Source organism: Pseudoalteromonas shioyasakiensis, from assembly GCF_001550135.1.
Taxonomy (GTDB): Bacteria; Pseudomonadota; Gammaproteobacteria; order Enterobacterales; family Alteromonadaceae; genus Pseudoalteromonas; species Pseudoalteromonas shioyasakiensis.
In genome coordinates, this window is record NZ_LRUE01000022.1 from 173,014 (window position 1) to 230,684 (window position 57,671).

At 42.5% G+C, this 57,671-nt stretch carries 49 protein-coding genes and 1 pseudogene (2 of these 50 only partly in view); 13 read left to right on the forward strand and 37 right to left on the reverse strand.

From position 1 onward, the window contains the following. On the forward strand, positions 1–173 hold the 3' end of the coding sequence (locus PASHI_RS17280; RefSeq protein WP_062566486.1) for a M1 family metallopeptidase. The gene continues 2,398 nt to the left of window position 1, outside the view; only the last 173 of its 2,571 coding nucleotides appear in the window; its start codon lies off the left edge, out of view; the stop codon is at positions 171–173. A gap of 39 nt (positions 174–212) precedes the next feature. Here PASHI_RS17280 and PASHI_RS17285 read toward each other — a convergent pair whose 3' ends face one another. Both PASHI_RS17285 and PASHI_RS17290 read right to left on the reverse strand, forming a co-directional pair. After that, positions 213–578, reverse strand: coding sequence for a hypothetical protein (locus tag PASHI_RS17285; RefSeq protein ID WP_062566487.1), 366 nt, complete (start codon positions 576–578; stop codon positions 213–215). A gap of 65 nt (positions 579–643) precedes the next feature. Beyond that, a complete protein-coding gene (locus PASHI_RS17290; protein WP_062566488.1) occupies positions 644–1,513 on the reverse strand; it encodes a hypothetical protein in 870 nt (289 codons plus the stop codon). 230 nt (positions 1,514–1,743) lie between these two features. Here PASHI_RS17290 and PASHI_RS17295 point away from each other — a divergent pair, with 230 nt between their 5' ends. From PASHI_RS17295 to yjjG, 3 genes are read left to right on the forward strand one after another with little or no spacing between them, the layout of a single operon-like run. Continuing rightward, on the forward strand, positions 1,744–2,643 hold the full coding sequence (locus PASHI_RS17295; protein WP_054561042.1) for a phosphoribulokinase: 900 nt from the start codon (positions 1,744–1,746) through the stop codon (positions 2,641–2,643). Positions 2,644–2,692: 49 nt separating this feature from the next. Next, entirely contained in the window at positions 2,693–3,232 is a 540-nt protein-coding gene (gene yjjX / locus PASHI_RS17300) for an inosine/xanthosine triphosphatase (RefSeq protein ID WP_054561043.1), read from the forward strand. Between the two features lie 11 nt (positions 3,233–3,243). After that, complete coding sequence (gene yjjG / locus PASHI_RS17305; RefSeq protein WP_062566489.1) at positions 3,244–3,918, forward strand: pyrimidine 5'-nucleotidase; 675 nt, start codon at positions 3,244–3,246, stop codon at positions 3,916–3,918. A gap of 71 nt (positions 3,919–3,989) precedes the next feature. Here the strand turns inward: yjjG and lpxC are convergent, their stop codons facing one another. From lpxC to mraZ, 16 genes are all read right to left on the reverse strand, one after another. Further along, on the reverse strand, positions 3,990–4,901 hold the full coding sequence (lpxC, locus tag PASHI_RS17310; RefSeq protein WP_036971181.1) for a UDP-3-O-acyl-N-acetylglucosamine deacetylase: 912 nt from the start codon (positions 4,899–4,901) through the stop codon (positions 3,990–3,992). Positions 4,902–5,005: 104 nt separating this feature from the next. Beyond that, entirely contained in the window at positions 5,006–6,253 is a 1,248-nt protein-coding gene (ftsZ, locus tag PASHI_RS17315; RefSeq protein WP_054561045.1) for a cell division protein FtsZ, read from the reverse strand. A gap of 21 nt (positions 6,254–6,274) precedes the next feature. After that, positions 6,275–7,507: a cell division protein FtsA gene (gene ftsA / locus PASHI_RS17320; RefSeq protein ID WP_054552726.1), complete on the reverse strand. Its 1,233-nt coding sequence runs from the start codon at positions 7,505–7,507 to the stop codon at positions 6,275–6,277. Then, on the reverse strand, positions 7,504–8,283 hold the full coding sequence (locus PASHI_RS17325) for a cell division protein FtsQ/DivIB (protein ID WP_054561046.1): 780 nt from the start codon (positions 8,281–8,283) through the stop codon (positions 7,504–7,506). Before PASHI_RS17325 ends, ftsA begins: the two co-directional genes overlap by 4 nt. A gap of 1 nt (position 8,284) precedes the next feature. Beyond that, positions 8,285–9,205, reverse strand: a complete 921-nt coding sequence (locus PASHI_RS17330) for a D-alanine--D-alanine ligase (protein WP_054561047.1) — start codon at positions 9,203–9,205, stop codon at positions 8,285–8,287. After that, entirely contained in the window at positions 9,202–10,638 is a 1,437-nt protein-coding gene (murC, locus tag PASHI_RS17335) for a UDP-N-acetylmuramate--L-alanine ligase (RefSeq protein WP_290442290.1), read from the reverse strand. Before murC ends, PASHI_RS17330 begins: the two co-directional genes overlap by 4 nt. Before the next feature lie 17 nt (positions 10,639–10,655). Then, positions 10,656–11,729, reverse strand: a complete 1,074-nt coding sequence (murG, locus tag PASHI_RS17340; protein ID WP_062566491.1) for an undecaprenyldiphospho-muramoylpentapeptide beta-N-acetylglucosaminyltransferase — start codon at positions 11,727–11,729, stop codon at positions 10,656–10,658. Next, positions 11,726–12,901 carry a cell division protein FtsW gene (ftsW, locus tag PASHI_RS17345; protein WP_054561050.1) on the reverse strand — a complete coding sequence of 392 codons (1,176 nt, stop codon included), beginning with the start codon at positions 12,899–12,901 and terminating at the stop codon, positions 11,726–11,728. Before ftsW ends, murG begins: the two co-directional genes overlap by 4 nt. Next, positions 12,898–14,223, reverse strand: a complete 1,326-nt coding sequence (murD, locus tag PASHI_RS17350) for a UDP-N-acetylmuramoyl-L-alanine--D-glutamate ligase (protein WP_062566492.1) — start codon at positions 14,221–14,223, stop codon at positions 12,898–12,900. The genes ftsW and murD overlap by 4 nt, the downstream gene beginning before the upstream one ends. Then, on the reverse strand, positions 14,224–15,306 hold the full coding sequence (mraY, locus tag PASHI_RS17355; protein ID WP_054552733.1) for a phospho-N-acetylmuramoyl-pentapeptide-transferase: 1,083 nt from the start codon (positions 15,304–15,306) through the stop codon (positions 14,224–14,226). Further along, positions 15,300–16,688, reverse strand: coding sequence for a UDP-N-acetylmuramoyl-tripeptide--D-alanyl-D-alanine ligase (locus tag PASHI_RS17360; RefSeq protein ID WP_062566493.1), 1,389 nt, complete (start codon positions 16,686–16,688; stop codon positions 15,300–15,302). Before PASHI_RS17360 ends, mraY begins: the two co-directional genes overlap by 7 nt. Then, positions 16,685–18,163, reverse strand: coding sequence for a UDP-N-acetylmuramoyl-L-alanyl-D-glutamate--2,6-diaminopimelate ligase (gene murE / locus PASHI_RS17365; RefSeq protein ID WP_062566494.1), 1,479 nt, complete (start codon positions 18,161–18,163; stop codon positions 16,685–16,687). Before murE ends, PASHI_RS17360 begins: the two co-directional genes overlap by 4 nt. Beyond that, positions 18,156–19,973 carry a penicillin-binding transpeptidase domain-containing protein gene (locus PASHI_RS17370; protein WP_062566495.1) on the reverse strand — a complete coding sequence of 606 codons (1,818 nt, stop codon included), beginning with the start codon at positions 19,971–19,973 and terminating at the stop codon, positions 18,156–18,158. Before PASHI_RS17370 ends, murE begins: the two co-directional genes overlap by 8 nt. Further along, the gene (gene ftsL / locus PASHI_RS17375; protein ID WP_054561056.1) at positions 19,970–20,296 is read right to left on the reverse strand and encodes a cell division protein FtsL; all 327 of its coding nucleotides are present in this window, start codon (positions 20,294–20,296) and stop codon (positions 19,970–19,972) included. Before ftsL ends, PASHI_RS17370 begins: the two co-directional genes overlap by 4 nt. Then, positions 20,296–21,231, reverse strand: a complete 936-nt coding sequence (rsmH, locus tag PASHI_RS17380) for a 16S rRNA (cytosine(1402)-N(4))-methyltransferase RsmH (RefSeq protein ID WP_062566496.1) — start codon at positions 21,229–21,231, stop codon at positions 20,296–20,298. The genes ftsL and rsmH overlap by 1 nt, the downstream gene beginning before the upstream one ends. 30 nt (positions 21,232–21,261) lie before the next feature. Continuing rightward, positions 21,262–21,720: a division/cell wall cluster transcriptional repressor MraZ gene (gene mraZ / locus PASHI_RS17385; protein WP_054552739.1), complete on the reverse strand. Its 459-nt coding sequence runs from the start codon at positions 21,718–21,720 to the stop codon at positions 21,262–21,264. A gap of 460 nt (positions 21,721–22,180) precedes the next feature. On the opposite strand from mraZ, the gene PASHI_RS17390 reads away from it, so the two are divergent. The 4 genes from PASHI_RS17390 (at position 22,181) to PASHI_RS17405 (ending at position 23,896) form a co-directional block, all read left to right on the forward strand. Then, positions 22,181–22,522 carry a hypothetical protein gene (locus PASHI_RS17390; RefSeq protein ID WP_054561058.1) on the forward strand — a complete coding sequence of 114 codons (342 nt, stop codon included), beginning with the start codon at positions 22,181–22,183 and terminating at the stop codon, positions 22,520–22,522. Between the two features lie 5 nt (positions 22,523–22,527). Further along, positions 22,528–22,974 carry a hypothetical protein gene (locus tag PASHI_RS17395; protein ID WP_062566497.1) on the forward strand — a complete coding sequence of 149 codons (447 nt, stop codon included), beginning with the start codon at positions 22,528–22,530 and terminating at the stop codon, positions 22,972–22,974. Further along, the gene (locus PASHI_RS17400; protein ID WP_054561060.1) at positions 22,974–23,231 is read left to right on the forward strand and encodes a hypothetical protein; all 258 of its coding nucleotides are present in this window, start codon (positions 22,974–22,976) and stop codon (positions 23,229–23,231) included. Before PASHI_RS17395 ends, PASHI_RS17400 begins: the two co-directional genes overlap by 1 nt. Positions 23,232–23,320: 89 nt before the next feature. Then, on the forward strand, positions 23,321–23,896 hold the full coding sequence (locus tag PASHI_RS17405) for an AAA family ATPase (protein WP_062566498.1): 576 nt from the start codon (positions 23,321–23,323) through the stop codon (positions 23,894–23,896). A gap of 40 nt (positions 23,897–23,936) precedes the next feature. Here PASHI_RS17405 and PASHI_RS17410 read toward each other — a convergent pair whose 3' ends face one another. From PASHI_RS17410 to PASHI_RS17420, 3 genes are all read right to left on the reverse strand, one after another. Then, the gene (locus PASHI_RS17410; RefSeq protein ID WP_062566499.1) at positions 23,937–24,908 is read right to left on the reverse strand and encodes a glutathione S-transferase family protein; all 972 of its coding nucleotides are present in this window, start codon (positions 24,906–24,908) and stop codon (positions 23,937–23,939) included. A gap of 9 nt (positions 24,909–24,917) precedes the next feature. Continuing rightward, complete coding sequence (locus PASHI_RS17415) at positions 24,918–25,760, reverse strand: pirin family protein (protein WP_062566500.1); 843 nt, start codon at positions 25,758–25,760, stop codon at positions 24,918–24,920. 88 nt (positions 25,761–25,848) lie between these two features. Next, positions 25,849–26,811: a YihY/virulence factor BrkB family protein gene (locus PASHI_RS17420; RefSeq protein ID WP_062566501.1), complete on the reverse strand. Its 963-nt coding sequence runs from the start codon at positions 26,809–26,811 to the stop codon at positions 25,849–25,851. A 122-nt stretch (positions 26,812–26,933) separates the two neighbouring features. On the opposite strand from PASHI_RS17420, the gene PASHI_RS17425 reads away from it, so the two are divergent. Continuing rightward, positions 26,934–28,013 (forward strand): mechanosensitive ion channel family protein, encoded by a 1,080-nt coding sequence (locus PASHI_RS17425; RefSeq protein WP_062566502.1) that lies wholly within the window; start codon positions 26,934–26,936, stop codon positions 28,011–28,013. 18 nt (positions 28,014–28,031) lie between these two features. Here the strand turns inward: PASHI_RS17425 and tatA are convergent. The 3 genes and pseudogenes from tatA to agaR form a co-directional block, all read right to left on the reverse strand. Then, positions 28,032–28,181, reverse strand: a pseudogene (gene tatA, locus PASHI_RS17430) (twin-arginine translocase TatA/TatE family subunit); the annotation flags it as partial. Between the two features lie 54 nt (positions 28,182–28,235). Next, positions 28,236–31,052, reverse strand: a complete 2,817-nt coding sequence (locus PASHI_RS17435; protein ID WP_062566503.1) for a TonB-dependent receptor — start codon at positions 31,050–31,052, stop codon at positions 28,236–28,238. 315 nt (positions 31,053–31,367) lie between these two features. Beyond that, a complete protein-coding gene (gene agaR / locus PASHI_RS17440) occupies positions 31,368–32,132 on the reverse strand; it encodes a transcriptional repressor AgaR (RefSeq protein ID WP_054561067.1) in 765 nt (254 codons plus the stop codon). 160 nt (positions 32,133–32,292) lie between these two features. Here agaR and PASHI_RS17445 point away from each other — a divergent pair, with 160 nt between their 5' ends. Next, positions 32,293–33,624: a sugar MFS transporter gene (locus PASHI_RS17445; RefSeq protein ID WP_062566504.1), complete on the forward strand. Its 1,332-nt coding sequence runs from the start codon at positions 32,293–32,295 to the stop codon at positions 33,622–33,624. 30 nt (positions 33,625–33,654) lie between these two features. Here the strand turns inward: PASHI_RS17445 and PASHI_RS17450 are convergent, their stop codons facing one another. From PASHI_RS17450 to PASHI_RS17475, 6 genes are read right to left on the reverse strand one after another with little or no spacing between them, the layout of a single operon-like run. Next, on the reverse strand, positions 33,655–34,167 hold the full coding sequence (locus tag PASHI_RS17450) for a hypothetical protein (protein WP_062566505.1): 513 nt from the start codon (positions 34,165–34,167) through the stop codon (positions 33,655–33,657). After that, entirely contained in the window at positions 34,160–35,854 is a 1,695-nt protein-coding gene (locus PASHI_RS17455; protein WP_062566506.1) for a GMC oxidoreductase, read from the reverse strand. Before PASHI_RS17455 ends, PASHI_RS17450 begins: the two co-directional genes overlap by 8 nt. 13 nt (positions 35,855–35,867) lie before the next feature. After that, on the reverse strand, positions 35,868–37,031 hold the full coding sequence (gene nagA, locus PASHI_RS17460; protein ID WP_062566507.1) for an N-acetylglucosamine-6-phosphate deacetylase: 1,164 nt from the start codon (positions 37,029–37,031) through the stop codon (positions 35,868–35,870). Further along, positions 37,009–37,932: an ROK family protein gene (locus PASHI_RS17465; RefSeq protein WP_062566508.1), complete on the reverse strand. Its 924-nt coding sequence runs from the start codon at positions 37,930–37,932 to the stop codon at positions 37,009–37,011. The genes nagA and PASHI_RS17465 overlap by 23 nt, the downstream gene beginning before the upstream one ends. Positions 37,933–37,949: 17 nt before the next feature. Next, entirely contained in the window at positions 37,950–39,068 is a 1,119-nt protein-coding gene (locus tag PASHI_RS17470; RefSeq protein WP_062566509.1) for an SIS domain-containing protein, read from the reverse strand. Positions 39,069–39,091: 23 nt separating this feature from the next. Then, entirely contained in the window at positions 39,092–40,357 is a 1,266-nt protein-coding gene (locus PASHI_RS17475; protein WP_062566510.1) for a D-tagatose-bisphosphate aldolase, class II, non-catalytic subunit, read from the reverse strand. 274 nt (positions 40,358–40,631) lie between these two features. Here PASHI_RS17475 and PASHI_RS17480 point away from each other — a divergent pair, with 274 nt between their 5' ends. Next, positions 40,632–42,092: a Gfo/Idh/MocA family protein gene (locus tag PASHI_RS17480; RefSeq protein ID WP_062566511.1), complete on the forward strand. Its 1,461-nt coding sequence runs from the start codon at positions 40,632–40,634 to the stop codon at positions 42,090–42,092. A 102-nt stretch (positions 42,093–42,194) separates the two neighbouring features. Here the strand turns inward: PASHI_RS17480 and PASHI_RS17485 are convergent, their stop codons facing one another. The 3 genes from PASHI_RS17485 to PASHI_RS17495 form a co-directional block, all read right to left on the reverse strand. After that, a complete protein-coding gene (locus tag PASHI_RS17485; protein ID WP_062566512.1) occupies positions 42,195–45,059 on the reverse strand; it encodes a TonB-dependent receptor in 2,865 nt (954 codons plus the stop codon). 71 nt (positions 45,060–45,130) lie between these two features. Beyond that, positions 45,131–46,012 carry a FecR family protein gene (locus PASHI_RS17490; protein ID WP_062566513.1) on the reverse strand — a complete coding sequence of 294 codons (882 nt, stop codon included), beginning with the start codon at positions 46,010–46,012 and terminating at the stop codon, positions 45,131–45,133. Positions 46,013–46,048: 36 nt separating this feature from the next. After that, the gene (locus PASHI_RS17495; RefSeq protein ID WP_082710973.1) at positions 46,049–46,612 is read right to left on the reverse strand and encodes an RNA polymerase sigma factor; all 564 of its coding nucleotides are present in this window, start codon (positions 46,610–46,612) and stop codon (positions 46,049–46,051) included. Positions 46,613–46,828: 216 nt separating this feature from the next. Between PASHI_RS17495 and PASHI_RS17500 the strand changes: the two genes are divergently transcribed. After that, positions 46,829–49,585: a TonB-dependent receptor gene (locus tag PASHI_RS17500; RefSeq protein WP_062566515.1), complete on the forward strand. Its 2,757-nt coding sequence runs from the start codon at positions 46,829–46,831 to the stop codon at positions 49,583–49,585. A 52-nt stretch (positions 49,586–49,637) separates the two neighbouring features. After that, positions 49,638–51,464 carry a metallophosphoesterase gene (locus PASHI_RS17505; RefSeq protein ID WP_062566516.1) on the forward strand — a complete coding sequence of 609 codons (1,827 nt, stop codon included), beginning with the start codon at positions 49,638–49,640 and terminating at the stop codon, positions 51,462–51,464. Between the two features lie 45 nt (positions 51,465–51,509). Here PASHI_RS17505 and PASHI_RS17510 read toward each other — a convergent pair whose 3' ends face one another. The 4 genes from PASHI_RS17510 to PASHI_RS17525 form a co-directional block, all read right to left on the reverse strand. Then, positions 51,510–54,188: a M14 family metallopeptidase gene (locus PASHI_RS17510; protein ID WP_062566517.1), complete on the reverse strand. Its 2,679-nt coding sequence runs from the start codon at positions 54,186–54,188 to the stop codon at positions 51,510–51,512. Between the two features lie 139 nt (positions 54,189–54,327). Further along, positions 54,328–56,574 carry a S46 family peptidase gene (locus PASHI_RS17515; RefSeq protein WP_062566518.1) on the reverse strand — a complete coding sequence of 749 codons (2,247 nt, stop codon included), beginning with the start codon at positions 56,572–56,574 and terminating at the stop codon, positions 54,328–54,330. Between the two features lie 183 nt (positions 56,575–56,757). Continuing rightward, a complete protein-coding gene (locus tag PASHI_RS17520; protein WP_054561078.1) occupies positions 56,758–57,000 on the reverse strand; it encodes an HP1242/YdcH family protein in 243 nt (80 codons plus the stop codon). Positions 57,001–57,185: 185 nt separating this feature from the next. Next, positions 57,186–57,671, reverse strand: the 3' portion of a protein-coding gene (locus PASHI_RS17525; protein ID WP_062566519.1) for a response regulator transcription factor. 153 nt of this gene lie beyond the right edge of the window; 486 of the gene's 639 nt are visible here — the last part of the coding sequence; the start codon falls outside the window, past its right edge; it ends in the stop codon at positions 57,186–57,188.

Below are 57,671 nucleotides of genomic sequence, written 5' to 3' on the forward strand. Positions count from 1 at the left end.
CGGCAAGCTGCGATGCGAAAAGCCTAGAAAAAACCAAAACCTTCTTCAACGATAAAATCACTGAAGTACCAGGTTATGCACGTTCTCTTAGTAAGCTTGAAGAAAGCATCAATGATTGTATTGCACTGAAAAACCGTGAGCTAAACTCGGTGAATAGCTTCCTTAAACGCTAATTAAAGCAAATGCAAAAAGGGCCACAATGTGGCCCTTTTTTATTGCGCTAAAATAGCAGTTAATTTAGTTATAAATTGCTCAGCAGCGTCAGGTGAGGTGACTTTAAATGCAATACCATAATGAATGGGCTGTGCACTTTTATAAATGCGAGTTGGAAAGCGGGTCATTTCACTACTGTGAAAGTAGTCTTTGATTCGCGTAATGCCCTCTATTGACTCAAAATCAGCACTGAATACTTCAAATATAGGTCTAATAACAATTTTAGCCTGGCCACTTTGCTCATGAACATAAAATGCCTCTTTTGAGCTAGCTGGCATAAATTCGTTAATATTCTTAATCTTAAAATTACTGCGGCAGCCCGCTTTTACCAGCTGTACACTCACTTGCTCGGCAGAAAAAGACAAAGGCATTCCTTACATATAACGTGGATAGTTTAGCCACAGTACAGCAATCAGGCTGAAAGCGTTACTCATTTATTACATACAAATGCCAGTTTGCTCTGTTTGTAATTTAACCGTGAGATTGAGCCTTCACAAAAGCGTCTTAAATCGAGCCACTGTGATACCACTTCAGGCTCTGTAAGGCTGCGCTTATGAACTCGATTATTAACCGCATAAGCCACAGTGTCTTTGTCAATTAAAGCAAAGTCTTGCACCGACTCAGGTAATCTAAATAAATCACTAACTTCCTCAGTTTGCGGCGCAAAGCGTGCAACCCAATGTTGGTTGTTTTTGTTATAACTAAATAAATAACTGTTTGTGTGCTTGTCAAAAATTAAAGTACGGCCAATATCACCGGCAATGACACGCGGTTTAGCAGCTGCAACACGAGTGTATTGCAATGTATGCGGCTCACCTAAAATAAACATGATCAGGTCTTCATCAGCGCCCCAAGCGTGGTAGCCAACCGGCTCAATCCATTCAAAAATTCGGCTTGCAGCTGGCTCTTCTGCTAATGGATACTGCCATAACTTTTGCTTGCCATCTGCTTCGACCACGATTGCCGACAAGGCTTGCTGATTTGGCATCAGCGTAGGCGAGTATTCACTGACAGGCGTGTTGGTGATATTCACGCTGCTCTTAGATGTAAAGTCATAAAACGCAATATCGGTTTGTGACTGGCCATTTTCGTCAACAACCTCATGGGTATAGTAAAGCCCTGTATCAACTAAAAATGGTTGATTATTATAAGCTTTATCATCTGTTACTCGCGACACCTGCATACCATATGGGGTGTCTAACTCGGCAAGTAATATTTCGCTTTTAGGCATCGCTGCATGTACGTGACTGGTAAAAAATGTCCCTGCTGCGACGAAAAGTAAAGACGAAATCAATTTCATGTTGTTCTCTCGTTTTAATTTTTATCAGCCCATGATAGCGTTAATTAATCCGCCAGTCACTTGACCTTACCATGCTCGACCTTTATAACTAGGACGTGTTCGTTTTTTATCAGTTTCTACTGATTGATTTTATGCACGATAATACCAATCGAGCTAAGTAACTGACCATTTAACACGCTAGAATGGTTAACAATTCATGCCGACTGGTATCAACAATAACGAGAATAATTATGTCAGCTAAACACCCTATCATCGCTATTACCGGTTCATCTGGGGCGGGGACTACTACAACCACCAATGCGATTAAGCACATTTTTAGAAGCTTAAGCATTGATGCAGCCTTCATCGAAGGCGATAGCTTTCATCGTTATACACGTCCAGAAATGGATAAAAAAGTCCGTGAAGCACAACAAGAAGGCAAGCATATTAGCTACTTTGGCCGAGAAGCTAACGATTTTGGCGCCCTTGAGGAGCTTTTTTATCAATATGGCGAAACCGGGCAAGGTAAAATCAGACGCTACTTACATACTTTCGACGAAGCGGTCCCTTATAACCAATTACCGGGCACCTTTACCCCTTGGCAAGACTTAGAATCAAATACAGATATCTTATTCTATGAAGGTCTACATGGTGGTGCTGTCGATGAGAATCATGATGTTGCTAAGCATGTCGATTTATTGATTGGTATGGTGCCTATTATCAACCTTGAGTGGATCCAAAAGCTCATTCGTGACACCTCTGAACGAGGCCACTCTCGTGAAGCGGTAATGGGCTCTATTGTGCGCTCGATGGACGATTACATAAATCATATTACTCCGCAGTTTTCGCGTACTCATATTAACTTCCAGCGAGTGCCAACGGTTGATACCTCAAACCCATTCAGCGCAAAAGATATTCCTTCTTTAGACGAAAGCTTTGTTGTTATTCGCTTTCGTGGCATAGATGACGTCGATTTTCCGTACTATTTGAGCATGATTGAAGGCAGCTTTATGTCTCGTATCAATACCCTTGTGGTACCTGGAGGCAAAATGGGTTTAGCCATGGAGCTTGTGTTAACCCCATTGATCAAAGATATTATTTTGAAAAAACGCGCCCTTGAAAATTTAGCCCCGGTTGACTTGCCGATTTAACTCACTCGGGTACACTGCTGACTCTGGTGAAAACAATGGAGTCGTCGGCTTGAAACAAACTTTACGTGTTATTGTTGGTTCAAAGAACCCCGTTAAAATTAACGCGGCTAAACATGTCTTTAGTCTTTATTTCCCAAATCATACCATTGAATGCAAAGGTGAAGATGCACCTTCTGGTGTGCCTGATCAGCCGCTAGGCGAAGATGAAACCCGTATCGGCGCTGAAAACCGTGTTAAGTATTGCCAAGATCACTTTGACGCCGACTTTTATGCAGCAATGGAAGGCGGCGCAGAACAATTTAGTTATGGCGCTGCAACCTTTGCCTTTGTAGTGATTGCAAACAAGCAGCAATTTAGCGTTGGTCGCAGTAGCAACCTACCGTTACCGCAACCTTTTTACGATGCCTTGCTAGCTGGTAAAGAACTAGGTGATGTCATGGATGAGGCGTTCAATACCGTTAATATCAAACAACAAGGTGGTGCTATTGGCTTATTAACCAATCATCTTGCTACGCGCGAAAGTACTTATGTACAAGCGCTGACATTGGCCATGGCGCCATTTTCACACCCTACCCTATTCAACCAGTAATTAGGATAACCATGAAGTATAGCCACGTATTATTCGATGCAGATGAAACGCTATTTAGTTTTAATGCATTCGAAGGTTTAAAAGTGATGTTTGCACATTACGGCGTAGAATTTACTGAGTCAGATTATCATCATTACCAAGCAACCAATAAGCCGCTTTGGGTTGCTTATCAAAAGCATGAAATTACCGCCAGCGAGCTACAGATAACTCGCTTTACAGAATGGGCTAATAGACTCGATGTGCCAGCAAAAGAGCTTAACGATGGCTTCTTGGATGCTATGGCCTCTATTTGTGTGCCATTACCTGGTGCAGTTGACTTGCTTACAAAGTTAAAACCACACGCCAAGCTAGGCATTATTACCAATGGGTTTGCTAAGTTACAACAAAAACGCCTAGGTCACACCGGTTTACAGGATATGTTCGATTGGCTGGTTATTTCAGAGTTAGTCGGTAAAGCAAAACCTGCCCCAGAGATTTTTCAACATACATTTCAATTAATGGGGAATCCGCCAAAAGAACAGATTTTAATGGTAGGCGATACAGCTGCCAGCGATATTTTAGGTGGTCACAATGTGGGTATCGACACGTGTTGGTTACAACACCCGGGAGTTGAGCTACCAGAGGATATTAAACCAACTTATCAAATCAATCAGTTGGTCGAGCTTGAAGCTATTCTGGGCTTATGATTCTTGATAATAGTTTGGCAAAAAAAATGACGCTTAAAGCGTCATTTTTTATAACTGTAATATGCTTGCGATTAAGCTGTCGCTACTTCTAGGCCTGGTGCTGGCATAGTCACTGGGGTATCGAATGTTGCCCATTCCCATGCTGACTCAGTCGCCATAATTTTACGAAGTAGTTTATTGTTTAAATCATGGCCTGATTTATAAGCCGTGATTTTACCTAGAATGTTGTGGCCTGTCATAAACATATCGCCCACACAGTCTAAGATCTTGTGTTTAACAAACTCATCGCTGTAACGTAAGCCGTTTGGATTTAGTACTTTAAACTCATCCAATACAACTGCGTTATCCATGCTACCACCTAATGCTAGGTTGTTAGCGTGCATATACTCGATATCTTTCATAAAGCCGAAAGTACGTGCGCGGCTGATTTCTTCAGTGAAGCTTTGTGCCGTGATATCTAAACCGATACGTTGGCGGCTTTCATTGATTGCTGGGTGATCAAACGCAATTTCAAAATCGATGTGGAAACCATCGTATGGTTCGATCTCAGCCCATTTATCGCCTTCTTCAATGCGTACTTTTTCTTTAATACGAATAAAGCGCTTAGCTGCATTTACTTCTTTAATGCCGCCTTTTTGTAACAAATAGATGAATGGTAATGCACTACCATCCATAATTGGTACTTCTGAGCTGTCTAATTCAACAATTAGATTATCAATACCCATTGCCGCTACCGCCGCAATAAGGTGCTCAGTCGTTGATAAGCGAACGCCATCTTTGTTTGTTAAACAGGTACACAGTTGCGTATCACCAACGGCTTCTGGTGTTGTTTCAAAATCAACAACCGGATCAAGGTCTACGCGACGAAATACTATCCCAGTATTTGCGCTCGCAGGTCGGAGAGTAATAGTGACCTTCTCACCTTTATGAAGTCCAATTCCTATGGCTTTGACTACTTCTGCAATCGTACGCTGTTTAATCATAGGTTCGCTCACTTATAGTTACAGTTAGACGGCGAATTGTATCATAAATACATCCAGCTGCCAATTTGTTTATTTATCGAACAAAATAACCAGTAAAAGTCTATTTAGTCAGCTTGCTTTCTAAGAAAAGCAGGGATATCGAAATAATCTCCCCCTTCTGACTTATCAGATTTTTTGCTGCTCTCAGTGCTGCTAGATACTGAGCTGCTCGTTGTACTTTGTTGTACTGGCTCTTGCTTTTCAGACGCTGATGACATGCTTACATCATCGCTGCTACCTTGACTTGCAAAGCTTGGTACATACATGCTGCTAGTTGTTTGGTTCATTGAGCTTTGTACATCAGAACCTGATGCTTTCTTAAAGCCATTATCAACAATACCAAACTGTGGACGACGATCGCCGCCTAAACCTGTTGCAACAACCGTTACACGTAACTCGTCGCTCATTTCAGGGTCAATTACCGCACCCACAACCACTGTTGCGTTTTCTGACGCAAGTGCTTTAACGTGGTTACCAACAATTTCAAATTCTTCAATCGCAATATCCATACCTGCAGTGATATTAACTAGGATACCTTTAGCACCTGTTAAATCGACATCTTCAAGTAGTGGGCTTGAGATAGCCGCTTCTGCAGCTTCTTGTGCACGGTCAGGACCAGACGCAGATGCTGTACCCATCATCGCAGTACCCATCGCTGACATAACAGTACGTACGTCGGCGAAATCCACGTTGATTAGACCTGAACGTGTGATTAGCTCTGCAATACCTTGTACCGCACCAAATAACACGTCATTCGCTTTTGCGAAGGCATCTAACAGTGTAGTGCCTTTGCCTAAAACTTTAAGCAATTTATTGTTCGGAATTGTAATAAGTGAGTCTACAGTTTCTGACAATTCATTAATGCCTTGTTCAGCAGCTGCAGCACGCTTTTTACCTTCAAAGTCAAACGGGCGCGTTACAACAGCAACCGTTAAAATGCCTAACTCTTTAGCAATTTTAGCAACCACTGGCGCAGCACCTGTACCAGTACCACCGCCCATACCAGCTGCGATGAACACCATGTCAGCGCCTTCAAGGCTGGCACGGATAGTCTCAGCATCTTCTTCAGCAGAGTTACGACCCACTTCAGGGTTAGCACCCGCACCTAGACCAGAGGTGATTTGTGTACCTAGCTGTACAGTTACATCTGCTGATGAATTACGTAATGCTTGTGCATCCGTATTCGCAGCAATGAAACGTACGCCTTCAATTTGTTGTTTTACCATGTGCTCAACAGCGTTACCGCCGCCACCGCCCACGCCAATTACTTTAATGACAGCTTCTTCGCTGTGCTGTTCCATCATATCAAACATGTTTACTCTCCGACTTGAGTCTTAAAACTCACCTTGGAACCACTTAGTAATACGGTTCCACCAATTATTATCACCTTCAGCTTTCGACTTTTGTGCATTCATCGATTGCATTGTACGGCCGTATTGTAACAAACCAACCGCGGTCGCGTACGAAGGATCATCTACATAATCTGTCAAACCAACAATCCCGATTGGTTTGCCAATTCTGACTGGCATTTGGAAAATGTCTTCTGCCACTTCCATTGCACCCGTCATTTTTGCTGTTCCGCCAGTAATGACGAGACCTGCAGCAATTTGGTCTTCAAAACCTGAGCGGCGTATTTCTTCCATCGCCAACTCGAATAATTCTCTAAAACGTGGCTCAACAACCTCAGCTAAAGTATGGCGCGACATAATACGCGCAGGTCGGCCACCAACACTCGGTACTTCAATTGTGTCTTCGTTGCTTGCCATTTGGCTACTCGCACACGCATATTGTACTTTGAGTGACTCAGCATGTGATATAGGTGTTCTAAATATTTTTGCAATATCACCAGTCACTTGGTTACCCGCCACTGGAATAACCGCTGAATGACGAAGCGCACCATTAATATAAATGGTGATATCCATGGTGCCCCCACCGATATCTAACACGGCTACACCGAGCTCTTTTTCGTCATCTGTGAGTACTGAATAACATGATGCCAGTGCAGTAAAGATCAACTGATCCACTTCAAGGCCACAACGCTCAACACATTTCTCGATATTCTTTGCCATATCGTTTGAGCAAGTAATGATGTGCGCGCGAGCTTCCATACGCACACCGCTCATGCCAAGTGGGTTTTTAATCCCTTCTTGCATATCGATGCTGTATTCTTGTGGCAATGCATGTAGCATTTTCCGTTCTGCCGAAATAGGCACTGAACGAGCAATATGAATGACATTTTCAATATCTTCGTCAGTCACTTCCGTGTTGTTAATTGCCACTACACCGCTTTCATTTTGGCACTGGATATGTTTTCCAGAAATACCTAAATAAACAGAGCTAATACGACAATCAGCCATCAACTCAGCTTCATCTATAGCTCGACGAATCGATTCAGAAACAAGGTTAAGGTCGTTAACGCCGCCTTTATCCATACCATGCGATACTTGGCTGCCAACACCCACAATGCTTAGTTTGTTATCTGCGGTGATTTCACCAACGGTGGCCACAACTTTCGATGTGCCAACGTCTAATCCAATCACTAGGTTTCTTTCTGCTGACTTGGTCATGCCTTACTCTTATTTTCTAATTGTTCTTCTTGCACTGGCTTCCAGCTCACTGCAAGACCGGTATCATACCGTAAATCAACAACATCGATTTGTGCATCTGCACGTTGTTCCATGCGCGGATACACGTCAATAAAACGCTGTACACGCTTTGCTTTTTCTTTGCGGCCTAAGTTCAGGCGAATGCCGTTATCAAGCCATAACTGCCACGAAAAGCGCTCAGAAAGCGCTAAACTGGTCAGCTCTAAGTTATTCACTTTGAGCATTTCTTGAAATTGACTAAAAGCAGTCCAAGCCTCGATTTCACTGCCTTCTGGGCCATATAGCTGTGGCAAGCTTGTAGGTAATTTATCACTACTTGCTTGGAACACTTCGCCAGCTTGGTTTAACAGTAAGTCACTGTTCCAATGCGCTACAGCTTGATGCTCAACAACATATACTTGCAAGGTATCTGGCCATTGCTTTCTGACCGATGCCGTTGCTACCCACGGCAAGCCTTGTACTAAGCGTTGCACATGTTTTACGTCTAATTCAAAAAAACTCGATAAGTCGGCTTTTTTTATTGCACCAATAATTGCTTTCTCATCAGTATATTGGGGTTGCCCAAGTACTGATAAGTGCTTTATTTGTGCGTCTTTGTTCTCTACCAACCAATCTGAGACGCCTGTAGTGATTTTTACTAATGCAAAAATCACTACTAGAAAAAAGCTCACACCAAAAATCAACGACCAATTTAGCTGCTGTTTTAATTGTTGCGCTTTTTCTAAAAAAGGATGCATATTAAAGGGTTTGCTCCAAAATGCGAACAACTAATTGCTCAAAGCTTGCACCATTAGCTTTTGCTGCCATTGGTACTAAAGACTTTTCTGTCATGCCTGGTACCGTATTTACTTCTAATAAGTAAAAGTTACCTTGTTGATCACGCATTGCATCAACACGACCCCAACCACTTGCACCGACTAAATCAAACGCTTTTAATGCCATATCTTGCAACAATTCAGTTTCTTGCACAGATATATCTGCAGGGCAATGATACTGAGTTGTATTCGATTGATACTTAGCTTGATAGTCATAAAAACCATTTGGCGTCGTCATCTCAATGACAGGCTGAACATCTTGCCCGAGTACAGCAACAGTAAATTCACGGCCAGTGATCCATTGCTCAACAAGCACTTGGCTATCAAACTTAAATGCAGCGTTAAGCGCAGCATCGAGTTGCTCCGCACTGTTTGCTTCTGCCATTCCAATGCTTGAACCTTCATGTGACGGTTTCACCATCACTTTACCAAATTCATTAATAATCGCTTGGCTATCAAACTCATGGCGGCTATCAACAACAGCATAAGGTGCAGTGCTCAGCCCCATTGCTTTAAATAAATGCTTACAACGTACTTTATCCATCGCAAGCGCAGAACCTAAAACATCACTGCCTGTATATGGAATACCCATAAACTCAAGTGCACCTTGAATAGTGCCATCTTCACCACCACGACCATGAAGGGCAATGAATACACGTTCAATGTTTAATTCTTTTAATTGCCATAACGGCTGATCTTTCGGATCAAAAGCAATGGCATCAACGCCAGCACTTTGCAAAGCATTCAATACAGCTTGGCCTGATTTAAGAGATACTTCTCTTTCGGCAGATGTGCCGCCGAAAAGTACCGCTACTTTGCCAAATTTGTCACTTAACTGGCTCATACGTTTACCTGCTTTAGTTGTTCAATAGACAACTCGGTTGCTGCTAACTTTTTCACTAACTGGCCTATGTTACCAGCGCCTTGTGTTAAAACTAAATCATTATCTTGCAGTGTACTGGCAAGGACACCAGCAAGCTCAGAGTTACTAGCAACATGTAATGGCTCTTTACCACGCTGGCGTAAACTACGACATAAACTCTTGCTGTCGGCTCCCACGATTGGCTCTTCACCCGCTGAATACACATCTAGCAGTAATAACTGATCAACATCAGCCAGTACTTTGACAAAGTCTTCGTATAAATCACGGGTTCGACTATAACGGTGCGGCTGATAAATCATCACTAAACGTTTATCTGGCCACCCTTCACGAACCGCCGCAATCGTCGCCGCAACTTCTGATGGGTGATGACCATAATCATCAACTAACATGACATTGCCGCGCTCATTTTCAAAGCTTCCGTAATGCTGAAAACGACGACCCACCCCTTCAAATTTTGTTAGCGCTTCTAAAATTGCATGGTTAGCGATGTTTTGATCTTTAGCGACCGCAATCGCTGCAGTCGCGTTAAGCGCATTGTGCTTACCCGGCATATTAAGCGTAACTGCTAGGCTTTCACCTTGCTTATTTACAACATTAAATGAACAAGTATTCGCTGTTTGGCTAAAATCAACCATGCGGTAATCAGCTTCTGCCGACTCACCATAGGTAATAACAGGACGCCCAAAACGAGGGATCAGCTCTGCCGCAACCTCAGAATCAATACACACCACAGCTAAACCATAAAACGGTAAGTTATGAATGAAATCAACATAGGTGTCTTTCATTTTTTCTAAGCTACCGCCATACGTATCCATGTGATCTTCTTCAATATTCGTGATCACAGATACCATAGGCTGTAAATGTAAGAATGACGCATCGCTCTCATCAGCTTCTGCAATTAAAAAGTCACTTTTACCGACCTTGGCATTACTACCAGCACTGTTTAGCAAGCCACCAATAATAAAGGTTGGATCAAGGCCTGCTTGTGCATAAATACTCGCGATTAAACTCGTGGTTGTTGTTTTACCATGAGTGCCTGCCACTGCAATACCGTGGCGAAAACGCATTAATTCAGCCAACATTTCTGCGCGGCGAACAATAGGAATACGCGCCGCTTTTGCTGCTTTAATCTCAGGGTTTTGCTCGTTAATCGCACTTGATACCACCACCACGCTGGCATCTTTTACATTGTTTTCATCATGACCAATAAATACTTCTGCACCCACTTTAATTAAGCGCTCAGTCATCGCACTGTGCGCAATGTCTGAACCTGTGATGCGGTAGCCTTCAAAAGCAAGTACTTCGGCAATACCACCCATGCCTGCGCCACCAATACCCACAAAGTGGATAGTGTCGATACGACGCATCGCAGGACGAGTGTTGTTTTCTTTCATCGTGCTTTCTTTCACTACTAATCTCTTCTATCTGCTAGTTGCTCACAACGTTTTGCAACATTGGCTGTGGCATCTAAAATAGCAAGCTGTTTTGCTTTACTTGCCATTGTTGAAATTTTTTCTGGTGCATTTACGTAAGGCGTTAATAACTCAACAACCGCCGCTTGGTTAAACTCACTTTGCTGCATAATCAACGCAGCTTGCTCAGTCACTAAATACTTTGCATTGGCAGTTTGATGGTCATCTACAGCATGTGGAAAAGGCACAAATAAGGCCATTCTTCCCGCTGCCGCAATCTCACTCACCGTTAACGCACCAGCACGGCAAATAACCAAATCGGCCCATTGATATGCACTATCCATATCATCAATAAATTCAGCGACTTTACTATTTTCAGTTAATCCTAACTGTTGATAGCTGGCAGTCACATTCGGTTCATTATTTTTACCCGTTTGGTGCCATATATTAAGCGTTGTTAGCGCTGAAAGTTCACTGAATACAGCAGGTAAAGTCTCATTTAGTACCTGTGCACCAAGTGAACCGCCTACCACCAGCACATTAATTGGTGTCGTTGTTTGCTTAGCAGTGACATTAGCGACACTTGCTCTGACTGGGTTACCCACTACTTCACATTGTTCTTTTGCAAAAGCCGATGGAAAAGCTGCCAGCACTTTGTTGGCAAACTTCGCTAGCCAGCGGTTACTCATGCCAGCAACAGCATTTTGCTCATGAATAACCAAAGGAATTCCTAAGCTCTTTGCTGCAATGCCAGTAGGTCCGGTCACATAGCCACCCATAGCAAGAACAACATCAGGCTTTTGAGCTTTTAAAATTTTACGTGCTTGAAAAATCGCATTCATCACCATAAAAGGTGCTTTAATCAGGCGTTTAATTCCATTTCCGCGCACACCTTTTACATTGATAAAATCAATCTCAATGTTGTGCTTAGGTACTACCGTTGCTTCCATTCTATCAGGCGTGCCAATCCAGCTAACTTGCCAGCCTTGCTGTTTTAAAAAGTCAGCCACGGCAATACCTGGAAAAATATGGCCACCGGTACCACCTGCAACAACAAGTAATTTTTTACTCATCGTTTACCTCCACGTGAGGTTGCCTGCTTAGTCGCCATCTTTGTTTCAAAATCTATTCGCAAAAGTACACCTGTTGCTATGGTCATAATTAATAAGCTAGAGCCACCGTACGAAATAAACGGTAGTGTTAAGCCTTTGGTTGGCAAAATGCCCGCACTTGCACCAACATTTACCATGGTTTGAAACGCAAACCAGATACCAATAGCAAAGGCAAAATAGCCTTCGTACTCTTTGCCACATTGCAGCGCTTTTTGGCCAATTAAAAGGGCTCTGAATACAAATACAGCAAGTACAATCAAAATACTAAATACGCCAAAAAAGCCGAGCTCTTCACCAATCACTGCAAAGATAAAGTCATTATGTGCCTCTGGCAGGTATTGCAGTTTTTGTACACTATTACCTAAACCTTGACCAAACCAACCACCTTGGCTGTAGGCCATTAGCGATTGTACTAACTGATAACCTTTACCAAACGGATCTTCCCACGGTTCTAAAAAGCCTGTAACACGAGCCATACGATATGGTTCAGCGATAATTAGCACCACCACTGCAGCAATACCCGTTAAGATAAGGCCAAAAAACTGCCATAACTTAGCACCCGCTAAAAACAACAAACCAACTGTCGTCACAAACAATACAACTACAGTTCCTAAGTCTGGCTGCATCAAAATCAAAAACGCATACACACCAAATACGGCTAATGGCTTAAAGAAACCTTTTAAGTTCTCTTGTACTTCTTCACGTTTACGCACTAAGTAACCAGCAATGTAGCTAAAGAAATACAGTTTGGCGGCTTCAGCAACCTGAAAGCCCACAGGGCCAATAGGTATCCAACGCTTTGCACCGTTCACTTCACGGCCAACAATCAGCACCAAAACCAGCAAACCTAAACCCAGCAACAATAAATAGGCGTTACTGCGCTTCCACCAATCCATAGGCACGTTAGTGGCAATCCAAAACAAGAAAAAGCCCATAATTAAGAACATGCCATGGCGAATGATAATGTGATACGGATTATCAAATAATCGCTCTGCTGTTGGCATAGAGGCACTGGTTACCATCACAAAGCCAACGCCAATCAACATCAACATGCAATACAATAACGGCACATCATAAAGCTGTGGCGATTGCTTAGGTGTTAATGCTTCACGGATGTCAGCAAATGCAATCATACCGCCTCCGCCAATACGCACTGAGCAAAGTCATCACCACGTTGCATGTAATTGTTATACATATCAATGCTGGCACATGCAGGTGCTAATAAAACGATATCGCCACTGCTGCTTAACTGTTTTGCTAGTTGCACAGCTTCATGCATGTTGGTGGTTAGGTGACCTTTTTCAGTCAGAGCCACTAACGCTTTAGCATCTTTACCAAAACAAACAAGCGCTTTTACTTTGTTGTTTAAGTATGGCTTTAGGGCATCTAAATCAGCCCCTTTTGCATCACCACCGGCAATCACAACTAATTGCTTTGCTTGACCTGCTAAGCTTTCAATCGCAGCGATAGTTGCACCTACATTGGTCGCTTTTGAATCGTTAAAGTATTTTACTTCATTAATTTCAGCAACAAACTGACAACGGTGTGCAAGCCCAGTAAAAGCACTAAACGCTTGCTGGTAATGCTCTTTAGCAATATCAAACGGGCTCAGTAATGCCATCACCGCGAGCGCGTTTTGTTGATTGTGCAAGCCAACAACATTTAAACAGCTTGCTGGTAACACCGGCTTACCGTGTGCTGCAAAGTATTGCTCACCTTGATATTCAACCAAGGCAAAATCTGCATTAGCGAGCGCAAAGCTCACTTGGGGCTGCTTTGCAGTATGCGTTGCCACATCAATGGCATTAACTACCGCAAGCTCAGAGCCGTTATAAATACTTTGCTTAGAGTCAATGTATGCTTGGTAGCTTGGATAACGATCGAGGTGATCTTCGCTCACATTCAATACACAGGCACTTTTTGCTTTTAAGCTGTGTGTGGTATCAAGCTGAAAGCTCGACAGTTCAAGTACATACACATCATAGTCTTGCGATAGTAAATCAAGTACCGCAGTACCAATGTTGCCACCAAGGCCAACTTTATAACCGGCCGCTTTAAGTACTTCAAACGCCAATGTAACTACAGTCGACTTACCATTTGAACCAGTCACCGCAACAATTGGTTTATCGGTTAATCGGGCAAAAAGCTCAACGTCACCAATCACTTCAACACCAGCATCAATCGCTTTTGCTACAGCAGGTGTCGCGAGGCTTAGACCTGGGCTGATGATAATAATGTCATTGCTGGCTAAGTCTGCCTGCTCTAAATCACCAAAGTGAGTCGTTAACTCACTGGCATGCTCATTTAGCCAATCAGCACCCGGCGGCGCTGTGCGGCTATCAACAACAATTGGCTTAATATTCTGAGATAATAAAAAACGCACAATGCCCAGACCGGTTACACCGAGTCCGAGCACTGAAATTTGTTTATTTTTAATCTCGTTAATAACTGTCATTTACCTGATCTTTAATGTCGCAAGGCCAGCAAGTACTAGCACGATTGAAATAATCCAAAAGCGCACAATTACGCGCGGCTCAGGCCAACCCTTTAATTCATAATGGTGGTGAATAGGCGCCATTCTAAAAATACGTTGACCACGTAATTTGTAAGAGCCCACTTGTAAAATCACCGACAATGCTTCCATTACAAACACACCACCCATGATGATAAGTACCAGTTCCTGACGAACCAGCACCGCAATAATACCCAAAGCACCGCCGAGTGCTAATGAGCCTACATCACCCATAAATACCTGTGCTGGGTAGGTGTTAAACCATAAGAAACCAAGTCCAGCTCCCACAATTGCTGTACACACAACCACAAGCTCACTGGCGAGTGGCAAATGCGGAATATGTAGGTAGCTTGAGAAATTAACGTTACCTGTTAAATAAGCAATAATGGCAAGCGCTGCCGCCACTAAAATGGTTGGCACAATCGCTAAACCATCAAGGCCATCTGTTAGGTTTACCGCGTTCGACGTACCTACAATTACAAAGTAAGTCATCACGATATAAAACAATCCTAGCTGTGGTAACACGTCTTTGAAAAACGGCACAACTAATGAGGTTTCGCTGCCTTGCTGCGAGGTAAAATAAAGCGCACTGGCAACCACTAACGCAATCACTGATTGCCAAAAGTATTTCCACTTAGCGATTAAGCCTTTAGGGTCTTTGCGGATCACTTTACGGTAGTCATCAATAAAACCAACTACACCTAACGAGCCCACAACAAATAAGGTTGCCCAAACATATTTATTTGAAAGGTCTGCCCACAGTAATGTGCTGGTAAAAATCGCTCCTAAAATCAAAATACCGCCCATAGTTGGCGTGCCTTTTTTAGATAGGTGTGACTCTGGACCATCGTGACGAACCACCTGACCAATCTGCATTTTTTGTAATGCACGAATTAGCTTAGGGCCAAAATAAAGTGAAATAAGTAGTGCTGTTAAAATACCTAAAATCGCGCGCAGCGTTAGGTAAGAAAAAACATTAAAACCACTGTAATACTGTGTTAAATACTCGGCCAGCCAAACTAACATGACGATACTCCATTGTTGCCATTTTGCTGGCTATTTACTAAATCTGTGACCACAAGCTCCATACGAGAACTGCGCGAACCTTTTACAACAACTGTGGTTTTTTGCGTCGATTGAGCAAGTTCACTTTGTAATTGTTGTAATAATTGTTCACGGCTTGAGAAGTGGCGGTTTGGCTTTTCAAATACATCACTGGCTGACTTGCTTAAAACACCTAAGCTGTATAGCTCATCAATGCCTTTTTGCTGTGCATACTCACCGACTTGTTGATGATAAAAACGCGCTTCTTCACCAAGCTCACCCATATCACCTAACGCAAAAATACGACGCCCTGGCATATCACTTAATAAATCAATTGCCGCCTTAACCGATTGCACATTCGCGTTGTAGGTATCATCAATAACCGTCAATGTGTCTGACACTTTAAGGACGTTTACACGACCTTTAACTTCACCCATGGTTGCCAGCGCCGATGCAACACTTTCGAGGCTTACACCCAGCTCAGTGGTTAACGCGGTGGCTATTAATGCATTTGCAATATTATGTTTGCCCGGTAGTGCCAGTGTGACAGGTACTTTTTTATCTTTATTACAAAGCACAAAAGAAGCACGGGCTTGCTCATCAAGCACCACATCTTCTGCCCAATAATCTAATTGTTGGTTAGTAGAAAAACGTTTTACGTTGCGATCAGTTAATTTATCAAGCCAAAAATCGGCATAATCACTGTCGCAATTAACTACGGCAACACCATCAGGCTTTAAGCCGTCATAGATTTCGCCTTTGGCCGTTGCTACACCTTGTAGTGAGCCAAAGCCTTCTAAGTGAGAAGCTGCAACATTACATACCACAGCAACATCAGGTTTCGTCATTGCAACGGTGTATGCAATTTCACCAATGTGGTTGGCACCTAACTCAATCACCGCATATTGGTGCTGTGGCTCAAGACGTAATAACGTCAGTGGCACACCAATGTCATTATTAAAGTTGCCTTTTGTGGCCAGTACTTCACCGTGGCCTGATAAAATCGCCGCACACATTTCTTTAACGGTCGTTTTACCCACGCTACCTGTAATAGCGATTGTTTTTGGTGCAACCTGTGCCATCACAGCCGCGCCAATTTGGCCAAGCGCAATACGTGTATCACTGACCACAAACTGCACAATATCGACGTTAACAGGACGCGCTACGATGGCAGCTATCGCGCCTTTTTCTTTTGCTTGCGCAACAAATTTATGACCATCAAAATTAGGCCCTTGTAGCGCTAAAAACACTTCACCGTCGCACAAAGTACGGGTGTCAGTGTTAATATTTTTTACCGTTTGATTACCACCTTGGTAATCGGTTGCTAGAACTTTAGCTAGCCAATCAAAATCCATAGGGATCATAACTGCGCCCCTTGCGATTTTTCTTTTAATTGTTGTTGTACATATTGACGATCGCAGAAGTCAATTCGTTGGTCGCCAATAATTTGATAGTCTTCGTGGCCTTTGCCCGCAATTAGAATGACATCATCAGCACCTGCTTGCGCAATGGCATAACTAATAGCCTGCGCGCGGTCTGCTTCACAATGTGCGCGTTCAGGCTGCTCAAGCCCTGCAATCACATCAGCAATAATTGCGTCTGGGTCTTCACTTCTTGGGTTATCACTGGTGACAATAATACGGTCTGCATTAGCTTCAGCAGCTTTTGCCATCATCGGGCGTTTGCCTTTGTCTCTGTCGCCACCACAGCCAAACACACAGCTGACGCCACCTGGAACATGCTTTTGCAATGCTTGTAATGCTAGTGCTAACGCATCAGGAGTATGGGCATAGTCAACAATACAAGTCGGTTGACCTGGCGCACTAAATGCCTGCATGCGCCCAGCAACAGGCTGCAATGATTTACACCCTTCAACGAGTAAATCAAGTGGGTAACCCATACCTAATAAAGTAGCCATTGCAGCGGCTAAATTATATAAGTTGAACTCGCCAAACAGTGTGCAATTAACTTCAGCCTGTCCCCAACTGGTATCGAACTTCGCCGATATACCGGTGTTATCATAGGTTACATCGCTGAAATAAACAAAACGCGCATTTTTAGGCGTTAGGTTTTTATGGCCGTAACAAATTAGGTTATTGAAGTCGTATTTTTCTAACCATGCTTCAACTTGCGCATCATCTTGATTAAGCACCACAAGCTCAGGCATATGGTCACGCATTAACATCAACTTCGCATCACCGTAGGCATCCATCGTGCCATGATAATCTAAGTGGTCACGCGAAAGGTTAGTAAACACAGCGGCTTTAAATTTACACTGATCAACACGTTGCTGAACTAAGCCATGAGATGAGACTTCCATAGCCACAACATCATGCTGTTCTGTTACAAGTTCAGATAAAATACGCTGTAAATCGACGCTCGATGGTGTGGTGTTTGCAAGCTCAGTCAGGTTATCAGGGTGCCCATAACCGAGCGTACCAATCACAGCCGCACGTTTATGACAATGCTGTGCTAAATGCGCGATCATCGCTGTGGTCGTTGACTTGCCATTGGTGCCTGTCACACCCACTAAATCCAACTGCTTTGATGGTTGCTGGTAAAAAGCAGCTGCAAGTGCAGGCAGCTTTTTCGCTAAATCGGTAACTAAATAAAGTGGTTCAAACTCACTTTCGAACTCACATAAACGGTCAGCAATAACTGCCACCGCACCATTTTCAATGGCTTTTTCAATAAACTGTCCGCCATCAAGCTGATGACCTTTTATAGCGACAAATACATCGCCAGCTTTTACATCTCGACTATCAAGACGTAGTTGATTAACCAATAAACTATTGGCCTCAACATCAATTTGATTAAGAATCGGTTTTAAATCACGCATCGTTATCTTTGCCTTCTACGTACGCAACCGCATCTTTATCCGGTGCGACGTTTAGAATTCTTAAAGCATTGGAGACAATCTCTGCAAATGCAGGACCTGCCGTCGCACCGCCGTAATAAACATCTCCACCCGGCTCATTAATCAATACTACTACCGCTAAACGCGGGTTGCTTGCAGGTGCAATACCGGCAAAATAACCAACATACTCATCACCGTAACCACCAACAGCCGCTTTTTTAGAAGTACCTGTTTTACCTGCAGCACGATAACCATCAACATGAACTTTTTGAGCAGTACCACCTTTCTCAAACACGCTTTCCATCATGTGAACAACAGCTTCAACATCTTTTTGTTGAAAAATACGTTCGCCTTCAGGTACCGACTCTTGTTTAAGTACAGTCAATGGACGCATAACACCGCCTGAACCTAACATGGCATAAAAACGCGCCATTTGTGCGGTACTTACTGCTAAGTTGTAACCAAATGATAGTGCAGCAATTTCATGATCAGACCAGCGGCGATTTGGATAAAATAAACCACTGCTTTCGCCAACCATGCCCGTGCCACTGTCGCTGCCAAAACCAACTTTTTGATAAAGACCAACAAAGTAATCTTTTGGTAGCTCTTGGCTGACCTTAGTCACACCCATATTGCTTGAATATTTTAAGATCTCTCTTAAAGTCATCTCACCATGATTACGAGTATCTTGCACAAGGCTACCACCTACTCGCATCCAGCCAGGGTAAGTATCAACAATTGAATCCGGTTGAATTACGCCGTAGTCTAAACCAGCTAAAATGGCTAGCGGCTTAACAGTTGAGCCTGGCTCAAACAAATCGGTGATAGCACGGTTACGACGCTTATGCGGCGCAGCATCTGATAAGTTATTTGGGTTAAACGATGGGCTATTTACCATAGCCAACACTTCACCGGTTTTAACATCCACAACCATGGCTGAACCTGAGGTCGCTTTGTACGATAACACCGCTGATTTCACTGCCTTATAAGCAATTGCTTGAATACGTTGGTCTATACTTAAATGAATACTCTCTGGCTCTACACGCTCGCGCTCATCAAGAACTTCTACTTCACGGCCTTGCGCATCTTTACGAATAGTACGCTGACCTTCAACACCGGTTAAAGCTTTTTCATAAAGCTTTTCGATCCCCTCAATACCATGACCATCTATGTTAGTAAAACCAATAACATGAGCTGTCACTTCACCGGCAGGGTAATAACGTTTTGACTCATCAAGTAAGTGGATACCTGGTAAACGAAGATCACCAATATAGTTAGCAACAGCAGGGGTAACCTGACGTTTTAAGTAGACAAAACGACGCTTTGGATTATCACGAAGACGAGAGTTAATTTTGCTTGGTTCAATACGTAATACATCCGCAAGTTCACGCCAGCGAATATCATTATTGTAATAAGCGGCAATACGTTTATCTAACTCAACAGTGTTTTCAGCAAGCGCTTGTTGATCTTCACCATTTTTACGTGCTTGACGCAGTACCTTGCTGATCAGTGATTTATGTAGTGCCTTAGGATCGGCATACACACTCACCACAGGCACGCTGACTGCCAACTCTTTACCATTGCGATCGAAGATCATACCTCGCTGCACATGTTGTTTTTCAACTCGCACAGTACGTTTATCACTTTCTGAACGCGCTTTATCTGGCTCAATGACCTGTAAAAAAGCGGCACGCGCAACCAGCGTCATAAAGACTAGCAACACCACTGAGCACACGAGCAAAAAGCGCCATGTTATCAAGGTATTCGTTGGCTTTTTCCCTCTGCTTCTCATTGCAGTACCACCACCTGTTCGTCTTGGCTAGTTGGCCGTTTCATTTCTAATTGCATGGTTGCGACTTCTTCAATACGCGCATGCTGCGAATAAAATTCTTCTTCTACAAGCAAGTAACGCCACTCAAGATCAAGTTCATCGCGCTCTTGCAATAATTTATCTTGTTCAATCAATTGTTGACGCGCTAGGTGCGTCACTTGAACCACACTTAAGCTCGAAGCAAGGATCACAACCAACAAGGCCAAGGTCAGCTTATTAGCTCCTAGGCCTTTAAAAATCTCTACAAATAAATTGGGTTGGCGATGTGTCGCTTTAGCTTTCATTACAACCTCTGAGCAACCCTTAACACAGAACTACGTGAACGCGGGTTAGCTTCTATTTCCGCCTTACTCGGCTTAATGGCTTTACCCACTGCCTTTAACGTCAGGTTTTTGTTTATTTGTGCGTCCGTCAAAGGCAGACCTCTGGGTATCGCCTCTCCCTTACTCTGTTTTTTTATAAATTGCTTAACAATGCGATCTTCTAACGAGTGGAACGAAATAACGACTAAACGTCCACCTGGTTTTAAAACGTCAACAGCGGCTTGCAGTGCAGTTTGAATTTCTTCAAGTTCACTGTTGATATAAATACGGATCGCTTGGAATGTACGTGTAGCCGGGTGTTTGTGTTTATCTTTCACTGGCACCGCTTCATCGACTAACTCAGCAAGCTGCTTTGTGCTTGTGATAGCAGTGTGTTCACGTGTTTCAATTATTTTATGAGCGATACGGCGACCAAACTTTTCTTCGCCGTAGGTTTTAATCACATGAGTGATATCTTCAAGTTCAGCTTCAGCGAGCCATTGTGCAGCACTGCGACCACTGGTTGGGTCCATGCGCATATCAAGCGGGCCATCTTTCATAAAGCTAAAACCGCGTTCAGCATCATCAAGCTGTGGCGAAGAAACACCGATATCTAACAAAATACCGTCAACTTTACCGATTAAATCGTTATCTTCGGCAACTGTTTTAAGGTTTGAAAAACGAGTGTGGGCAATCGAAAAACGTGCATCATCAGCAAACTTTTCTGCGGCTTTAATAGCTTGTGGATCTTGGTCAATTGCTTGTAAACGACCTTGCTCACTTAAACGCGCAAGAATTTGTCCAGAGTGCCCACCGCGACCAAATGTGCCATCCATGTAAATGCCTTCGGGTTTAATATCCAAAGCATCTATGGTTTCGTCCATCAGTACAGAGACATGTTCAAATTGCGCTGTCATTAGCTATTTTTTGCCTTTTTATTATTGTGGTTAGAGTGAGAAATTATCGAACTCAGGATTCGCCTCAAAATCGCCTAGGCGTTCAATTTCAGTATCTTGGCGCATTTGTTCATGCCAACGATCTTCATCCCAAATTTCAAACTTGTTCATCAAGCCAACCAACATGATTTTTTTTCCAAGTTCTGCATGTGCGCGTAACGACGGCGCCAGCAAAATTCGGCCATTTTTATCTAGTTGATACTCTGTAGCGTTACCGAGCAGCATACGTTGCATACGGCGAGCGCGTGGATTCATGTTCGAAATCTTTAATAATCGTTCTTCAATTTCGAGCCATTCTGCTAGCGGGTATAACCACAAACAAGGTTCATTTAAGGCCACAGTGCAGATAACCGTTCCCTGATCTTCAGACAAGATCGCATCTCGGTACTTAGTCGGTACCGCAAAGCGTCCTTTATCATCCAAACTCAGAGAGCTCGCACCCCGAAACATAACTTGCCTTAAAAATAGGTTGTTAATCGTTAATGATTATTTCCGATCCAGTTTGATCCACTAAAAACCACTTTTTACCACAGTGCTCCAGTTTAGGGCTTGACAAGCCATTTTGTCAAGTAAGCAGATCATCATAAGCGCCTTGTGAAGCCAGAAAAAATAAGGCCTCAAGCAAAGCCTATGAATTACGTGGGAAAAAGTGGAAAACATCGAAAAAAAATATTTTTTCAATTTTCTTGGCGATGTATTAGGGAAAAATGGTTAATGAATAACCAATGAATAATTACAAAATTATCGAATGTTGTAATTTTTACTTAATCACCCTGCAAGAGTTACGAATGTTCTCCCTCCAATGGCTGATTAAAAATTATAACGCATTGAAAAAGTTAATTTTTATTATTTGGTATGAAGGTTGCAATAGATTAGATACCAATTAAATGGCAATTTTTAAGGAATGATTATGACTACCGCAACTTCTAAATCGAATTCAAGCACAGAAACTAATAGCAGTGCAAACTCGAACGCGGCTCAAGTAGAGGCGCCATTCACAGAAAAAGCAACTGAAGCAGCACATCACGCTGTTGATGCACTTTCAACTCGTGCAGCAAGTGCTGAACATAGTGTTCGCCAAGGCGCATCGAGCTCTGCTCAAACGCTTTCTGAAAAGCAAGCTGTAGCACGCGCTAAAATTAATGAGTACAGTGGTAAAACTCGTAAGCTTGCATCAGAAAACCCACTTGCAACAGCAGGTATTGCCTTTGCTGCAGGCATGTTAGTAACTGCTCTTATTCGTCGTAAGTAATTGTTATGCAGTCTTCTCAATCCACAGATGAGAAAACGCAAGATGCCACTGAACAGCCGTTAAACGCTGATCAGTGGCAAGATCATCTTGCTAAATTATCTGATTACGGCAAACAGCTATACATTGACTACCGTGAACAAACTGGAACTTGTAAAAAGCTTGCAGCTGCTGAGTGGCGCTTATCAACACGCTCACTCGCCTTAACGATCATCCTACTCGTCTGTTTTGCAGGCGGCTTGGTGCTACTTTGGGCTGGTCTACTTGCTACTGTCGGTATCGCAATATTTAGCTTTAGCCAATCATTGTGGTTAGCCGCTATTTCATTGATTGCATTACAACTGATATGCCTTGCATGGCTTTGGAAAAATATTGGTTATGTAAGTAGTAAGATAGGCTTTGATCACACGCTAAAAAGCGTTCGTCAATTATTTAATATTAATAAGGATGAATGATGTTAATTGATTATTTTATTAATAAACCACAGCACAGAGTGACTGAACTAAGCCAACAAATGGATCTACAAGATGAGCTTAAACGTCAACACCATCAAGCATTCAAATACCGTTTAAAACGCTTTGCAGTAAGTAAAGTAGGTATTGCCAGTGCCTTCACTGCGGGAATGGGCTACGAAGCACTTAATAACTCAGACCACAAAGACGGTAAATTGAAACAAGTCAGCCGCTTCAGCTGGTTACTGCGTTTGTTGTGATCTTTATCATGTAATGTTTGCTTTTTACTTCTCTTTGCCACCTATTTTCATTACCTTAAACACAAACGAGCAATTTGTGAGAATGTAAGGTGAAAAAAAGGATTGTATTAACAGGCGGCCCAGGCGGTGGTAAAACAACAGCCATCGATCTATTAAGACGTGAATTTTCTAATCAAATTGTTGTTGTACCAGAGTCTGCGACCATGCTATTCAGCGGTGGTGTAGAACGTGGTGATGCAACTCACCTCATTAAAGCTCACCAACAAGCTATCTTCAGCTTACAAAAACACCTTGAACATATTCAGCGAACCATGCACCCAGATCGTTTAATGCTTTGCGATCGTGGTAGTTTAGATGGGCTTGCCTATTGGCCCGGTGAGCAAGATGAGTTTTTTCAGTGTTTAAACACCAGCCTAGAAATCGAACTTAACCAGTATGATGCAGTGATCTTTTTTGAAACAGCTGCTAAGTCTGGGCAAAGTATTCATTCTAATAACCCTGTTAGAAACGAATCTGATCAGCAAGCTATTTTGCTTGATGACAAACTGCAAGCTGTTTGGTCACAGCACCCTAACTTTAATTTAGTGAAAAGTTCAGAGTCATTTATTCAAAAGGTGATGTTTGGCATCGACACTATCCGCAAGGTCATGGATAGTTATAACTAACAGCTTAATCAGTCATAAAACTGTTAGTTATCAGAATCTATTAACCACGATTATGTGGTCGAGCGTAGTCTATATCAGGCCCTTTTGGCACAACTTGAGTTGGGTTGATCATGGTGTGGCTAAAATAGTAATGACGTTTTATATGATAAAAATCAACGGTCTTACTTACACCTTCAATTTGATATAACTCACGTAAATAGTTGCTGATCGCCGGATAGCTCTCAATAGTACGCAAATTACATTTAAAGTGGCCCACATAAACACTGTCGAAGCGAATTAAGGTGGTAAATAAACGCCAGTCGGCCTCAGTCAGGGTCTCACCCACTAAATAACGATTAGCTGTTAAACGTTGCTCAATCTTATCTAGAGCGGCAAAGAGATCATCAAAGGCTTCCGTGTAAGCTTCTTGCGTTGTCGCAAAGCCTGCACGATACACCCCATTATTAATGTTGTGATAAACAAACTCATTAACTTCATCAATTTCAGAACGTAACGATTGCGGATAAAAGTCGCGTTCATTACCTGTTAGGGCATTAAACGCGCTATTAAACATTCTGATAATCTCAGCAGATTCGTTGCTAACAATACGCTGCGTTTTTTTATCCCAAAGCACGGGAACCGTAACACGACCTGAATAATCGGCTTTGTTACGCGTATAAATTTGATGCATAAATTCGCTATCGAAAAGTGCATCACCGGTGCTGTGATTGTCTTTATCAAAGGTCCAGCCATGCTCTAGCATGTCAGGACTTACAACCGACACACTGATATAATCTTCAAGGCCTTTTAAATGGCGAAAAATCAAAGTGCGATGAGCCCAAGGGCAAGCTAAAGAGACATAAAGATGGTAACGATCTTTCTCAGCTTTAAAGCCCGCATCACCACTTTGCCCTGCACTGCCATCTTCGGTAACCCAGTTACGTAACTGAGCTGCCTCACGTTTGAACTCACCTTGATTGTTATCGGTGTCGTACCATTTATCTTGCCATTGGCCATTTACTAGTAATCCCACAATAACCTCCTATAGTGTGCCAAATTTACCTAGCTGATAGTCACGCACTGCTTGCTGTAACTCAGCTTGGGTTGTCATTACAAACGGGCCCATATGAGCGATTGGTTGCTTAAGCGGCTCACCGGCTAGGATCAACGCCCCAGCACCAGTTTGCGAGTTAAACTCAATGTTACTGCCAGGCTCTAAAATCAATAAGCTGCCAGCTTTAACTGGACCGCCCTGTTCAGTATGAATTTCTCCAGTATGGATATAAATCATCACCTTAGTTTGCGCTAATGGTGCATGGTAAAACTGCGTACCAGCCGGTAAAGTCACATCAGCAAGCATGCCATCAGCGGCGAGGTCTTGTAGGCTAGAGTCCTGCTTTTCACCGGCAAACTGCCAGCTTCCTGCCAACGCTTTAAGCTCAACACCTTGCTCATTTTGAGTCGTTGGTGCTGGCGCTTCAGTGGTATCTTGATAACGTGGTGCTCTTAGTTTCTCGGCACTTGGCATATTGAGCCAAATCTGAAAACCGTGCATGCCTTCTTTAGCATCTGCTAATGGCATTTCACTGTGGATCACACCAAAACCGGTACTCATCCACTGCACATCACCAGCACGGATCGCTTTTTTGTTACCCATTTGATCTTGGTGCTCAAAGCCACCTTTAATAATATAAGTAAAGGTTTCGATACCGCGGTGAGGATGCGCAGGAAAGCCCCCCATAAAATCACTGTGATCATCTGACTTAAGCTCATCGATCATTAAAAAAGGGTCTAAATACTTGCCATCAAAGCCAGGAATACGACTGATGTTTACGCCGTCACCATCTTGTGTGGCATGACTATTTAATTGTTGAATCACTTTCATAACTTTACTCCCGTAAATTGTATGAAATGATTGTAGGCGCTAATTTAACTAACAACCATGAGTAAAATTAGCGCTAATCATTCTATTTTTAAGAATGCTCATTTTGTTGTCTGGTTAATCTATCAGCCACTGTAGCACCCCGCTCTCCAACTTCTTTCTCTGGCCCTATGGTGCTATCGACTAAGGTTTGTTGCTCGGCACTGGCATTAATGGCGGCACCAAAAATAATGATGTATGCGCTGATATAAAGCCACATCAACATGATCACCACACCACCTAACGATCCGTAAGTTTCGTTATAACTTGCAAATTGCGATACATAATATGAAAAACCGATTGATGCGATGATCCAAAGAAACGTGGCAAGCATTGAGCCTGGGGTGATCCAGCGCCATTTGGCAGGCGTTCTATGCGGTGCATAACGATATAAAAATGCTAAAGCGCAATTAAAAATAATGGCTAATAGTGGCCAAGTAATAAGCTGAATCATTAAATCGATAAGCTCAGTTAAGCCAACTAAGTTAAGCACTATTGGCAAAATACCAATGATCAATAACGCCACCAGCGCAACCACAATAGCACCTAACGAAAATAAAAAACGCACCACTAATGCCATAAAAAACTGGCGCTTATTGCGCTGATGATAAGTAATGTTGCAGGCAGTGATCAGTGCTTGGCAGCCTTTGCTGCTACTCCAAACAGTCAATAATAAAGTACCTATGGCACTGGCACTCAATACCTTTTGCGATTGCTGAGTGATACCACTAACCTGTAGCAAAATGATGTCACGGCTACTTTCAGGTAAAATGGCAATCACTTTATCAAGCTGATCATAAATATCTGTTGGCGAGGCAAAATATGCATACACAGAGACAATAGCCGCCAGCGCAGGGAAAATAGCCAACAGAGCATAAAATGCCACGCCTGCCGCCACAAAAGATAAATTGTCTTGTGATAGGTTGTGATAAACCCGCTTGCAGATATCCCACCAGCCTCGCATTGGGATCTCCATTGGTGAGCGAGCTTGGTAACCTCGGTTGTCCTTACTCATAAGCGACCTAAAAAATTGCTTTAATCACTCTCAAGCTGCAAACAACTTGCCAGTAATAATGGCGTCTGAATTGCATTAAGCTAAGCTTATAAAAACAGTACAAAGGTCCATGGAGCGGTGCGATGAATTATTATTTACTTATTAAAAATCAATTAGCTACTTTGTTTACACCGACAGTTTCAGTAACATCGCAAGCAATCCCTGAGAGCTTATCTTGGCAAGACTTAAACTCTCAAATCACGCAGTTTTTACATACTACATGGCAAATGTTACCTGCACTGACACTCGGTATTGTAGCCATCATTGTTTGCTACTTTTTAGCCCGCCCTTTATCGTATTTATTAATCAAACCACTTGGCTTTGTCAGTGAAAGTAAACTTTTGCATGTGGTGACTAGGCGCTTTTTTAGCATCATTATCATCTTGTTTGGGGTGTACTTATTTTTGCGTCTTGCTGGACTCACCAGTTTTGCCGTGGCGATTATGAGTGGTACTGGCTTAGTCGGGCTTATTTTAGGTTTTGCTTTTCGCGATATCGCCGAAAACTTTATTTCAAGTATGCTGCTTAGTGTGCAGCGCCCTTTTCGTATTGATGATGTTATCGAAGTTGATGGTCGTTTAGGGGTAGTTAAAAAGGTTACGGCTCGCGCCACCACCTTGGTTGATTTTGATGGTAATCACATTCAAATTCCCAATGCGACCGTCTATAAAAACGTCATTAAAAACCTCACCGCAAATCCTAAAATGCGAGGTCACTTTAACGTTGGCATTGGCTACGATAATGACATTCGCTATGCCCAACAATTAGCAATGAAAGTGGTTAATCAAAACCCTGCTGTTATTAGTGATCCGCCAAGCCAAGTGTTAATTGATTCATTAGGCTCAGCGACTCTTAATCTAACCATTTATTTTTGGGTCAATAGTAACGAACACAGTACTATCAAAGTGGCATCACAATTAATGCGAGAGCTGGTCAATACCTATTTAGCAGAGCAAATAAGCATGCCTGATGATGCTCGCGAGCGAATTATTTTAAATAGCGAAAACGAGACCGAGCAGCCAAACAATAGTGTAAGCGCAGAGCCAAAAACAGCAAAATCACTCGACGACCATAGCCTTGATGACGTTAGTAGTGATGCCGATGATATTCGCGAACAAGCCGATCAATCTCGCGACCCTGAGCAGGGTAGCAATATAATTTAAAGTACTTGCGAACTAGGCTTCATCATTGGGTTTATCTTGCATAGCACGCTTAAACCCTTTGACTGACGTCCCTAAATCTCCACCTATTCGAGATAATTTTTTTGTGCCAAATAACAGCACCACAATTGCAGCAATAATGACTAATTGCCAAACACTAATTCCTGCCATAACAACCTCATTTAAAAATAAAAGCGCCCTTACAGGCGCTTGTAAACACTAAAATTAGAAACTAGCTCGAACACCCAAGGCTACTTGAGTACCAAAACGCTCTAGATAACTCACTTGGTCAGTACGCTTGGTGTAACCCCAATAACGTTCATTCGTTAAGTTCGTTGCTTCGGCAAACACTGTGAATTGGTCACTGATGTTATAGCTCATGCTGGCATCTAACTGACCATAATCAGAGATCCAATATGGACCACCCCATGCATCAGGATCCGACAAGAACTTGCTGCGCCAGTTATACGCTAAACGTGCTTGGAAACCATATTGCTCATAGTAAACCACGGCGTTATATGAGTTTTTCGACATGCCTCTAAATGGCAAACCTGATTCTTTTAGCTCTGGTTCATCGTAACTACTGTCAACATAGGTGTAATTAAGCTGAAAGCCTAAGCCATTGAAAGGTTCGGGTAGTAAGTTTTCGAGCGACTGCTGATAAGCAAACTCAGCCCCTTTGATCGTTGCACCGTACTTACTCTTACCAGGGTAAGATGCAAAGTAACGCACACCTTCAATTTCAACTGGGCTTTCGACGTAATCGATAAATGATTTCAGGTCTTTGACAAACACCCCACCACTTAACGAGCTGCTGTCTTCAAAGTACCACTCTAAGGTCATATCGGCTTGATTAGCTTCTTCAGGTGTTAACGACGAATCACCCATAGAAAGTTGTGGTAAACCTTCACGATACGTATCAAAATTTGGCGCAAGCCACGGACGTAAGTAGCTTAAAGATGGGCGGCTAATCACTTGTGCCGCAGAGAAGCGGTAAATTAAATCATCGGTAATACTAAGCTTAAAGTTCATGCTTGGTAAAATGTTGCTGTAATCCCCTTTAAATGATTGCTCAACAGTTTCGCGCCAACCATTTTCAAGTGGTTTACCATCTTCTTGTAAGTCAATTAACGATAGATCATAAACCGACCCTTTAGAGCTCACTTCAGTTTGCGAGCCGCGAATACCAACGTTTAACATATACGGCATATTTGCAAGAGTGCTCTCGAGCGTCACTTGCGCATACGCAGTTAGAACTTCTTCGGTTACCTCATAAGTGCCCGATGAATTGAGCGATGCAACAATACTCTTATCGGTTGCTTCAGCATTAATTGAGCGATAATAAGCAAGTAACTTATCGTAGTCGAAACTTGGCCATGGCTCAGGTGTAATGCTACTTTCACCCTCTAAGAAGTTATCGAAATTCGCCTCAACAAACACATCACTTGGGATTTCAAAGAGGTTAAAGTCACCAACATTGACCACGGTGCTGTCATCGAATTCATAGCCATCGCGTTCTAAATATTGACCACCATTACTGAATTGGCTGGCATTTTTTGATGCATATTCAAGCTGACTTTTAGTTTGTTCAAGGTAAGTTAAACCAAAATCAACACGGGTCACTAAATCGCTTTCTGGCACAAATGTACCGGTAAACTTAAAGTCATTAACCGTGTCTTCAACCCCAGTACCTGTATTACGGCTATAGTGAGCACCGTATGATTGATCCGCAGTTAAGCCCGGCGATAAGGTCACATCTGGCAGCATATTACCCGTGGTGTAATCAATCCCAATTGAGTCAATAAAACCACGCGCAACAATAAAGCGGTTATCACCGCCGTTTTCGTTTTTCGCTCTTGAATGGGCAACATCTACAGCCAGTGTTAGGCCATCCATTGGATACCATTTAGCATTAAGGGCAAACTGATAAGTATCGGTTTTACGTGGGTTGGTTAAGTTGAGTAGCTCCACCATGGTGTTACCGGTTTGCGTCATTGATACTACACGGCCTGTGTCATCAAATTCTGCATCAGTAAACACTGGCGTGCCTGGCGTCCAGCTTTCATCATAGTTAACAAAACCGATTTGATAACGATGACCATCGGTGTTGTAACGTGAATAAAGAGCATCAAAGTTAATGTCTAGGGTATCTGTTGGGCGCCATTGCATTGCTAACGTCGCACCGACGCGTTCACGCACATCCTGCGCGTTGGCAAAATACATGTAACTCGGGATTTTTGAGGCAAATATTTCACTTTGCCCATCAATTTCTCCGTTGCCGTTCATGTCGACTGGCACACCTGCGCTGTCTGCCCCCCAACCTTCTTCTTCGTCAAAAAAACCGCTTGCCGAGTATGTGTCTGCACGTAAGGTTTTCTTAGAATACGCACCCGAGAAAAGCACACCAAAAGTATCATCATTAAAGTTGTCACCGATGATGAATGAAGCATGCGGGTGTACATCGCCTGTTCGAGATTCATAAATCCCTTTTGCTGAAGCGCTCAAGGTAAAGCCATCTTGGTCTAGTGGTTTACGAGTTTCGATATCAACGACCGCACCAATGCCCCCTTCAATTAAGCGTGCTTCTGGTGACTTATACACTTGTAGTGCCCCCACTAACTCTGAAGCAATCGTATCAAAGTTAAAGTCGCGGCCTGAGTTTTCAGAAGCCAGTTTACGACCATTCAACGTGGTAATGTTGTAGCCGCCACCTAAACCACGGACTAAAATATTTTGCCCCTCACCGCCATTACGAGTAATGGTGATGCCCGGAATACGCTGCAATGCTTCCGCTAAGTTTTCATCGGGGAACTTACCGATGTCATCAGCGACAACGACATCAACAACCGTCGTTGCTTCTTTCTTTCGAAAGTTTGATTCTTTAATACTGCTACGGATCCCTGTAACTTCAATAACCTCAACATCCTCTTCGGCCTTACTATCGTTTTCTTGTTGCTGGGCCGTCGCAGCGAAACTGACTGATGAGGCCAAAATCGAGCTTATCAGCACGCTCAAATATTTTTTTCTAGTTGTTGTTGCCATGATGATTTCCTGTTTTTAAATGTTCAGATTTTTTCACCATAAAAATGGTAATGAGTAAGGCCTTATATTTAATCTATAACAAAATGAAACAAACTAGCAACAATTAATTACCTAGTGAAACTTTCGATAGTTACGAATCAAGTTTCAAAAACAGCAAAAATGGCTTCGCATGCCTTTAAAGATGGGGAGTTAATTTCGAAAGTTACGATAATGATTTTTTCTGAAGATTTTCTTTTCGGTGGGGAGATTCGGTTTTTACGAACAATAAAAAAGGCGGCAAAAGCCACCTTTCAATAGTTCTATTTAACTAGAGAGTTAAACGGTAATCACTTCGATACCTAAGCTCGTTAATGATTCAACGAACTCTGCTGGCATATTTTTGTCGGTGACCAGCACATCGATTGATTTAAGCGGCAATACATTATACAAAGCACGCTTACCAAATTTACTTGAATCTGTGACTGCAATGACTTTATCTGCGCGGGTGCACATGGTGCGATTCAGCATTGCCTCGGGCTCATAATGAGTGGTGATCCCTGCTTCTGAGTCGATACCATCAACCCCTAAAATAACCTTTTTAAAGTTATATTTACTAAGTGCTTGCTCGACTTCATTTGAGTAAAAAGACATTGATTTCTTTCGTAATTGCCCACCCAGCATAAACACATTTGCATCTTCAATATCAGCCAGTACATGGGCAATATTAAGGCCGTTTGTCATCACAGTAAGGCCCTGCTTATTGGTTAATGCTTTGGCAACTTCTTCTGTGGTGGTACCAGAATCAATAATCAATGAATCGCCATCATCAACCAAACTTGCCACAGCTTTCGCTAATAACACTTTCACTGCGTAGTTTTCGTTATGCTTATCTTTTACCGAAAGCTCTTTAGCCAATTTATCGCAGGCAATTGCCCCACCACGTGAACGGACAACTAAGCCACGTTTACCGAGCTCGTTAAGATCATGGCGAATGCTAACCTCCGAAATATCAAAGGTCTTTGCGAGATCTTTAACATTTACTTTGCCATTTTCCTCAGTCATCAGGACGATTTTTTGTCTTCTTTCTATTGTGGTTAGCATAGCTGGCCTGTTGTTTTAATAGCTGCTTTCAAATTTGTAGTTCAATATTACACAATTTACAGTTTCAAAGCCAAATTTAGTTTCGAAATAAAATAAAACTTTCAAAACTTACGAATTTTGTTTTATGATTATTTCACAACAATCTTCTTTGGTGACAAAAATGACAACACAAAGCTCACTGTTAGAGCAAACAGAACACACCAATCGCACGCAATTACTGCCTATGATGATCATAGGTGGGTTGTTTTTCTTATTTGGTTTTATAACTTGGCTTAACGGCTCCTTGATCCCATTTTTACAAATGGTCTGCGATCTCAACCATATTGAAGCTTACATGGTGACACTGGTGTTTTATATCGCCTATACCGTAATGGCACTGCCAAGCGCTAAGATTTTGCAAATATTCAGCTATAAGCATGGTATGTCGTTTGGTTTAGGTACCATGGCATTTGGTGCACTGTTATTTATTCCTGCGGCACAAATTCAGGCTTACTGGTTGTTTTTGGTTGCCTTATTTACTTTAGGTAGCGGCCTTACCTTATTACAAACCGCTGCGAATCCTTACATCGTGCTTATTGGCTCTAAAGACACAGCAGCCGTGCGCATTAGCATTATGGGTATTCTCAATAAGAGTGCTGGTGTGGTGGCTCCATTGCTCTTCTCAGCGATTGTATTTAGCGACATTGCCAACTTTAGCCCAGAAGCTCTGGCTCAATTAAACAGCATTCAAAAGCAATTACAGTTACAAGAACTGGCTAATCGTTTAATTACTCCTTACCTTGTAATGGCAATCGCATTAGCAATATTAGCGGCGTTAATCATGCTGGCCCCGCTACCTGATATTGAACAACCAAAAACCAGCAACAACAGCGAGAGTAAATCAGTCCTGCAATTTCCACACTTAGTTTTAGGCGTGATAGCCCTATTCTTTTACATAGGTGCAGAAGTCATTGCCGGCGACACTATTGGCCTTTACGGCAAAGAACAAGGGGTATTGCAGTTCGCAGAACTCACCTCTTACACCATGGGCTTTATGGTGCTGGGTTATGTTTTAGGTATCGTGTTAATTCCTCGCTTTTTTAGTCAGCAACAGGCGCTGATATTTTCCGCGTTAAGTGGTTGTGTGTTTTCACTTGGTATCATTTTAATTAATCCGCAACAAACTGCGATTGCAAACGTAGTGCTCTTTTGGCTTGCTGATAACGGTTTTCCAGATACCGTGTTATTTGTTGCATTACTTGGCTTATCGAATGCGCTGGTATGGCCGACCATTTGGCCTATGGCCCTTGCAAATCTTGGCGATAAAACCCAAACCGGCGCGGCATTACTGATTATGGGGATTTCAGGTGGCGCGCTATTGCCTTTGGTATACGGTGTATTTGCAGAATATACGGGCAATGCACAACAAGCTTACTATCTGTTGATCCCTTGCTATGTGTTTATTCTTTATTACGCACTGATTGGTCACAAACTAACAAGTTGGCGTAAGTAAAGACATGGGCAGGCTTAGTTGTTTTACTATTTAACTAGCCTGCAATTTTTCTGATGTGAAATAGCCCAGTAGCAAAAATTCACGCACGGTAAAAATACACTTATATATTAAGTACTCGTCACGCTTATCAGGGCTCACTTCTGAAAGAGGTAAGGCTTGCTGCGCTATTATGCGCTGTTGCTGCTGCAAAGAGATAGTAAATAAACCTGTGAGTTTATCAGCTAATTGCGACGATGAAAGAGCACCTTCTGCAATCAGCTCTGCGCCTTTTAAGCATGCCGTACGCTCAGTCGTAGTTAGTGTATTTGCTAGCATTAAATCTGTGAAAGCGACTAAATTAAAATACAGTTGCTCATTTGGCTCTAGCTCTAAAATAACCGCCTGCATATGCGAAACCACATCTCGATGCGCCACCGTTTTAAGCACCTCAAAATGATTGTCATTCACTTTATCAAATAGCTGAGTCGCAGCCACTGGCTTAATAGCCGCACCGAATAATGCAGCTAAACATTTAATCGCATTTCGCCTTTGTAAATCAGCCATTGAACACCCCGTTTTGATAATGCCGTACAGCATGATCGGCGGCTCTTGCAGTAAATGCCATATAGGTTAACGAAGGGTTCTGATAACCCGACGAGCACATAAACGAGCCGTCAGTGACATAGACGTTACGCACACTATGAATTTGGTTGTAACGATTAAGCACTGAGGTTGTAGCATCATGTCCCATGCGCGCAGTTCCCATTTCGTGGATGGCTTGCCCCGGCGCTGAGCCTTTATCGTACGCTTGCACATTTTGATAACCAGCTTTGCTGAGCATCTCGACGGCTTGCGCTTTCATATCCTCGCGCATGCGCTGCTCGTTTTCAGCAAATTGGCAATCAAAATTAACTAAAGGTAATCCCCATTGATCTTTTAATACCGGATCTAAGCTCATTTTATTACGATGATAAGGCAGGCATTCACCAAAGCCTATTAATGCAACTTGCCAAGGCCCAGGTTTGGCAAGCTCTTCTCGAAAAGCCTTACCAAAGCTAAGTTCTTTAAAGCCCCGTCGCCAATCTTTTCGTGTTGCGTATCCTTGATAGCCATAGCCGCGAATAAAGCTATGCTGCTCGTTATCATCAAGGTTTCGAAAGCGCGGAATATGAAAGCCAACGGGTCTGTCGCCATCATTAAAGTCATCAGCAAAACCTTTTGGTTCACCCGTTGCGCCAACCCTAAAATGGTGATCCATGAGGTTATGACCAAGCTCTCCACTATCGTTCCCTAAGCCATTAGGAAAACGTGCAGAGGTTGAATTTAATAACAAGGCTGTTGTGGCTACCGTTGATGCACAGCAAAAAATGATGTTCGCTCGCTCGATACGCTCTTTTTTAGATTCAGCATCAATTACTTTCACACCTGTGGCTTGCCCGCTATCTGGATTGTAAATAATCTCTTTAGCAATGGAGTGAGTCTGAATAGTGAGTCGTCCAGTACGCATCGCTGCAGGTAAGGTCGAGGCTAAACTACTAAAATAACTACCGGTTGGACAACCTCGCATACAGCGGTTGCGCTTGCTGCATGGAGCACGACCTTGCTCAGGCTTTGCCTCAGTTAAATGCGCAACTCGCCCGATGGTGAGGTGCCGATTAGTGTAGTGAGTTAATAAACTTTGTTTAAGCTGCTGCTCTACGGCATTAAGCGCAAAAGGAGGTAAGTAAGGTCCATCTGGTAGCTGAGGTAAGTTCAGCGCTTCGCCAATAACCCCGATGTAGGCTTCAACTTTATCGTACCAAGGCGCAATATCTTGATAGCGCACAGGCCAATCAACGCCGTGACCATCTTGTTTGTTGGCTGCAAAATCTATATCACTGAGGCGCAAGCATTGCCGCCCCCAAGTTAATGAGCGCCCACCAAGATGATACCCTCTGATCCAATCAAAACGCTGTGATTCTTGATAAGGGTGCTGCAAATCATTCACAAACCAGTGTTTTATTGATTGCTTGGTGGCATAGCCAGTGCGTGCTTGTTTAGCTTGGTTGCGCTTTTCTAGCAAGCTGGGCCTGTCGCGAAATGGCAGTTGCCAATCTTCTTTAAAGGCAGTGATATAGTCAGTACCATGCACAACCTGCCTGCCACGTTCCAGCAGCAGTACATTGAGCCCATTTTCGGTCAGTTCTTTAGCAGCCCAGCCGCCAGTAATGCCACTGCCAATAACAATGGCATCGAATACTTTTGCCTGCATTCTCACTTAACTTTTAAAAGATTTGCTTACCCGCACAGATTGTTGCTTGAACAGAAAAGTCTTTATCGAGCAGGGCAAAATTAGCCTGTTTACCTACCGCAATACTGCCTATTTGCTCCGCTTTATTTAAAAACTCAGCGGGTACTAAACTGGCCATGTTAGTTGCTTCGACTAGGCTTGCGTCGGTTAGGTTATAAAAGCGCTCAACGCCAACTTCCATGGTTAATGTACTGCCTGCTAAAGAGCCGCTCTCAGTTCTTGCAACACCTTGCTCAACCACAATAGGAAGCTCACCTAAACGGTAGCGACCATCTTGTAAGCCTCCGGCGCTCACACAGTCTGTGATCAGAGCAATTTTATCTGCCCCTTTTAAACGGTAAACCATGTTCATGATGCTCGGATGCAAATGAATACCATCAGGAATAAGCTCAACCATGGCATCGTTGTCCATCAGTAATGCGCCAGTACAGCCGGGATCACGATGATGAATACCGCGCATACCATTAAAAATATGCACACCACCGCAGGCTCCATGAGCAAGAGCTTGTGTTGTTTGCTCAAAATTAGCATCTGTATGACCCAGCATCACACGCACACCCTTATCGGTGATATAGCGGATCATGTCGGGGGATTTAAGTAGTTCTGGCGCTAACGCAAATGAGCTTAAGCAACCTTCACATGCGGCATAAATTTCATCAAATCGCTGTTTAGTAAGCTCTAAAAAAAATGACTCGTTATGCGCGCCTTTATGCGCTTCGGCAAAGAATAAACCTTCGTTATAAGCCCCTAGCAACTGCGCTCCAGCCAAGCCTTTTTGATAGGCACTCGCCATATTTTTATAAGCTTGAATTGAGACGTCCCAGTCTGCAGTCACCGTTGTGCCAACAAACCCCGTTACGCCATGCTTTGCTAAAGAACGAGAAATAATCTCTAGTGATTCTGGGGTGCCGTCCATAATATCGCAGCCTTCACGGCCATGAATATGTAAATCAATAAAGCCTGGAAATAAACTGTGCTCACCTAAATCTATTACTTCGATCTCGGGCGCCATTTGCGTAGTAATGGCAGTAATTTTACCTTGCTCGACCAAGACCACATGATCGAGTAAAACCGCATCAGCAGTCACCACTTTTGCGGCTTTTAAGTAATAGCGATTAAGATGCGTTGGAATTAGCATGAACACTTCCTATTATTGCAGCGCCTCTTACGCCGCTAGAATCACCAAATTTTGCGCGCTTCACTTCTGGCACGGCAAAACCTGAAAATAAATGAGTTTGAATCGCGTCAGGGAGTTTTTCTACTATTGCATCAATGAGCGACAACCCGCCCCCAAGCACGATAACTTCTGGGTGCAAACTTTTACTGATAGCAGCAAAGGTTTCGCCAAGAATATCTAAGTAACAAGCTAGCACCTTTAAGGCTTGCTCATCACCACGTTTGATATCGTTTGCCCATTCAATCGCAGATTTAGGAGATTGCGTAATATGCTGGTACAAGGTTTGTACACCGGGCCCTGCAATATAACTTTCGACACAGCCATTTAAACCACAGCCGCACTTTAAAACTGGCAGCTGGTATTTTTGTTGTAAATACGCAGACAGCGGTAAATGGCCGTACTCCCCTGACATGCCCAAACCTTGGTTAAACAAGGTTCCATCAATGCACATACCACCCGCCGCACCAGTGCCAACAATGGCACCGAATACTCGGCTATAACCTTCACCAGCTCCGCCATTAGCTTCTGATAAGGCAAAACACCGGGTGTCATTTAATATCGCAACAGGGCGTTTTAATAATGCTTGAAGATCGTTGGCAATCACTTTGTCTGTGGCACACGGCACATTAGCCGACAGTACTTTACCTTCATCATTAACGATACCTGGCATACCGATGCCCACCGCACCTTGGCAACCCGATAGCTCATCGGCTTTAATTACCTGCTGATAAATTGCGTGCAAAAATTGCTGATAGTCATCCGTTGGCGTAGTAATACGCCAACTTTGCTGTTGCTCTAAATTATCATTAAAAATGGCGGTCTCTATTTTTGTACCACCAATATCGAGTCCGTAAACAGCCATACTTTACCCAACACTACTTAGCGAGAAGTTAATGGGTAAATAGTTACCCCTTTTACAACACGGTTAACTTCGCCCGTAGGACAAGGGTTATCAGGTGTTAAACCGAGTGACATTGATTTATAAAATGCAAAAATCTGACAATAGACAATATAATACAGACCTTGCCAAACATCATCTAGCTCGACCAGTTCAGTATTTAACGCCAGCTTTTTAACCGCTAAACACTGTTGGTCATTTAGTAGTTCATTAAATAAATCAGTATCATACAAACTACTATAAAAATCACTTGAGGCCATTAACATCACTGCGGTTTTATCATTAATAATGGTTTTAGGACCATGACGAAAACCAAGTGGGGTTTCAAAGTAACTTATTAAATCACCATTGGTCAGCTCTAAGCACTTTAAGGCCGCTTCTTTAGCATAGCCGAGCAATGAACCTGCTCCTAAAAACACCAAACGTTCAATGTCAGTTTGCGCAAAACCCTTGATCTCTTCAAGTTGCGTGTCGAGCAGCTGCTCTGTCTGCGTGGCCACTTGTGCGAGCTGGTTAACATCAGGGGTAAAAATACATAAGGTTGAAAGCAGCATTGAGGTGAAACTGCTGGTCATAGCAAAGCTTTCATCAAGAGTTTCTTTTGGCATAAGTACACTAAAGCTGTTTCTTTTAGCTGCCGCCCTTTTCGCTAACTCTCCATTTTCATTACAGGTAATAACTAAGTGGAAGCACTTTTCAACAACTTGCTCTGAGATATCAACCGCCGCGACACTTTCAGGGCTATTACCTGAACGCGCATAAGAAACAAGTAAAGTGGGCGTGCTCTTTTGTAAAAAACCATGTGGGTTAGACACAATGTCGGTGGTGCTAACTGCACGCACATTTAAATCTGTTTTGGCTGTTAAGTGAGGTGCTAATGCTTCGCCAACATAGGCCGATGTGCCAGCCCCCGTTAATACGATTTGCAGTCCTTTTAATGCCAAAATTGGCGCTAAAAATGCACTTATTTCTGCTCGATGCGTTTCAATAATAGCCGCTGTATTGCACCATGACTCTGGCTGCTGAGAGATTTCTCTTGCTGTCCAATATGCGTTTTGCTGCTTAAGCTCTGTTTCGTTTAATGATAAAAACTGCGTCATAATTAATTCTCTCTCAACACCACTTATTGATTACAAGCACGCGAATAGGTATTCGTTACTTCCATTATTTTATTGAGTACTAACTCACGTGGTGATGAGTTAATTTGGCCATTGATCAATGCCTTATATTGCGCTGGCATAAACTGACTAAGCAAGGTCTGAGGAATAATTTGCCCTTCTAAGTTTTCAAACAGTTTTTCTACTGTTTGTTTTATTTCGTCTTCAGGCCAGTAATAACGAATACGGTCGCTATAACTATAAGCTCTAAACAGCTTAGCTTCAGCACCTTGTGTTGGGTAAAACTTATTCCAGTAATGTGGCTTTTCTAGCATGATACGTTCACACACATCACGTAAATTAGAACGCTGACCAGCTTCGACTAATTGATCTTCAATATAAGATAACGCAAACAACCCTTCGCGTAGCGCATAGGTAAGCTGTGGACCCACTTTCAATATGGCAAAGTGATCTTGCACCAACTCGTGATAGCAATGATCTGGCTGATAGTCGGTAGAGTGAGCTTCATAAACAAGATTATCGACAGTGGTGATAAACTCTTTCAGTTTTTGCGCTTCATTACGTTGGTAATCAAAAACTTGATGGTTATCAAATTCAACTCCCGGCTGCACAACAACAGCAATAACACGCGACCACACATCGCTTATGTTTAAGTTAGCAAATGCAGCCTGGTGTAATTCGATTGTTTGCTGTACCCCCTCAACATGAGATACCTCAATAATTTCATGTTCTTCTGTAGCGCCACCCGGAGGAGGAACCTCAGTACCCACCACATAAAGAATATCGTTACCTTTTGCTACCGACTCAGCGGCTTGGCACATCAACGCTGCACGCTTGGCAATTTCGGCATCAGCTAAACGTTCTCCATCGTCAGCGCATGGCATACTGGCATCTAAATGAATTTTCTTAAAACCCGCGCTTGCATAGGCTTTTACTAGGTCAACAGCTTTTACCATTGCAACCTCTGCAGGCTCATTTACCCAACACACTGGACCTAAATGATCACCCCCCAAAATAATGCGCTGGGTATCTAACCCTACTTTTTCCGCTATTGCATGAACAAACTCAACGAAGTCATGGGGCTTCATTCCTGTGTAACCACCAAACTGATTAACTTGATTCGCTGTAGCTTCTATTAAAATTTCGGTGTCATCATTTAGAGCTTGCAACATTGCTGCTTCGATAACGAGCGGGTGTGCACAACACACAGAATAAATACCCTGCGCTTGCCCTACTCGATTGTTATTTATAATCGTTTTTAATGCATTCATGGTTTTCTCCAAGCAGCTTACGCTAATGGTTAGATACGTGATTTGAAATTACAGTAGCACAGCGCGAAACGCTGCGCAACAAAACGAAAGGTAACGAAAGGCGCAAAACAAGTTAAAAACACACTAAACACGGTATTCTATAAGGGTTAAAATAATAAAAACCAAAGTTACGAAAGAATTTGAAAGCATTTAATTGTAATTGACTTTGAGTTGCGATATAACAGAAACAACTGAAACCCACTATTAAAATAATCTCAGTGATTTAGGTATCGTTATGACAATAGATAGACGTAGTTTTTTAAAATCTGCCGCAGCCATTACCGCCGCGACAGTCGTGACTGGTTGTGCGAAAAGCCAACAAGGTGATAATCAAAGCACACCTCTTGCAGCACAAGGTAAAAGCGTAATGGGCTTAGCTGTGCCAGCAATGGATGTGGTACGTGTTGGTTTTATTGGAGTTGGTCAACGTGGTAGCGGCCATGTAAAACACCTTTGCCATATTGAAGGTGTTGAAATTAAAGCTATTTGCGACACAGATCAGCTGATGCTAGATAAGTCTGTTAATTATGTTGTTGAAAAAGGCTTACCTAAACCAACTGCTTATACGGGTTCTGATAAAGCCTATTTAGACATGCTTGCTCGCGATGACATCGACATTGTGATCATTTCAACGCCTTGGAAATGGCACACACCGATGAGTGTTCAGACCATGGAAAGTGGTAAGCATGCCTTTGTTGAAGTACCTGCAGCAACCACGATGGAAGAGTGTTGGCAACTAGTAAACACTGCTGAGCGCACGCAAAAGAACTGCATGATGATGGAAAACGTTAACTACGGCCGTGACGAGTTAATGGTATTAAACATGGTTCGTAAGGGGATATTTGGCGAGTTACTACATGGTGAAGCCGCTTATATTCATGACCTGCGTTGGCAAATGAAAGAAATTGACCGCAGCACAGGTTCTTGGCGCACTTACTGGCATACAAAAGTAGACGGTAACTTATACCCAACCCATGGTTTAGGCCCTGTTTCTCAGTATATGAACATCAACCGTGGTGACCGCTTTGATTTTGTTACATCAGTTAGCTCACCTGCACTTGGCCGCGCAGCTTACGCAGAGCGTGAATTTCCTGCGGGCCACGAACGCCGCTCACTGAAATTTACTGCTGGCGACATGAACACCAGCATTATTAAAACAGTGAAAGGTCGTAGCATTATGGTTCAGCACGACACCACAAGCCCTCGCCCGTACAGCCGCCATAACCTAATTCAAGGTACTAATGGTACATTTGCTGGTTTCCCTAATCGCATTGCTCTTGAAGATGTGCCACCAGCTATCGCGAAAATTTACCAACAGCAATATGAAGCAGAGCTCGCTGCCTGGGAGAAAGCAGGTTCACAGGGTCGTAAGCCACATATGCAAAACTTTCATAGCTGGGATCAAGATATGGAAAAGTGGCGTGCTGAGTTTGATCACCCACTATGGAAACGCATGGGTGAAGAAGCGGTCAAGAACGGTGGCCACGGCGGTATGGACTTCATTATGCTTTGGCGCATGATCTACTGCTTACGCAATAATGAGCCACTCGATCAAGATGTATACGATGCCGCAGCATGGTCATCAATCTTCCCGCAAAGTATGGCATCGGTTGCTGATAGAAGTAACAGCAAAACGATTCCAGATTTTACCCGTGGCGCTTGGCAAACAGGTAAGCCACTAGGGATTGTGTCTTAACACTTTCTCTCCTTGGAACACTAAAAAGCCCGCCCTTTGCCCTGCGGGCTTTTTTATTAATACACAAGTTATGCATCCATATGATGATGCTTTGATGATCACTTATAGGGTTAATGAAAGACTCAGCACAAAACGGCGACCAAATTGCTCGACTTTCATAAGTGATGAGGCGTCGTTTGTTTGCACCTCTCTAACTAGGCTTTTATCTGTGGCATTAAAAATATCAAACCGCAATGCAACTAAATCAGAGAAAAGCCAACTGTAACTTAGGTCTACACTTGTAAAATCATCGACATAAACATCTGCATTATTCGATAAGTCTCGTTGCTCTAAAAAATCACTCCGGTAATTAAGGTTAACTGCACTTTGCCATTTCTTTGCATTAAACAGTAAACGCAGATTTGCAGTTAATTCAGACACCCCTTCAATATCTGTGTTGTCGATTTGCTCCGCCGTTAATTTGGCGTCCAATAACTGACTAACACTCGATATCATTCGACTTTGCAGTAGAGAATTTGATAATACAGGTAGTTTCAAGTCAGTACTAAACTGCAGCCCACTAATTGCTGCTTGCCCATCATTATTGGCCTGTAAAGCTGGGTATTGCTGCTGTTGATAGGTTACGTTTTTGATTTGTTCAACAATAAAGTTATCGAGCTGATGATTAAAGGCCATCAATTGCAAACTACTCTCTTCCCCTGACCAATTGAAAGATAGGCTTGTGGTGTTGGCTACTACAGGCTCTAAAGCAGGATTTCCTAATTCGGCATAGGGTAAACCACCAGAATTAACATGTAGTTTAGGGTTTAAATCAGAATAGTTAGGCCGATTCACTGCACGGCTATAACCTAAGCGAGCAAGCCATTGCTCAGACAACTGCCATTTGAAATTCAAAGAAGGTAACCAAGTAGAAATGTTTACCTGCTCAGAAAGCTTTGCTAATTGGCCATTCTCATTAAGCTCATGCCCTAATGTTTTACTTTTTACATAGCTGTGTCTGAGCCCAAAAGCAGTCGTTAATCTTTTAAGTTCTGGTATTTGCCATACGCTGTGCATATAGCTTTCATAAGCAGTAAATTCGGTTTCATAACTATTTAAGTAATCATTGGCTTGCCCATCGGTAAATGGTAAGTCAATATCATACAACTGTAAAAGGTCACGTTTTGGGATCAGCCAAGCTTGTGTAGGGTGTGACAGAAAATCGGCTTCAAATGCCGTATTTAATGGCTCTAACCAACGGCCATCAAGCGCTGGTAAATCAGTTAACTGTGTTTGAGACAAACTTACATCTTGACGAAGATACTGATGAGAGTGCATAGACTTTACTGCGCCAAACTGTAAACTCGACAACCCCCAAATAGATGATATTTGCCAAGTGCCATCTACCCCCCATTCTGTTACTTCATCGTTTACTTCAATCTGGCGGCGGCTTAATTGTGATAACTGTGAGTAACTATCAACAAGCGCTAAATTACTGTCCAATTCGTAGTAGGCAAGCTGTTTTCCTGAAATAGAAATCTCTGCAGGTACAGCTTTTAAGTCAACATGAGTTCGGGTGATTGGGGTTTGCGTTTCACTCAACGATTCACTGTGGCTGTAAAATGGACTTATTTGCCAGTGGCTGCCATCTTTTGCATACCATGTAGGTAATATTTGTAAGGTTTGCGTATGGTAGTAAAGGCCTGATTCTTCGCGTGAAGATTTACTTTTTGCCGCATTAAATTGCACCGTTTGAATACTGTTTTGATGCTCACCTAATATGGCTGTTGCATCATCACTTGATGGATTAATTGAGAGCCGGTGCTCATCGTAGGTAAAATCGGTGTCTGAACGAAGCCAAAGTGTATTTAATTCAAATCGCTGATTAGGCTGCCAAGCAATATTTGTGTAATAGCTTGCACGAGTTCTATCTTCATGTTCGATAGTAAGTGCTAACGTATCGGTGGGAACTAAGCTATTATTTTCAAGCCCTTGCCACTGATAAGCTGCAGGTGCTCCACCATTATTTCCCCAATGCCACGTTTCAAATTGAAATTGCCTTTGTAAGCGGTTTTCGTAATTAAACTTAACGACAGCAGCTAACTTATTGTCAGCTGAAATAGTATTGGCAACTAAACCAAAGCTTGGTTGAAAGTTACGCTCACCTGCAAGGGCTGCACTGGTTAAGGTTACTTTTAGGTGATCATCATCAAATGAAAGCGGATCATCACTGATCAAGTTGACTGTCGCTCCAGCTGCTCCGCTAGGTAACCTTGCATCAGCGAGTTTATATACGGCAATATTGGAAAAAAGCTCGGCGCTGAATGTATCAAAACGATACTGCTGACCATATTGATTCGAGTTACGAACGTTTTCAGTATTTGCTAATCTGTGCCCATTTAACAAGGTTAATTGATACTCAGGGCCTAGTCCCATCGCATTAATATTAAGTGCTTCTCCGCGGTCTCTTGAAATACTTACCCCAGGAATTGCTTGTAGTGCTTCAGCCAAATTTTCAGCAGGTAGAAGAGAAAGCATTGTGCCGCTAGCAAAGTCAGCCTCGCCAATGTAGTTTTGTTTTTGCTGCTGCGCGTAATCGGCACTTTGTTGGTAATCGCGGGCATAAACCACAGAAGAAGCCTGATTGTTTTTATCACCTTTCACTGTCACTTCCTCTATATAGGGCTGTGACAGTGAGTGATGTTGTGTCTGGCTTGGTTTGGAAATAATAATGCCCGATGATGTTTGTTGCCAAATAAAGCCATGTTTTAGCAACAGGGCATCAAGGCTTGCCTCTAGACTAACTGTTCTAGGTAACGTGGCTGAGTGTAAGATAACTGAGCTTACTAGGTTGTCTGGATAAATAATTGCAACTTGGTACTGATCAGCCAGATCATTAAGCGCTGTTTTTAGAGTGCTTTGTGCAGCAAACAGCTGCTTGGCATACAAACCAAACAGCATCAAAACACAGCAGAAAATACGCCACATTAACTTACATCCTCATTGCTAGAGGAAAATATTGTGCCTATTTTCAATGAAAGGTTTATGACAACATCATATCAGTTTTCATCCTTTTTACTTAGCTCAATGCTATCGGGGTATTGGTTTACATCAAGTTCATTTAGCTGAGCGATGAGCTTTGCAGCACCAAGAATGTCGTCAACAGCAAAGCGACCACTTACATGTATATCACTTGGTACATTACTTAATACCACAGGTTTTTCGCTATAACGATTTAACTGAAATAATGCATCATTGATAGACACGTTATCTAAGTCCAACCATCCTTGCTGCCAATCAGGTTGTGAGGCATTAAATTGCAAGACCTGTATTGTAGAATCACTTACTCGGGCACGCTGCCCTTTCACTAATTCAACGTGCTGCGTTCCATCTAAACTGGTTACTGAAACTTTACCATGAAAAACATCAACTAATGTTTCTCGCAATGTTTTGTCCACATTAAAAGCCGTACCAAGAACTTCGATCGTGGCATTGCCCGTATCAATTGTGAAAGGGCGCGATTCATCACGATGTACAGAAAAATATGCTTCGCCATTTGCTAAGGTTGCTTTTCGAGCATGACTATTCTCACTGAACTCAAGTTGCGTATTCACGTTCATTGCGACCTGTGTACCATCAGACAAATTCACTTGTTGTGCTTTACCACTAGTAAATTGTTGAACAGCTACAAGATCAGAGGACGATATGGGCGGCTGTTCATTCACTGGCATTAAAGTCCACATGAAAATAGCAAAGCATGCTGCTACAGCACCGCCCCCCCAAGAATACTGCGCTAAACGACGGCGTTTTTTAGCTTGTTCAAGTTGTTCATTCTGTTGTGCATCCACCAGCTCAAGCGCGGCTAATAATGCAGGGTCGTCCCAAATAGCCTTTTCTAGCGCATTATCAGATTCATAATCATGTTGGTGTGAAAAATTCATCGTTGTCTCAATTGCTGGTAATACTAATATGACGGATTAACTGTCATGACGGGGACATTCATGTACTAAAAAATACTCAGTCATGGCATTTTTCAGCATATCCATTGCCCGTGAAATATGTTTTTTAACTGCTTCTTCTGAGATCCCCAAACTACTTGCAATCTCAGCTCGTGTTTGGCCTTTAATACGGCGGCGAATAAACACATCTCTGCGCAATGCCGGCATTTGCGACAAAACGCGCTGATAAAGTTCAATACGTTGCTCATATTCAAGTGCGGACTCAAGCGATAACGCCTCACAATGAGGCTCATGCTCTAAACTTTCTGGTGTTTTTTTCTGCTCACGGTGGTGATCTATTATCAAGTGCTGAGCCATCCGATAACCATATGCGAGCGGATTATCTATCGCGTCTAGGTGTTCTGATCTAAGTGCCTTGAGAAGTAGCTTCTGAAATAAATCATCCGCATCAGCACGCTCTGCCACTGCTTTGCAAAAAAAGCCTTTTAAAGCGTCTTGATTTGCTATGAAGCATTGTAAAAGTGTTCTGCTTTGCTCTGTGATCTTATTATCAAAGCCGTTAGTCATTGAAGGTAAAGACATATTTAAGTTAAAGGCTAGCTTATTTATCTGAGTATGACGTAAATGCTAGCCTAAAGGGGACAGCTGTTTGATGATCATTTCGTTACAGTTTTAAGTAACTATCGACTTAAAAGTGTCATGAAAGCTTCATTAAAAAATAGGTCCCCTTCTTTGTTAATGCAGCGTCTTTAGAGGCGAATTTAAACCAAATATTGCATTTAACAGGAATTAACCCTCATGACTTACCGTGCATTTTCATTATCACCTTTAGCGCTTGCTGTTGGCTCATTATTAATTGCTCCCACCTACGCAGAAGAAAACCCAGAGCCAATGGAAGAAATTGTTGTCACTGGCAGCTACATAAAAAGCTTAGAAAAAGCGATTGATTTAAAACGCACTAATATTGGCTTCTCAGATTCAATTGTCGCGTCTGATATCGCAGATTTCCCAGAACAAAACTTAGCAGAAGCTTTACAGCGTATGCCGGGTGTTACGATTGAGCGTAATAAAGGCCTAGGTCAAAAAGTAAATGTACGTAGCTTACCGTCTGAATTTACCTTTGTTTCTATTAACAACCTTGCGACAGCCTCAGGCAGTGGTGGCCGTGATGTTGAATTTGATATGTTTGCGTCAGAAATTATTCAAAGTGTCACCGTTAAAAAATCGCCAACAGCCGCAGATGAAGAAGGCGGCATTGCAGGCTCTGTTGCAATTACGACTGCTCGCCCATTTGACTATGATGGTCGTCAAATAGTGGCATCGGTTGAAGGCGCATATAACGATATCTCTGAGCAAAGCGATCCTAAGTTTGCGTTTTTAGCGAGTAATACCTTTGGTGATTGGGGCGCGCTTGCTTCATTCGCTTATTCAGAGCGTACAAATAGAACAGATAGTAACTCTGGTATTGATTTTCGTCCTCTGTCACGTTGGACAGAAAAATCAGGTTCATCACAATGGCAATCAGACCAAACTGTTGACGTTTTAGAGCGCGATACGGGGATCACTATCAATGATCGCTTCGACAAAGATGAAACCAGCCGCGTTGTATTTATAAATAAAGTCGGCGACAGAGCTTACTTAACTGAACAAGAAAAATGGGGCGCAACTTTATCACTACAATACAAACCGAGCAGTGAATTTAGCCTCACTTTTGATGCGCTACTGGGTAACTTTGATAATCATGAAGACCAGTATGATGCCGCAGCCTATTCAGCTTCAAGTATCAGTGCATTAGAAAAAATAAACAGTTACGATAACACCACCCTTGCAGATTATGGTATTACCGTTTTAACTGATGTTAACTATGCCGCAACGCAGCATGAGTTTTTAAGCAAAGAAAATAGTAGCGATACAGACTACCAGCAATTTAGCTTAACCCTTGATTGGATGATAGGTGACTGGGAAGTTTACGGTGTCGTTGGCTACAGTGGTGCAGATAAATTAGCTGAGACAACTAATTTAAAGCACACTGCTTATGGCCCAACTCGCACTCGTTACACATCAACAGGCGGTGAAACCATTGCCAGCGATAACCCCGACACATTCGATATGTATAATTCTCCTGAAGCTTATACATTTGATTACTATGAAGTAAATCTTGAAGATATCTCTGATGACAAATATGCAGCTCAACTCGATTTTAGCCGCCATTTTCAACTAGATTTCTTCCCTGCATTATCAAAAGTTCAGTTTGGTGCGCGTTATACTGATAAATCAAAACAACGTAATTATGGTAGCAACCGAATCACAGGCCCTAGCGCAGGTGATTCATCGTGGGTAGGCACACGTACCTTAGCTGATAGCGAAATACATACTATTTCAGATTTAGTGTCAGGTGGTGAGTATTTATCTGACGTATCGTCTAAACAAGACTGGAGTCAAATTTCAAATAGCTATGCGCGTAATGAATTACGTTACGATGGTTTCGGCGTTGACTACGCACCGGATCAATTCTACGAAGTGTCAGAAAAAACCACCGCCATTTATGCGATGGCTGATTTTGCATTTGAAATTGGCACCTTACCTGCCACTTTAAATACCGGTGTTCGTTACATTGATACCAATGTAGATTCTTCAGGATATCACCAAGTGCAAGCTAATGATGGCAGCACAAATTATACGCCAGCACCTATCTCAAAAGAAGGTAACTATAAAGAAACTCTACCTAGCATTAACTTTAGCTTAGAGCTTACTGACAACTTACTATTCCGCGCGGCAGCATCAGAAACCTTTATCCGCCCTGCATTAACGGATATTGCTTATAAACGTACTGTGAGTTTAAGTGAATTTAAATACCGCGATGGTAACCCTGATTTAAAACCAACTTATGCAGATCAATGGGAAACAGGCCTAGAGTGGTATTTAGAAGAAGGTGGTTTACTTGCTGTTTCATACTTCGAAAAAGAAATTGAAGGCGTAGTGCGTGAATCTCTAACAGGTGTTGTTACTGATGTAACTAAATATAATGACAATGGTACTGTGGATGGCGTTTACGACTTTGATGTTTATCAAAAAGTAAATGCAGATGGTTCGTACGATGTAAGTGGTATCGAGTTCATTGCACAAATTCCATTTGCACGTTTTCACCCAATGTTACAGGGGTTCGGTATTAACGCTAACTATACGACGCTTGATAACTCACTTACAGGTGCCTCTGATTTAGCGATTCCAACACCACCAGAAGGCTTAGCTGACGAAACCTACAATATTACTTTCTACTACGAAAATGACAGCTTTGATGCGCGTATCTCATACAACTATAAAGACAAGTATGTAGAGTATATTGAACGCGATATGTACCCTGTTTACCGCGATGCCTACGGTCAAACAGATATCTCGTTAGGCTATCAAATAAACGACATGTTTAAAGTCACTCTTGAGGGGATCAATATCACAGATGAAGAAACAACGGGCTACACTATTGCTCCGGCTTTCCCAACTATGTATGAGTTCTCAGGTCGTCGCTTCTCATTAGGCTTACGCGGCAATTTCTAAATACATTATTGGGGCCTTTGCGCCCCAATTTTTTTTCAGCAAGGCAACTTAAATGCGATTATTAACGCTATTTTCACTGCTTTTTGTGGCGCTTCAAACCTATGGCAAAGAGCTAAACACACAAATTGCATTTATTCCCGATGTTCATTTTCACGATATCTATGCTGACTTTAGCCAAAGCGGCTTTAAAGGGGTAAAACTAGATAGCCAAACCAAACCCGTTGCAATTCGCAGTATGAAAGCACAGCTTCACTCAACGCGACTTTTTAATGAAAACTACTTTGCTCTGATAGCGGCTTTAGATGATATTGCCGAACGCGGTGTGAAATTAGTCGCTTTACCCGGAGACTTTACTGACGATGGACAGCCCGCTCACCTAAAGGGGCTAAAAGCATTATTAAATGATTACACAAAACGCTACGACATGCGTTTTTTTGTTATTCCAGGAAACCATGATCCTGTTAAACCTATAAAAACCGCGGCAGGTAAGTCTGACTTTTTGAACGATGAAGGACGCGAAGTTGCTATCTTTAGCCCAGATCATAGAAACTGTAAAGCGTCACAGACCGACACTTTGTTTTGCGATGATGGCATTGCTCATGGTGGCTATCAAGAGATTGTCTCTGCTATGGCTGATTTTGGTTTAATGCCTAGTAGCCAAGATTTGCTTTGGCAAACACCTTTTACCAGTGATCATGCAGCCTTGTCAGAACGCCAATATAAACAGTGTAGCGAGGATAAACAACACTGTGCAATGCTCCCCGACACCAGTTATCTAGTGGAACCCGTTGCTGGATTGTGGCTTTTAGCCATAGATGCCAATGTGTATTTACCTGAGTTTAAAAACAACCAACTAACATTCAAAGGCTCTGGAAATGCTGGATACAATAAAGTACTTACTGAAAAACCATATTTAATAACTTGGATAAAGCAAATTGTGAGTGCAGCAAAAAAGCAAAATAAAACGCTTATTGCATTTAGCCATTTTCCGATGGGTGAGTTTTACGATCAACAAAGTGCATCGATTAAAGAGCTGTATGGCAGCGATGCTTTTCAGCTCACTAGAGAGCCAACCAGCAATACACAAGCGACCTTAGCGGAAACTGGACTACGTTTGCATATAGGCGGCCATATGCATATGAATGACACCAGCTTGATTAAAACTGCAAAAAATACCCTTTATAACATTCAAGCTCCTTCAATAAGTGCATACCGTCCGGCATACAAATTGGTCAGCATCATAGGCAATGAAGCCAAAGTTGATACCGTACTTCTTGATTCTATTGCTGGCTTTGACACGCTATTTCCTGCCTATGAAAAAGAATACAGCTACTTAGCAGAGCATAATCCAGATGAGAAATGGCTTGCGGATATCCTAGATAGTGAAGACTATCACCAGTTTACTTTGCGGCATCTCGCTGGCCTTACGCGTTGGCGTTTTATACCAAGGGAATGGCCGGAAAGTTTTAGAAGCGTGTTACTCTCATTCAGTTTCCACGAGCTATTAGGATTATACGACAGTCCAATAAATAAGCCTTTAACACAACACTCTGAGCGCGCGCTGAAAGGAGTCACTCTATTTGAGTTTATACGCGATTTTTATTTACTCAGAAATGCAGGGACTTTGGCATTTGAAGACATTCCTACAACACACCTAAAAGCATACAAAGTCATGGCCCAGCAACTAAATACAATGGGGCAATGTATACCCAAAGATGTGGGGAAAATAGCACAAATCGTTGATGTTTGTACGCTACAGATAGGTCTTAGCAAAGCGCTTATGATTTTTGAAAAGCTAGCAGATGGTGAAAACGATCGCTGCTTGATGATTGATCTAAACTTAAATGCAAACAAACCAGCAAAAGCATGTCGCCCTTAATAAAAAAGGCACCTTAATAGGTGCCATTTTTATTGTGCTTAGTCATTACTGAGCATGTGCTGCAGCGCGGAAAATCGTGTTAGTTAACAGAACATTCATGCCCTCAAGGTAAGCACGGTAGGTTGGTGACTGTGTAAAGCCTATCACCATGCCTTTGCCTTGCGGTTGATGAACAAGCAATGGCTTATACGCAAGCTGTGCTTTATTTTGCTGCCATAGATAACCACTTGCTAGCACATCATCTTTACCTGTAAACCAGGCTAAGTTTTTACCTGAGTTCAGTTTTATTGGCGTGTAAATATCATTACCGTAAGCTACCGCAACAAGGTCTTTATCAACCCCTGCGGTTAACCAATGCTCTTGGTCTACTTCAACATTTGCAAGTACACCAGCTACATAGTCTGGCGATGTGTGTGGCTCAATGCTCGCTGCTTTTAAATCATCGCGAGAATTGAATAACTGCCCTGCCACTTTACTGCTTTTATCATCATTGCTACTTGCTTTATCTTCTCGGTAAGCTTGCTCGCGTTTAACATCTAACAAACCGTAATCAGCATTAGTGGTAAAGCGGTTAGCATTACCGAGGGCAATTAACACGCCACCCGCTTCAACCCAGCTTTTTAAATTAGCCGCCCCCGATTTACCGAGTGCTTGCTCGTAATTACCTTCTGGTAAAATAAGCACTTGGTAATCACTTAAATCAGCCCAAGCAAGCATGGCTGTGCGAATAGCGGTTACCGGGTAGCCAAGCTGTCTTTCGATAACAAAACGAGTGTTACCGGCGCTTAGCTCACGAGTGGCTGCATCCCATGCAATCGCCACTTTAGGTGCAACCATAGGCACTGTTTTGTTACTACCAAAGCTTGGGCCTTCAATCACCCAACTTGAATCAACACCATCAACAATTGCACCAGTTTGCTCGGCAATTTGGCTAATTTTAGTCAGTAAGTCTTTATCGTTTAGACGTTTTTCGATTACTAAGCTACCCGCTGGGTAGTTAGTTTTATCACCTAATACAAATGCTTGATCAGCACTTTTCAGTTTAATGCCAGCTTGCAGTGCTGCTGTTAAAAAGCGTGCTGCGGCCGTATCACCCCAAGCAACAATATAAGCCACTGAGGCTTCTGGATTATTCACTTTACCAAGCAATGTGTCGTCGGCCTGAACAGCTTTGCTATCTGCGCTAACTGCGCGACCACAACTATCGCTATCAACATTAAACATCATCGGCAGTGACCAACCTGTGACATCGTAAATTTCATCACCTAGGTTACGAGCACGACGTCTTTCTTGCTCTTTTACAAATGCTTCAGCCATATCTACTTGGTCTGTAAATGTGGTACGTACAAATACCCCGCGTGGCTGTGCGGTATCAATAAAATAGCTACCCGCTTTATACTTAACGCCACAGGCTTTGAAGTCTTCAGTTGCTTGTTTAACTTCAACACCATGCTCAGCCATTAAGGTGGCGAGTCTATGAGCGCCTTCACGGTTACTTTGCTTAGGTAAAATATAAACTCGCTCTTTGCTATCTTTACCCGAATCAATTGCATCAACTTGATATTGATAAAAGTCACCTAGTAGTTTTTCACGTTGGTTGGCAGCCCCTTCGGCGGTCGAAATTGAGGCCACAAACTGACGCTTTACAGTATTAAAATAGGTGAGTAGTTCACCGGTATTTTTCTCAAATACATGACCACGCGCAGAGCCTACTTCGTAAGTTGATGCTGATGCACCATAAAAAACAGGCCAGCTATCACCGTAGCCTGGGTAAAAGGCATCAAAAATTTCACGGGTAAAATAATCAAAGCCAAATTCATCAAAATACTTCGCATGATTTTGCCCAATCGCATCCATGTTAGCGATTTGAGTTTTCGTCATATGCGGGTTAAATGGCTGAGCAGCCGGTGCAAAGTAGTAAGATTGGTCGCCGCCCATTTCATGAATATCAACCACCACTTGTGGTTTATATTTATTGATTGCAGCCACTCTGCCCTTACTTTCAGGCTGAGTAAGCGCTAACCAATCACGGTTCATATCAAACAAATAATGATTTGTTCGGCCTCTTGGCCATGGCTCATTATGCTCTGCACTTAACCTATCTGCACTGTGCTCAAGACCTACGGTCGCATAATAACGAGTAACAAAGCGCTCACGACCATCAGGATTTTGTAGTGGGTCGATAAACACCACTGTGTTATCTAAAATTTTGCTGTTAATGGCATCATTCGGGGCTGCGAGTAAGTGATATGCAGTAAATAATGCAGCATCGGTTGAGCTAATTTCATTACCGTGCACTGCATACTGAAGCCACACAGACGTCGGTAAATTTTTAATTAGCGACTTAGCTTCTTTTTCAGAGGTGATACGCGGATCAGCCAAAGCTTGGGTGTTATTGGCGAGAGTTTCTAATGAGCGAATATGCTCCGCAGTGCCAACCGCCGCATAAACCAGTTCACGACCTTCCCAGCTGTTTGCGTACTTAAACACTTTAATACGATCAGGTGCAGCTTGCTCTAAAGCGCTAAGATAACGACGCATATCGTTGTAATTGGTGATGCGCTCACCTACATCGTATCCGAGTACTTGTTTAAATGTTGGTATTTGCTGATTATAAGCCGTACCCGGCCACATTGCTTCGGTATTCGCTGCACTGGCATTAAAGCTTGCCGTTATTGCCACAACACTCACTGAAATGGCTTTTATTATTTGTTTGGCGCTCATTATTTTTCCCAAGTAAAAGTATCTGTTTTGTACATTACAAAAGTATTGAAAATAAACAAATTAAAAACGTTAGATTGGCAAAAATTAAAGACATAAAAAAACCGCAGCGATTGCTGCGGTTATTATTAACATAGCGGAGCTATTTAACTAGGGTCATTTCATCAAGTAGGTAACCTGCGTTATCAACTTCTTCCATTAACCAAAGCATGTATCGAATATCAACGTGAATAGCACGGGTAATTTTGGCGTTAAAGTACCAATCTTTGGTGATTGATTCATAAGTCGAGTCAAAATTAAGGCCCACTAATTCACCTTTACCATTCATGACTGGCGAACCTGAGTTACCACCTGTGGTATCAGCGCTACTTAAAAAGTTGACTGGTACTGAGTTAACTTCTAGAGGTTTAGCTGCCTGTGACTCACAACCAAAGCTGAATAAACTACAGCTGACACCAGGCAAACCTAAGTCACCGCGATAGTACGCGCCAAACGCTTGCTTTTTGTAAGCTTCAAGTACTTTATCGGTAACAACAAATGGCTTTTCGCCAGTGTGTTTAGCCACTAAACCACGTAGTGATGTAAAAGGTGTTTTATAAACAGCATCTGCCGCTGGGTAACCATCAACTTGTGCATAGCTTACGCGTAATGTGCCATTTGCATCTGGGTAAACTGGCTTACCTTTAGCGTTATTGAAAGCGATCACGGCTTGCATATACTGCGGGCGAATTTCTGCTAAGCGACCCGCCATTTCTTTTTTATCAGCTTCTTGTGCCATGTTGGTATCGTATAGAGCAACAGCTAACTTTATGAATGGATCGTTTGATGCTTCAAACTCTGCTACAGATTTACCAATCCAGTTAACACGTGCTTCTACATCTGTAAGCTCTGTATTAGCATAAAAAGAAGCAATAATCGCATCAAGCTCAGCTTGTGTTGTGGTATCTGTAATACCTAAGCCGTCGTTTAATGCCGCAACTTGCGCTGCTTTATCTTGCGCTAAATAGTTACCTAAGTAGCTTAACCATAAGGCTTTATCGACTTCAGGCGTAAACTGTTTTTGTAAACGCTCTAAACGCGCTTTAAGCATAGGAAGATCGCGCTCTTGATAACCCATTTCGCGCTCTGCATTAGGCTTTTCACTTTCTTTAGCTAAGCGGTATAAACGAATTGCCGTACTTAATAAGTCTGCGCGTTTTGCGTAATCAAAGTAAAAATGGCTTTGTTGCTGTGCGTGCGCTTCTACTAATAATGACTTTAATGCGTGATATGAATCTGCGTAAGCTTTACGCTCAGCACTTTGTGCAAACCAAGCTAAGTATTCTTGTTCTTGCGCAGCTTTAATAACCGGAATATCCGTTACTTTAAAACCATCTTGTAAGCCTTCCAGTTTCTTTAAACGATTGTTAGTGCTTTTTACACGAGAGGCATATTTAACTTGTGCTTGCTCATCGCCTTTGCTCTGCTTGGCAATCACATCAAGAGTCATGTTGTAAGTATTTAGCAATGTCGGGTAATACCAACTCGCTGAATAATTTACTTCATCTGCTAGTTTATAGCGGCTAGTGCGACCAGGGTAACCTGCCACCAGCACACCATCGCCTAAGCTTACGCCGCTCGCATTCACTTTTAAGAACGACTTTGGCTCATAAGGTACGTTATCTTCGCTGTAATCAGCAGGTTTTCCATCTTTACCAACATAACCACGTACAAAGGTAAAATCGGCCGTATGACGTGGGTATTCAAAGTTATCGATGTCACCACCAAAGTTACCCAGCGCTTCTGCCGGAGCATACACTAAGCGCACATCTTTGATCATCAGTTGCTTGATCATAAAGTACTCTAAGCCATGGTGGAAATCACGTACCGTACAACGGTAGTTAGGATCTGACTCACACTCACTGATCAAGGCTTTGCGGTTTGCTTGAATCGCTTCATAACGGTCTTTGCCGTGTAGATCTGCAGGTAAGTTACCCAATACGCGATCTGTTACATCATCCACTTGTTCAGTTACATACAAACGCTCTTGCGGGCCTGCTGGTAATTCTTTTGACAAGTCAGCTGCTAAAAAGCCTTTTTCAATTAAGTTATTTTCTGGTGTGCTGTTATTTTGAATCGCACCATAAGCACAGTGATGATTAGTTACCGCTAAGCCTTTTGGTGACACAAATGACGCAGAGCAATAGCCTAAACCAACCACTGCATTGAGTGGATATTGGTTAAGATCTGCCACTTGTGAAGCCGGTAACTCAATACCAACGCGGTCAAACTCGCTTTGTAATTGTTTTAATTGATGCGGTTGCCACTGCCCTTCATCAGCGTGTGCGCTACCTACAGCGACAACACCCATAAGTGCTAATGAAGTAGTAATAATATTTTTTTTAATCATGTTAATCCCAGTCAGTGCAAAGCACTATTCCATTGTTGCCTTAAAAAATCGCGCTAAGACTACCATAACCTTGATTGAGTAAAGGGATATTGCGATTAAATACGATTGGAGAGTAAAAATAGAGGAGAGAAAAAGCTCCTACCGTAAGAATGCAGTTAGCAGGAGCATTATTCGATTCATTTATTAAGCATTGGCTTTTAAAAAGTCATAAAGTTCATCTTTTAGCACGGCGCGTTGATGCTTCTTTTCATGCATGTCCGCATCTTCGATTGGAGAGTCTTGCAACTCAAGAGAGCGAATTTCTTTATCCATATCATCGTAACGTTGCATGGTTTTCTTGAAGTGAGCATCGTGTTTCGCGAGGCTATGGATTAATTCATTAAACTCTGGGAATTCATTCAATAACGAGTGTTTTTCGCCTAACATGGGCAACTCCTTTAGCTAGAATTTAAGTTCAATTTCACTGTACCACTGCAACATACAGAGTCAACGCAGTAACCTTGTCCGAGATCAATAATCACAACGATTCAGAAAATATAGCGTTTAAACTAGAAATTTCCGTTTTTGATAACTTAAGCAATTGATAAACAGCATACAAAACGGGAATGGATTTACCCTATGTCATCAATAAGAATCACCCCTTTTTCAAGAGCCAGTTTAGTAATTTGAATTTGCGAAGTTAAATTCAGTTTGCTCATAATGCTGGCACGATGAACATGAGCCGTTTTAGGCATTATATCAATTACCTGTGAAACTTGTTTCGCATTAAAGCCCTGTGCAAGTAACTTAAAAACCTCTAATTCTCTTGGCGTCAGTTTGTTTAATACACTGTCAGTTTTTTGAGGTTTTAAGAAATGCGTGTTAATTGAAGGGCTTAAAAATAATTGGTTTTTAAAGATAGAATGTATTGCTGTTATTAACTCTTCAGCTGCATCTCGCTTAGATAGATAAGCATCAACACCTAAATCTAGCGCTCTTTGAATATAAGACTTTTCCTCATACATACTCAAAATTATACGCTTAGCACTTGGTAGCTTATTGCCAATTAGTTGAGAAACTTCTAACCCATTTCTATCTGGCAGCGAAATATCGATGAC

What these genes read in the sequence shown, in the direction of transcription:
- mraZ (WP_054552739.1), bottom strand. Translation starts at nt 21,720, where the DNA reads ATGTTTCGGGGTGCGAGCTCTCTGAGTTTGGATGATAAAGGACGCTTT.
- ftsW (WP_054561050.1), bottom strand. Translation starts at nt 12,901, where the DNA reads ATGATTGCATTTGCTGACATCCGTGAAGCATTAACACCTAAGCAATCG.
- PASHI_RS17450 (WP_062566505.1), bottom strand. Translation starts at nt 34,167, where the DNA reads ATGGCTGATTTACAAAGGCGAAATGCGATTAAATGTTTAGCTGCATTA.
- PASHI_RS17475 (WP_062566510.1), bottom strand. Translation starts at nt 40,357, where the DNA reads ATGAATGCATTAAAAACGATTATAAATAACAATCGAGTAGGGCAAGCG.
- PASHI_RS17330 (WP_054561047.1), bottom strand. Translation starts at nt 9,205, where the DNA reads ATGAGCCAGTTAAGTGACAAATTTGGCAAAGTAGCGGTACTTTTCGGC.
- PASHI_RS17515 (WP_062566518.1), bottom strand. Translation starts at nt 56,574, where the DNA reads ATGATTAAAAAAAATATTATTACTACTTCATTAGCACTTATGGGTGTT.
- PASHI_RS17490 (WP_062566513.1), bottom strand. Translation starts at nt 46,012, where the DNA reads ATGAATTTTTCACACCAACATGATTATGAATCTGATAATGCGCTAGAA.
- PASHI_RS17445 (WP_062566504.1), top strand. Translation starts at nt 32,293, where the DNA reads ATGACAACACAAAGCTCACTGTTAGAGCAAACAGAACACACCAATCGC.
- murC (WP_290442290.1), bottom strand. Translation starts at nt 10,638, where the DNA reads ATGAAAGAAAACAACACTCGTCCTGCGATGCGTCGTATCGACACTATC.
- PASHI_RS17290 (WP_062566488.1), bottom strand. Translation starts at nt 1,513, where the DNA reads ATGAAATTGATTTCGTCTTTACTTTTCGTCGCAGCAGGGACATTTTTT.
- murG (WP_062566491.1), bottom strand. Translation starts at nt 11,729, where the DNA reads ATGAGTAAAAAATTACTTGTTGTTGCAGGTGGTACCGGTGGCCATATT.
- ftsL (WP_054561056.1), bottom strand. Translation starts at nt 20,296, where the DNA reads ATGAAAGCTAAAGCGACACATCGCCAACCCAATTTATTTGTAGAGATT.
- PASHI_RS17415 (WP_062566500.1), bottom strand. Translation starts at nt 25,760, where the DNA reads ATGAAAGTGATTCAACAATTAAATAGTCATGCCACACAAGATGGTGAC.
- nagA (WP_062566507.1), bottom strand. Translation starts at nt 37,031, where the DNA reads ATGCTAATTCCAACGCATCTTAATCGCTATTACTTAAAAGCCGCAAAA.
- ftsA (WP_054552726.1), bottom strand. Translation starts at nt 7,507, where the DNA reads ATGACCAAGTCAGCAGAAAGAAACCTAGTGATTGGATTAGACGTTGGC.
- PASHI_RS17360 (WP_062566493.1), bottom strand. Translation starts at nt 16,688, where the DNA reads ATGATCCCTATGGATTTTGATTGGCTAGCTAAAGTTCTAGCAACCGAT.
- agaR (WP_054561067.1), bottom strand. Translation starts at nt 32,132, where the DNA reads ATGCTAACCACAATAGAAAGAAGACAAAAAATCGTCCTGATGACTGAG.
- PASHI_RS17505 (WP_062566516.1), top strand. Translation starts at nt 49,638, where the DNA reads ATGCGATTATTAACGCTATTTTCACTGCTTTTTGTGGCGCTTCAAACC.
- PASHI_RS17500 (WP_062566515.1), top strand. Translation starts at nt 46,829, where the DNA reads ATGACTTACCGTGCATTTTCATTATCACCTTTAGCGCTTGCTGTTGGC.
- PASHI_RS17295 (WP_054561042.1), top strand. Translation starts at nt 1,744, where the DNA reads ATGTCAGCTAAACACCCTATCATCGCTATTACCGGTTCATCTGGGGCG.
- PASHI_RS17325 (WP_054561046.1), bottom strand. Translation starts at nt 8,283, where the DNA reads ATGCATCCTTTTTTAGAAAAAGCGCAACAATTAAAACAGCAGCTAAAT.
- PASHI_RS17390 (WP_054561058.1), top strand. Translation starts at nt 22,181, where the DNA reads ATGACTACCGCAACTTCTAAATCGAATTCAAGCACAGAAACTAATAGC.
- PASHI_RS17470 (WP_062566509.1), bottom strand. Translation starts at nt 39,068, where the DNA reads ATGACGCAGTTTTTATCATTAAACGAAACAGAGCTTAAGCAGCAAAAC.
- murD (WP_062566492.1), bottom strand. Translation starts at nt 14,223, where the DNA reads ATGACAGTTATTAACGAGATTAAAAATAAACAAATTTCAGTGCTCGGA.
- yjjG (WP_062566489.1), top strand. Translation starts at nt 3,244, where the DNA reads ATGAAGTATAGCCACGTATTATTCGATGCAGATGAAACGCTATTTAGT.
- PASHI_RS17435 (WP_062566503.1), bottom strand. Translation starts at nt 31,052, where the DNA reads ATGGCAACAACAACTAGAAAAAAATATTTGAGCGTGCTGATAAGCTCG.
- rsmH (WP_062566496.1), bottom strand. Translation starts at nt 21,231, where the DNA reads ATGACAGCGCAATTTGAACATGTCTCTGTACTGATGGACGAAACCATA.
- PASHI_RS17400 (WP_054561060.1), top strand. Translation starts at nt 22,974, where the DNA reads ATGTTAATTGATTATTTTATTAATAAACCACAGCACAGAGTGACTGAA.
- PASHI_RS17485 (WP_062566512.1), bottom strand. Translation starts at nt 45,059, where the DNA reads ATGTGGCGTATTTTCTGCTGTGTTTTGATGCTGTTTGGTTTGTATGCC.
- PASHI_RS17510 (WP_062566517.1), bottom strand. Translation starts at nt 54,188, where the DNA reads ATGAGCGCCAAACAAATAATAAAAGCCATTTCAGTGAGTGTTGTGGCA.
- murE (WP_062566494.1), bottom strand. Translation starts at nt 18,163, where the DNA reads ATGCGTGATTTAAAACCGATTCTTAATCAAATTGATGTTGAGGCCAAT.
- PASHI_RS17420 (WP_062566501.1), bottom strand. Translation starts at nt 26,811, where the DNA reads ATGAGTAAGGACAACCGAGGTTACCAAGCTCGCTCACCAATGGAGATC.
- PASHI_RS17425 (WP_062566502.1), top strand. Translation starts at nt 26,934, where the DNA reads ATGAATTATTATTTACTTATTAAAAATCAATTAGCTACTTTGTTTACA.
- mraY (WP_054552733.1), bottom strand. Translation starts at nt 15,306, where the DNA reads ATGTTAGTTTGGCTGGCCGAGTATTTAACACAGTATTACAGTGGTTTT.
- PASHI_RS17520 (WP_054561078.1), bottom strand. Translation starts at nt 57,000, where the DNA reads ATGTTAGGCGAAAAACACTCGTTATTGAATGAATTCCCAGAGTTTAAT.
- PASHI_RS17480 (WP_062566511.1), top strand. Translation starts at nt 40,632, where the DNA reads ATGACAATAGATAGACGTAGTTTTTTAAAATCTGCCGCAGCCATTACC.
- PASHI_RS17370 (WP_062566495.1), bottom strand. Translation starts at nt 19,973, where the DNA reads ATGAGAAGCAGAGGGAAAAAGCCAACGAATACCTTGATAACATGGCGC.
- ftsZ (WP_054561045.1), bottom strand. Translation starts at nt 6,253, where the DNA reads ATGTTTGATATGATGGAACAGCACAGCGAAGAAGCTGTCATTAAAGTA.
- PASHI_RS17455 (WP_062566506.1), bottom strand. Translation starts at nt 35,854, where the DNA reads ATGCAGGCAAAAGTATTCGATGCCATTGTTATTGGCAGTGGCATTACT.
- PASHI_RS17395 (WP_062566497.1), top strand. Translation starts at nt 22,528, where the DNA reads ATGCAGTCTTCTCAATCCACAGATGAGAAAACGCAAGATGCCACTGAA.
- lpxC (WP_036971181.1), bottom strand. Translation starts at nt 4,901, where the DNA reads ATGATTAAACAGCGTACGATTGCAGAAGTAGTCAAAGCCATAGGAATT.
- PASHI_RS17495 (WP_082710973.1), bottom strand. Translation starts at nt 46,612, where the DNA reads ATGTCTTTACCTTCAATGACTAACGGCTTTGATAATAAGATCACAGAG.
- PASHI_RS17465 (WP_062566508.1), bottom strand. Translation starts at nt 37,932, where the DNA reads ATGGCTGTTTACGGACTCGATATTGGTGGTACAAAAATAGAGACCGCC.